Origin of the sequence: Vibrio sp. 10N.222.51.C5 (assembly GCF_041474575.1) — a bacterium.
In the GTDB taxonomy this organism is placed as follows: Bacteria; Pseudomonadota; Gammaproteobacteria; order Enterobacterales; family Vibrionaceae; genus Vibrio; species Vibrio crassostreae_C.
In genome coordinates, this window is record NZ_JBFRUJ010000061.1 from 1 (window position 1) to 57,671 (window position 57,671).

Consider the following 57,671-nt stretch of genomic DNA (forward strand, 5'->3'; position numbering starts at 1 on the left):
CTTAAGATCCTGTCTATGATCGGTACATAGAATGAGAGAGCATTGGGTTCGTGAACGCACCGCGCTTATGAATCGCATGCGCGCCCTACTTTCTGAGTTCGGGTTGATCATTCCCGTTGGTCGCTCTTCATTGATGAAACACGTTCCCTTAATGCTTGAAGATGCAGAAAATGAACTGCCACATCTCGCAAGAACGGGGATTGCCGATGCTTATCACCACCTTGGAGAGTTGAATCAACGTATCGCCGATACTGAACAAGTCTTCGACTCTTTTGCTAAGGTCAGCGCTAATGTTCAACGAGTGATGAAAGTTCGAGGTATTGGGCCGCAAACCGCTACTGCGATACTTGCTTCGATAGGCAATGGTTCTCAATTTGATAAAAGCCGTGATTTCTCTGCTTGGCTAGGACTAGTACCAAAGCAATATTCGACGGGAGGAAAGCCTCGCTTAGGTCGGATAACCAAACACGGTGATAAATACTTACGAACACTATTAGTTCATGGCGCAAGGACAGTCATTGCCAACCTTGGCGACAAGCAAGATAAGCTAAGTCAGTGGTGTCGAGGCGTTCTAGAACGAAGAGGAATGAACCGAGCGATAGTGGCACTTGCCGCAAAGAACGCACGAATTATATGGTCGCTTTTACACAATCAAACCGAATATGAAAACTATGCTGCTTAAGTAGAAACCTAAGCAGCATAGAGAGTTAAACCCACCGGGTCATTGCAGACGCTAATGATGGAGATAGGTTAAGACCACTTGCGGAGAGCCTGTTAATGCGGCGGACACACTAGATGTCATCTAACGAATAAGGCACCGCAGTCGCGCAAGTCATCAGGGCCACGACGGATGCGAATCGTCGATAAGTAGGCCGAATGTAGAGCGGCAGTCCAAAACCCATCAACATAAGTTTAGCGGATGTTTGACAACCGGGGGAATCCATGTAGCCGCATTAAGGTGTGAGCGGCGCTTGGCTATACTTGAGCGAAGCGAAACTGCCAAGCGTTGCGAATCACTCTTAAATGCTTTGTTGCATATATGTTTCTATTTACGATTAAATCTCGTTGTCTTGGGGATTGAGTGCAAAAAGGGTGACTTCGTTAGTCAGAAGTGATTCTTCTACTACCATCTCATATAACCCCCCAGACATTCTTGAATAATATATGGCGACCTTTTCATTGTTTTCCGCATTATATTTTTCGACCAAACCTCTAGCCGCCATGATATTCTCATAGCTCATCCGATAGCCGAGAATTATAGCCACCAAGGAATTAGGTTCATATTCATGAGCCTGATTTTTTGTTTCAGTATAATATCTAAGCTCCTTTTCATAAGACCATGCATCAGATTTAGAGCAAATTATGTCACCTAGATGACTTTTCAGTTGAGCAATAGTCGTACTACCCTCAAAGTAATATAACTTTGCTCGTTGGCTCGAGTATTGAATATCATTTTTTCTATACTCTCGGTTTTTGAATAGTTTTGTTTCATCAAAACAGTAGCAAACACCTGTATGATCTTCTGCATAATGAGCCCACATCAAAGGCTCATTTGGTGTCCTTGTGAAACATGTAACTACATAGTTTTTTAGTTGGTTATTAACAGATTTTTTTATAGACTTAACGAAATTAGCTTCATCACTATTGCAATTATTACCACCATAGTTTTGGCATCGCTCTTCAGAACTAAAATGATGCACATAGTTGTACGCAGCCTCGAAAGGGTCATTCAATACTTCCAATTTAGAAAAGCCTAAAGTCAGGTTTTTTAACGTCCTCTCTAGATCTTTAGTTTTACCGTACTTATAAATATTACTATCTAAAAATGAAACAGACATGCTATATCTCCCTCTATATGCATAACAGCTATATTAGACAGAATAATTCTATATTTTGTCCCTGAAACAATTCTGTCTAGTTTCCAAGACACACTACACTTAGTCTAATAACTCATTTAATAACATTATCTTACCTACTTATCTTTGTATCAAACATGACGAAAAGCAGAAATTTTTCATATAGTTTCTGAAAAATGCAGAAAACTCCCCAATGTGAGAGTAAACCGCAGTTCAGGCTATAAAGGTTGTATCTTGGAAGTTGTATTCTCAAACAAAAACGCCGACATGACTGTCGGCGTTTTTGCTATAGGTATGGATAAGTGAGAGGTAGTCACTACTTCGCCATAGTACTCAAAAACTCGGCTTCGAACTCTTCATCGGCTTCTCGGGTTAAGCATTCCACCAGCCAATCGATGCTTTGATGGTCGAGCTTACTGTTCACCACGAATGCTTGCTTTACACCAGATTGACCCAGCTTGGCAGAGCCGTAGTTCTTGAATGATTTATTGCCGTGGTAATGGAGTGATTTAATCGCTTCTGCGTCAGGTTCTGGCAAGGCATCGAGGGTATTAGCAAGCTGAATCACCAACTCCATTGGGTTCTTAGAGGAAGATATTCGATACAGAAAACCGCCCTCCACTCTTTGGCGAACCCAGTAATCAAAGCCGCTGCAATCCATCACCTTGTCACTGACCAGTGCGGCTTCGCTGCGATAGCCACACGGTTCAACCATCACTGGGGTATGTTTAAATTCTGGCTGACCTGATGCGGCATCGGTATGAGGCAAGATTAGGTCGCATGGTTTGCTGTCTTTGGCGGTGGGTGCGTTCCAGTGGATAGGCATGAAGACTTGTTCGCGGCGCATCTCTTTGGTCACTACTAAGCGGGCTTGGCACTCCCCTTGTGCGCTGCGTACTTTCACCACTGGATTAATAGTGGCGTGGTTGAAAGCATCTAGCCCAAATTCATCTAAGCCAAGCTCTGCAACCGTATCTGGATGCATGGCAACAAACGGTTCTGGGGTGTGTTCACCTAAGCCTGCCGCCAAACCTGTGCGGCTCATGGTGTGCCATTGGTCTCTGATTCGACCTGTGTTCATGATAAGCGGGAATTCAAGGCTGGTATCGGCAATCGGTTTGTCGTGCTCAACTGCAATAAACTGCGCTTTGCCTGATTCAGTAAAGAACTCGCCATTGGTGAACATGCGTTGCTCAATGATCTCTGGTTGATACTCTAACACTGGCCATTGCTGTGGAGTGAGTTCGCCATAGCCTTTTTCATCCAGTTTGGTTAATCCAATTAAGCACAAATCACGCGCTTTGCCCGTTTCATTGCCGAGCGCTGTCATCTCGCAATACTCTTTGAAGATCTCACCTTCGTGACGGAACTCAAACTGCTCTTTGAATCCCATTTTTTGCGCCACTTCTTTCAAGATCCACCAATCCGGTTTGGCTTCCCCTGGGCTTGGTAACACGCGGCGCTGGCGTGAAATTCGGCGTTCAGAGTTAGTCACGGTGCCCGACTTTTCGCTCCACCCTTGCGCGGGTAGCACTACATCAGCCAAGCGAGTGGTTTCCGTATCGGCAATGCAGTCAGATACCACCACAAATGGGCACTTCTCTAATGCCGCTTTGATTTTTTCGCTGTCAGGCAGGCTCACAACTGGGTTGGTTGCCATGATCCACACGGCTTTGATTTTGCCTTCATTCATGGCATCAAACAGGTCAATCGCTTTTAAACCCGCATGTGTGGCTAAGCTGTCGGTTTGCCAGAACTCGCTGACGGTCTGGTGTGATTGCGGGTCACCAAATTCAAAGTGCGCCGCTAAGGTATTGGCTAAACCGCCCACTTCTCGCCCACCCATCGCGTTCGGCTGGCCCGTTACAGAAAATGGCCCCATGCCCGGTTTACCGATTTTCCCGGTGGCTAAATGGCAGTTAATAATGGCGTTTACCTTGTCGCACCCTTGTGTCGATTGGTTCACGCCTTGGGAGTAAATGGTTAGCACCTTCTCGTTCGATGCAAACAAACTGTAGAACTGTTTCAGCTGCTGCTCTGTTAACCCTGTGAGCTCAGGAACGCTTTTGTCGCCCCAGCCTGATTCGGTATAACCTGACTCTGTATAACGGTAGTGAGTCGCAGATCGAATCGATTCAGTAAAGCCTTGAGTGTGGTTTTCTATGTAGTCTGTATCTAGCTTGTCGTTATCATCGAGGTAACCCAATAAACCATTGAACAACGCGACGTCTGAGCCTGATTCCAATGCCAAGTGTATATCAGCAATTTCACAGGTGTCGGTATAACGCGGGTCGATGACGATGACTTTCAATGCAGGGTTGGCTTGTTTTGCGGCTCTTAATCTTTGGAAAAGTACCGGATGACACCATGCTAGGTTGGAACCTGTAATCACGACTAGATCGGCTTGCTCGAGATCTTCGTAGCATACCGGTACTGTGTCTGCGCCAAATGCTCGCTTATGCCCGACCACGGTTGAAGCCATACACAACCTAGAGTTACTGTCGATGTTGCCACTGCCGATGAAGCCTTTCATCAGTTTATTGGCAACATAATAGTCTTCGGTAAGCAGCTGACCAGACACATAGAACGCAACCGAATCGGCCCCAAATTCTTCGATCGTTTGATTGAATTTGTCTGCGACCAACTGAGTGGCACTGTTCCAATCTAGCTCTTGTTTTTGCTCATTCTGAATATAAGCAGGCTGTGTAAGACGACCCAAAGGCGTGACGGTGTCGCCGAGCGCGATCCCTTTAGTACATAGCTTTCCATAGTTTGATGGATGATCTTTATCACCACGTACTTCTAGTTTTCCTAGCGATGTCGGTCTCGCTTCTATTCCACACCCTACACCACAATAAGCACAGGTCGATTTTATCCAGCCGTTGTTTGAATCGGTCATCCGTTTCTCGCTCAATTATCCATAATTGTAATAAGTGAAAACAAGCAAATAACACGCCACTTAATAGCAGTTGATGAATAGTAAGTAATTTAATTTAAAAACAACAACTTAATAAAAACACAAATATCAGCAATGAACCAATTAGAACTTAACCAAGATAGAAACTTAGTTTTTGCACCATCTTGCTGAAAGTTGCACCACAAACGCTCATTTATATAAATCTAACAAAAATTTTACATACCACTTTAGGGGTAATTGCGTGCTACCTCTATTTTTTAAACCACTGAAAATTATAAGTTAATTTTTATTTAAATGAACGAACCGTAATCTGGCATCCTCCTTGCTCCACTAAAAACCAAGACTTAGAAAAAACATTTTTGTTTTTCTTGATGATTATGAATTGAGTGGAATCTCAACCCGGTATTCATCTGCTAACGACTAGAAATTAGATGCTAGTGATGGTGACGCCGAGAATAAGGAATGGATTATGAGCAAGAAGAAAATCGTCGTTGTTGGTAACGGCATGGTTGGACACAAATTTATCGACAACATCCTGCAATCAGACAGTGATGAGTTTGATGTGATTACTTTTAGTGAAGAGCCAAGGCTGGCCTACGACCGTGTTCAGCTAACGGCTTACTTTAATGGTAAAAGCGCTGATGACCTGTCATTGACCAGTGAAGAATATTACCAAAGCAACGGCGTGAACTACTTGTTGAATCAGAAGGTTGCCAAGCTAGACACCGCCAATCAACAAGTCATCACTGAAAGTGGTCACGTTGAAAGTTACGACAAGCTAATCTTGGCGACGGGCTCTTTCCCTTTTGTTCCCCCTATTCCCGGTAACGACCAAGAACACTGTCACGTTTATCGCACCATCGAAGACTTAGACGCCATCGAGCTTTCAAGCAAAGGCAGCAAATCTGGCGTGGTGATTGGTGGTGGTCTGCTTGGCTTAGAGGCCGCAAACGCAGTCAAAAACCTTGGCTTAGAAACCCATGTGGTTGAATTTGCTCCACGCCTGATGGCCGTTCAGTTAGATGACGGTGGCGGCGCCCTACTGCGCAGAAAGATTGAAGACCTTGGTGTGCAAGTTCATACCGAGAAAGCGACCTCTGAAATAGTCGACGGAGAAAACGCTCGCTACCGCATGAACTTCGCAGACGGCACCCACTTAGAAACCGATATGATCGTATTCTCTGCCGGTATTCGCCCTCAAGATGAGCTAGCAAGAAGCTCTGATGTCGAGATTGGCGAGCGTGGCGGTATTGTGATCAACAATCACTGTCAAACCAATATCGACAACGTTTACGCCATTGGAGAATGTGCCCTTTGGGATAACAAGATCTTCGGCTTAGTGGCTCCCGGTTATTCGATGGCAAAAATCGCGGCTTCGCATATTGTCTCTGACGGTACTGACGACGCTGCATTTACGGGCGCAGACATGAGCACCAAACTCAAACTGCTTGGCGTCGATGTTGCCAGTATTGGTGAAGTGCACGGCAAGACAGAAGGTGCTCAATCGTATACCTACAACGATGAAATAGAACAAGTTTATAAGCGCCTGATCATTTCGGCTGACGGCACAAAGATTGTCGGCGCAGTATTGGTCGGTGATGCAGAAGCCTACGGTTCGCTACTGCAAATCAAGCAAAATGATATGCCCCTTCCTGAAAACCCATCAGTGCTAATTTTACCTAACGTGGCCGATGATTCAGGTTCGGCAATGGGTGTTGAAGCTCTGCCTGATAGCGCTGTGATCTGTTCATGTTTTGATGTGACCAAAGGCGATATTAAAGAGGCCGTTTCAGCTGGCTGCACCACGATGGCTGCATTGAAAGAAACCACGAATGCTTCAACAGGTTGTGGCGGTTGTTCTGCCCTTGCGAAACAGGTTCTCGATAGCGAGCTAAGTAACCTAGGTGTGGAAGTCTCTAACGATATCTGTGAGCACTTTGCTTATTCTCGCCAAGAGCTTACCGACATCATTCGCGTCAACAAAATCAAGACCTTCGACGAGCTGTTAGATTCTCACGGCAACGGATTGGGCTGTACTGTGTGTAAACCGGCTGTCGGTTCGATTCTGGCTTCGTACTGGAACGATTACATCCTGGAAGATCAACATATCGAGCTTCAAGACACCAATGACATCTACCTTGGCAACATGCAAAAAGACGGCACTTACTCGGTAGTTCCGCGTATTGCTGGCGGTGAAATCACTCCAGATAAATTGATTGTTTTAGGCGAAGTCGCTAAAGAGTTCGACCTGTACACCAAAATCACGGGCGGTCAGCGTGTCGACTTGTTTGGCGCACAGCTTAACGAACTGCCTATCATCTGGAAAAAGCTGATTGATGCAGGTTTTGAAACGGGCCACGCCTACGGTAAATCGGTTCGTACCGTGAAATCTTGTGTCGGTAGCACTTGGTGTCGATACGGTGTCGACGACAGTGTTGGCTTAGCGATTCGACTTGAGAACCGCTACAAAGGCCTGCGTTCACCACACAAGATCAAGTTTGCGGTTTCAGGCTGTACTCGTGAATGTGCAGAAGCCCAATCAAAAGATTTTGGCATTATCGCCACCGACAAAGGTTGGAACCTCTACATCTGTGGTAACGGCGGTATGCGCCCTCGCCATGGTGACCTTTTCGCTACCGACCTTGATGAAACCACACTCCTTAAATACATCGACCGCGTTTTGATGTTCTACACACGTACCGCAGACCGCTTACAGCGTACATCGGTATGGATGGAGAACCTTGAAGGCGGCATCGAATACCTCAAGCAAGTCGTGATTGAAGACAAGCTCAACGTTGCTGAAGAACTTGAGGCCGATATCGCCCTCAACATCGAAAAATACCAGTGTGAGTGGAAAACCACCATCGAAAACCCTGAAAAGATGAAACGCTTCCAGCACTACATCAACAGCGAAGAAATGGACACTAGCCTGTCATTCATCAAAGAACGAGAGCAGCGTTTTCCTAAGCCGAGCTTGAGCTCTTCTTCCGATTCAAAACGCGATGAAAAGCTCGCTAAAGCAGACCAAATCGAAGTGACTGAGGTTTCATAAATTTCATCAGGTTCATCAGGTTCATCAATAAAAAAATAAAAACTCAATTTTAGACTAGGAGAAAGTCATGGAAAATTGGACAACCGTATGCAGCACCAGCGATCTAACCCCAAACGGGGGAATTTGCGCCAAAGTAGACGATAACCAAGTGGCTATTTTTTACTGCAAGCGCAGCGACACGCTTTATGGGCTCTCTAATTACGACCCTATCGGCAAGGCGAATGTGATGTCACGTGGTATAATTGGTTCATTAAGCGGAGAACCTTACGTGGCCTCACCCTTATACAAGCAGCATTACCACTTAGAAACTGGCGAATGTCTTGAACAGCCTGAGCTCAAGCTCGTGAAATTTGAAGTTCGCAAGCAAGGAGAACAAGTTCAAGTTCTCGCACCACTTGCTATCGCCAGTTAACTAAACCGCCGACACCATCATGCAAACGCTTATTGGCGTGCGCAATTTCGGCACAGGGTTTATGCACATTAAAAGCGTTCTAAGTTCGGAAGTAACGCAGGTGCACAAACCGGGTAATTTTCCAGATTTAAAGGATTTAAACCATGGATAACACTAAATTTTCGCTGCTTTCATTTACGGGTAAGATGAAGGTATTACACCTAAGCTGGATGGCCTTTTTCATTACCTTTGTTGTGTGGTTCAACTTTGCCCCACTACTGCAAATGGTAAAAACTACGCTTGGTCTTTCTACTGAAGAGATCAAAACCCTCCTGATCCTCAACGTTGCATTGACCATTCCGGCACGTGTCGCAATAGGCATGCTAACCGATAGATACGGCCCAAGGTTGGTTTACTCTTCGCTACTCGCGGTCTGTTCTATCCCTTGTTTCATGTTTGCTCTGGCAGACTCTTTCATTCAAGCAGCAATCGCTCGTTTCCTACTGGGCTTCATTGGTGCAGGTTTCGTTGTCGGTATTCGTCTTGTGTCTGAATGGTTCCCACACAACGAACTGGGTACTGCAGAAGGTATTTACGGCGGCTGGGGTAACTTCGGTTCAGCAGCAGCGGCGTTCACACTTCCAACTCTCGCTCTAGCGTTTGGTGGTGAAGACGGCTGGCGTTATGCGGTCGGTATTACCGGCGTAATGAGCTTAGCGTTCTCGTTTATCTTCTACAAAAACGTGTCAGATACACCAAAAGGTTCGACTTACTTCAAGCCTGCTCAAGTAACAGCAATGGAAGTGACATCAAAGGGTGACTTTTTCTTCCTACTTATTATGAAGATCCCTATGTATGCCGCTTTAGCGCTACTGACTTGGAAGCTATCACCAAGCAACATCAACATGTTGTCTGACATGGCGGTTTACTCTGTGTATGCAGGTTTAGCAGCACTTTACGTGTACGAAGTGTCGCAAGTTTGGAAAGTAAACAAGAACGTATTTAAAGAAGAAGTGCCTGAGATTCACCAGTACAAGTTCAAGCAAGTAGCGGTACTTAACGTATTGTACTTCGCAACATTTGGTTCTGAACTGGCTGTGGTTTCTATGCTGCCACTGTTCTTCTCTGAAACCTTTGAATTAACACCGGTTCTTGCAGGTATGGTTGCATCGGCTTATGCCTTTATGAACCTAATGTCTCGCCCAGGTGGTGGTTGGATTTCAGATAAATTCGGTCGTAAACCAACACTGCTTATTCTAACGATTGGTCTTGCTGTGGGTTACTTCGCAATGGGTCAAGTCGACAGCACATGGCCTGTATGGCTAGCGGTTGTTGCGGCGATGGCGTGTTCTTTCTTCGTGCAAGCGGGTGAAGGTGCGGTATTCGCAACGGTTCCTCTAATCAAGCGTCGTATGACAGGTCAAATTGCAGGTATGACGGGCGCTTACGGTAACGTGGGTGCGGTAGTTTACCTAACTGTGTTGTCATTCGTGAGCTACCAAACATTCTTCTTAGTGATTGCTGCAACAGCGGTACTTGGCTTTGTAACTCTACTGTTCATGGAAGAGCCTAACGGTCAAATCGCCGAAGTAAACGACGATGGCAGTGTCACGCTGATTAATGTTTCAAGCTAGGAAGCATTGATATTATTGAATCGGGAGAAGCACCTTAGCGGATACATCAATGCTAGGTGCTTCGTTCAAAGGCTCTAAGTTCACTAGGGCTTTTGTTCTTCCTAGGATGTTCTGTCAAGGAAGCGGGAAGAAGAGCAGTTAAGAAGAAGACCAGTTATGACAATTTCATTCAGCCAAGGGCAAGTCATCACGCCAGAATCCAACAACCAGTTAACGCTTAAGTTTGGTGGTTATTCGAATCAAGGCGTACGTGATGAAAACCAAGACGCCATCATTGTAAAACACCCCAAAACTCGCGTAGAGCAAGAGTTGAAAGGTAGTGTTGCCTGCATAGCAGACGGCGCAAGTTGCAGTGAACATGGCCAGAAAGCCAGTCACACCAGCGTGATGCAGTTTATCGACGACTATTACGCAACTCCCCAAAGCTGGAGCATCCAACGTTCGGCGCAAACGGTCTTAACGTCCCTCAATTCTTGGCTCTTCAACACGTCTGTTTCTAATATTCATCCCGCACAACAAGTGAACCACAATGCCCTCGTTTCGACGTTCAGCAGCGTGATATTAAAATCGAACACCGCACATATCTTCCACGTGGGCGACAGTCGCATTTACTTACTAAGAGATGGAGAATTACGCCAGCTAACGCGCGATCACACCCGTAAAAATATGGGGCAAAAGCATTATCTAACACGCGCCTTGGGCATGGACAACCAACTCAACGTTGACTATCAAACCCTTCCTATCAAGAAAAACGACTGCTTTATCCTGACATCTGACGGCGTGCACGAGTTTGTCTCTCCCAACACTTTCAAGGAACACATCGACAAACCCGGAGCGGATTTCGAATACGCAGCACAAAGCATCTGTAACACCGCTTTAAGCCACAATAGCTCAGACAACGTGAGCTGCTTGATTGTGCAAGTCAGCCATCTGCCAAAACCTTCGCTGATTGAATTCCATGAAAAGTTGGCTAAACGTGCTATCCCACCCGCTTTAAAGCTCGGCCAAAGTATCGACAACTTCATGGTGCTTGAGGTGTTGTATGCAGGATCTAGAAGCCATGTGTATCGTGTGATGCAGAAAGAGACACAGACCGAGTTCGTGCTGAAAGTCCCTTCTGTTCAATATCACGATAGCCCTTCTCAACTCAGAGCTTTCTTTAATGAACAATGGGCGGGGATCTTGCTGAAAAATAAGAGAGTAATGAAGGTTTACCCGACGCCAGAGAACTCGCAATTCTTATATCAAATCTGCGAATGGGTAGAAGGTATCACCCTAAGACAATGGATGTACGACAATCCAAAGCCGTCACTCAATGAAGTGCGCGACATACTAGAAAAAATCACACAAGGCATTCGAGTATTACAACGTGCAGACATGGTGCACCGAGACTTAAAACCGGAAAACATCATGATTCAACGTGATGGTGAGGTAAAAATCATCGACCTTGGTGCGGTGTTAGTGAGAGGCCTTGAAGAGGGAGAGCTCACCGACAAAGACGACACACCATTAGGCGCGGTCAATTACATAGCGCCAGAGACCATCAAGCACAACACGGCCACCACCAGTTCGGATTTGTTCTCTATCGCTGTGATCGGCTATGAGATGCTAACCGGTGCATTGCCCTACTCTGAAATGACTGCCCAATCGCTTAAACAATCTCGCCACCATCAATGGGAATACCAACCCATAACTCAGAAACGAGCGGACTTACCAAGTTGGGTGGATTTAGTGTTACAAAAAGCCTGCGCGGAATCGCCAAGCGAACGTCATCAAGTGTTAGGGGATTTTGTGGCAGACCTTTACACACCAAACCAAAGCTTGGTGAAAAGCAAAGCCAAGCAACCTTTGATAAACCGAAACCCGATCCAGTTTTGGAAAGTGTTGGCCTTGTTGCTCGGCATTGTTGCCATTGTGGAAATGGGCTTATTGCTGAGTTCAAATTAATTACAGGTTCGAGTTAAACGCGAGGCTTCTAGCTAACTGTAAAATTCGAGCTAGCCTCGTTTTACTAAGCTTCTTGGCACTAGCTCAATGCCAGCTTGGTAACGTTTCGCTGACGCGTTCAAAGCCAAAGCAAAAGCACTATCGGCAATCACTTCGAATTGTTGTGGCAGTGAATGGACTTTAAAAGGTAAGAAATCCAATAAACGGTTATCACCAAAGGTTGCCAGCTTTACTTGGCTGATCAGTTCTGGCTTTTCGACCATCACATCCAACACACCTTCTAACAAGGTGTAAGACATAGTGACAATCGCATCGGGCACCGTGCCTTTGGCAATCCAACCCTCAAAAATCTCACGTCCTGATTCTCGGTCAAAGTGCTCGCCATAACCGACAACCATCGGCTTGTTGTCTGTTAGCCTTGTTTGTTGAGTATGTGCTTTATTCGCCGCTTCAAAACCCAACTGACGTTCACGTGAAATGTTCAGATCAGGCAGTGCACCAATCAAACCAACACTATGAATACTGTCATCAAGAATCGAGTGGGTCAGTTCAAACGCAGCCTCGAAATCTTCACTGATCACACAGGCAAAATGCTCATCATCTAAAGGACGGTCAATCGCAATAACGGGTGTGCCTGAGTTTTGCAACTTCAAGTAGAACTCATTGGCGTCTGGCATTGAGCTCGCCACCAGCAAGGCATCGATACGACGGCTAACAAGCGCTTCCGCAACTTTACGTTCGGTTTCAGCGTCATCATCTGAACAGCCAATCAAAATCTGATAGCCCACTTTACGTGAGTTCTGCTCTATCAGTTTTGCTAAACGCGCATAACTGCTGTTTTCCAGATCAGGAATAATCAAACCAAATGAACGGCTATTACCAGCACGCAGCGACGAAGCAGCATGGTCTGGTCGGTAGTTATACTCTTCCACAACCGCCATGACTTTCTGCTGAGTCTTTTCACTGATTCTGTATTTCTGCGCCTTGCCGTTGATGACATAACTGGCCGTGGTTTTCGATACTCCAGCCAATTTAGCAATTTCATCAAGTGTCATATGGGTGACCTGTATTTTGTGCGTAGGATCATATAACCAATGATCTGATCCTCGGATTAGTTGAATTATATGCTGAATCGATTCAGTATAAAAGCTGAAAGGATTCAGCAAAATCTGAAAAGTGACTTCAATCATCCTTTTGTATGGATTGAGCGTCATTTGTTGTGATTCAACTTCTCGTTATTAACGAAACTGAAATTACGACACGCAGCAAAACTATTTTGAAAACCAAAATCGGCTTTGCTGAATTTTTTTACACTGAATGCTGAACCGATTCAGCCAGGATAAAAAAGAGCAAGCAAAGAGTTAAGCTCCATAAACCTTGCTCTAGACTGAATCGTAGCGATACACAAATTCTCAAGCGATACGCTAAAGAGGCACCATGCTTAAATTATCAAAATCTGACATCACTCTAGGCCAAACTGCCGAAGACAAATTCAAAGCAATCCAAAACATTGCTGGCGACCTGACAGCTAAAGGTTTAGTTGACTCTGGTTACGTTGAAGGAATGCTGAACCGTGAAAACCAGAACTCTACGTTCCTAGGTAACGGCATCGCGATTCCTCACGGAACGACGGATACTCGTGGCCTAGTGAAAGAGACAGGCGTTGCGGTACACCACTTCCCTGAAGGTATTGATTGGGCAGACGGCAACCGTGTTTACGTAGCAATTGGTATTGCAGCTAAATCTGACGAGCACTTAGGCATCCTTAAGCAACTGACCAAAGTTCTGGCAGCTGACGGTGTTGAAGAGAAATTAAAGCAAGCGAAATCAGAAGACGAAATCATCGCTCTACTTAACGGCGAAGTTCAGCTTGAAGCCGACCTAGACGCTTCTTTAGTTCAGCTACTGTTCCCTGCAAGCGACATGATTCAAATGTCTGCAGTTGCGGGCGGTCTACTTAAGAACACAGGTTGCACAGACAACGCATTCGTTGCTGACCTAGTAACGAAAACACCAACTCACCTAGGCCAAGGCCTGTGGTTGTTGGGCAGCGACAAAGGTGTAACTCGCACTGGCGTATCTTTCGTTTCAACAGCGAACCATTGTGAATACGAAGGCACACCAGTTAAAGCATTGGTAGCATTCGCCGCTTGTAACAGCGCGCACCAATCTATTCTGGCAAACCTAAGCAAGATGGTTTTTGAAGGTAAACAGCAACAACTGTTAGCCGCTGACGCAGCGCAAGTGATTGGCCTTCTAAAAGGTGAAGCGGTTTCTACAGCGTCTCAAGACGACGACAACTGCGCAGTCTTCAAAATCAAAAACGCACACGGCCTACACGCTCGTCCAGGTGCAATGTTGGTTGCTGAAGCGAAGAAATTCGAATCAACAATCCGCGTTTCAAACCTAGATGGCGACGGAAAAGAAGTGAACGCGAAGAGCTTGATGAAAGTCATCGCACTTGGCGTTAAACACGGCCACCAGCTTCAGTTTGTTGCTGAAGGTGACGATGCAGCACAAGCACTTGAATCGATTGGCAAGGCTATCGCTTCAGGCCTTGGCGAAGGTTAAGGAGTCGATATGTCTGATAAACAAATCAAAGCCGTTACCGTAACGCTAAACCCTGCCCTAGACCTGACAGGTGCTATCGACGCACTAAATGTAGGTTCAGTTAGCCTAGTAAACAAAGGCTCTCTGCATGCAGCGGGCAAAGGCGTAAACGTCGCAAAAGTTCTTTCAGAGCTTGGCGCGAAAGTGACCGTAACAGGTTTCCTTGGTCGCAATAACGAAGAAGCGTTCTGCCAACTGTTTGAACAGATGGGCGCAACTGACCGCTTCATCCGTGTTGATGGCGCAACTCGCATCAACGTAAAACTGGTTGAAAACTCAGGCCAAGTAAGCGACATCAACTTCCCAGGTGTTCCTGTTGATGCTGACGCGATTAAAGCGTTCGAAGAAACCCTATTAGAACTTGCTGAAACGCACGATTACTTCGTGATTGCAGGCAGCTTGCCACAAGGTATCTCTCCTGAGCTTTGCGCTTCTTGGGTTCAACGCTTACACGATTTAGGTAAGAAGGTTCTATTTGATAGCAGCCGTGACGCACTTAAAGCCGGTATCAATGCACAACCATGGTTGATCAAACCAAACGATGAAGAGCTGTCTCAGCTGTTCAATGCAGAGCTGACAACTCGTGACCAATGCCAACACGCGGGCCAAGCCCTAAGTGAAAAAGGCATCGAGAACATCGTGGTATCACTTGGCGCTGAAGGCGTGATGTGGCTTAACCAAGGTGAATGGTTACATGCTCAACCACCGCGCATGCAAGTAGTAAGCACGGTAGGCGCAGGTGACACATTGGTTGCTGGTCTATGTTGGGGTCACATGCAACAGATGCCAAAACCAGAACTTATTAAATTCGCAACCGCCCTATCTGCTCTAGCAGTTTCACAGGTAGGCGTGGGCATCACCAGCCAACAAGAGCTGGATTCAGTACTACAAAATATCCAATTACAGTCGCTTAGTGCTCCAACTAGCCAGTTAGACACAAGCAAATAGGACAAAAGGTTTATTATGAATATTACCATTATCACAGCTTGCCCTAGTGGCGTAGCAAACAGCATCATCGCAGCAGGCTTGTTAGAGCAAGCGACAAAAGCACTGGGTTGGAACGCCGTTATTGAATGTCAATCAAGCGTGTTACCTGACTCAACTGTATCGCAAGACGCTATCGACAGCAGCGACGTTGTGGTTATCGCAGCCAACACCAACGTTGATAAAGCGCGCTTTGTCGGCAAGAAAGTGTACCAAGCAGCTATCTCGGAATGCACTGCGGATGCAAAAGCATTTCTAGAGAAAGCGGTAGTAGAAGCAACAGTACTAGACGCTTCTCAAGCTGAAAGCACTGTTGAAGTGACCGGTACCTCTCCAAACTCTTCTACAACAGCAAGCACAGGCAGCAAGAAGATCGTAGCGATTACCGCTTGCCCAACTGGTGTTGCACACACCTTTATGGCAGCTGAAGCGCTTGAAGCAGAAGGCAAACGCCTAGGTCACCAAATCAAAGTGGAAACTCGCGGCTCTGTAGGTGCGAAAAACCAACTGACAGACCAAGAAATCGCAGACGCTGATCTAGTTATCATCGCAGCAGACATCGACGTTCCTCTGGATCGTTTTAACGGCAAAGCGCTATACAAAACAACGACAAGCCCTGCTTTGAAGAAAACAAAGCAAGAGATGGAAAAAGCATTCGCAGAAGCTAAACCATACCAACACACAGCATCTTCAAATTCAGCGCCTGCTGACGAGAAGAAAGGCGTATACAAGCACCTAATGACAGGTGTATCGCACATGCTTCCAGTAGTGGTTGCGGGTGGTTTGATCATCGCACTCTCTTTCGTATTCGGTATCGAAGCGTTTAAAGAAGAAGGCACACTGGCTGCAGCACTGATGACTATCGGTGGTGGCTCCGCATTCGCACTGATGATTCCTGTTCTTGCTGGTTTCATTGCATTCTCAATTGCTGACCGTCCGGGTCTGGCTCCAGGTCTAATCGGCGGTATGCTGGCTAGCTCAACAGGCGCAGGCTTCCTAGGTGGTATCGCAGCGGGTTTCATTGCAGGTTACGCAGCGAAATTCATTGCCGACAAGGTTCAACTTCCACAATCCATGGAAGCCCTCAAGCCAATCTTGATCATTCCGTTTATCGCGAGTTTGTTCACTGGTCTTGTGATGGTTTACATCGTGGGTGGCCCTGTTTCTGGCGTGATGAGCGCGATGACAACTTTCCTAAACAACATGGGAACGTCTAATGCGATTCTTCTGGGTGTGATTCTAGGCGCAATGATGTGTTTCGACCTTGGTGGTCCGGTAAACAAAGCGGCTTACACATTCGGTGTTGGTCTACTGGCTTCGCAAACTTACGCACCAATGGCAGCTATCATGGCAGCAGGTATGGTTCCAGCTCTAGGTATGGGTCTTGCGACTTTCTTAGTGAAAGACAAGTTTGAAGCGGGCGAGCGTGAAGCGGGTAAAGCATCATTCGTTCTTGGCCTATGTTTCATCTCTGAAGGTGCGATTCCTTTCGCAGCGAAAGATCCAATGCGTGTTATCCCAGCTTGTATGGCAGGTGGCGCACTAACTGGTGCTCTATCAATGATGTTTGGTGCTCAGCTAATGGCTCCACACGGCGGTCTATTCGTACTACTGATTCCTGGCGCTATCTCTCCAGTTCTGATGTACCTAGTGGCGATTGCAGCGGGTACAGCAGTAACAGGTTTTGGTTACGCTGCTCTTAAAAAAATGAGCGACTCTAAAGTAACTGCAGAGGCTTAATCCCCCTACTCTGGTTAACGGTTCAGCCCGATAACCAGAGGCTCTTGATAACCGGTTTCTTGGTAAAACGGCTCCTTAAAACAAAGGCTCCTCATTTGAGGAGCCTTTTTATTGTTCATGTATTTTCCGGTCGGAATGAGTTAAGTGCAATATTGGTATATTTGATTAGCTAGTAAGCGTTTCTTCAAAGACACCCAATTCACGACCAAGCCAGATCGCTCGTACTGTGTGATCCAAAGTTTCTTCACCGCCAGTTACAGGGTGAATAAGCACCGACATATCACCGCGTTCTTGCTCAAGCCATTCAACAATGCCCGACTCTTTGTTCGCAAAGTGAATCTCAAACATTGGCATCTTATGTGGACCAACCAAACGCTGTATTAATGGGAAAACCTCTAATACATCTTTACGTTCCGCTAAAATTTTCTGACGCAGTGTTTCTGCTTGCTCTGCAAATCGCAGAGGGAAATAGATATGACCGTGGTACATGGCACCATCCTTTAGAATTATGATGCGAACATTTTAACCTGCTTTCTCTAGCAAGGACAGTCAACCAATGGCAGCCGAAGTATTAAACATCATGTAGAAGACTGATCTAGCTGAAATTTCTAGAGCATTCCAACAAAAACGCCACACGTAGTTTCAGTGTGGCGTTTGTTTTTAAGCTATAAAATGCTTTAGCAATAATTAGCGTTAGTAAATTGAATCAACATTCAAAGGACTGTTGTTTGGTTTCTCTAGTTTTAATTGTTCAACCGCACTAAGACCTTTAGAGCTAATTCCGCCACTATAAGACTTCGTGCCATCAGCATTAGTCATGGACGTTTCGCCCACGTTCCAAACTTCAAAGAAGTCACTTAAGTCATAGTTTGAAACATAAGAAGCGCACACCATCATTAGGTCTCCACCAGAAAGCCCAGTCTCGCTAGCACTACAATAGTTCGTATTCGAGTCGCCTTCTCTATCACCTCGAGCTTTACGGTGCATAAGTTTGAACATGTTCCAGCCTTCATCTTCACCATACACATCAGATTGGCTTGCGCCGCGTGTATACCAATCATCAATTGCAAAGTTCGATTTTGCCCAGATTTTTAGCTGACCAAACATAACTAATCGTAAACCTGCATCACCATGTGACCACGCATGTTCATTATTAAGCTCTAGCCATTTAGGTGCTTTCTTAATATCCGATTTAATACGATCCATTTCAGGGTTTGCATTGCGCCCCTCTAACTCCTGCATATACAACGCAAGAAGGTTATTGGTCACTTCTGTACTACCAGCCGCAAGGAAAGGAGCTGATGCTAAGTTGTGACCAACTTCATGCCACAACAACCAATCGTTCACAGGGTTGGTTGGAATGTATGTCCGATTTGCGTTAAAGCTTGAATTCATCACTGGGTAGCCAGAGTGAGCAGCGCCAATCGAAATCTGCACGTCATTCACAAAACGATGGCGGAACGCATTCAGTTCTGGATAAGTGAACCTACGGTGTAAACCAGTGCTTTGTTTCTCATCACGCCCGTAGAAGTCACTTGCCGCTTCAGCGAATCGATTCATATCTGTTGCGAATTGGTTCAAATCAGCGGATTCTAGATTCCTGATTGGTGTAGTGTAAATAAATGAACCCGTATCGATTTCTGCAATTGGTGCGTCTGCCGATTGAATAGTGTTAATCCACTGTCCCTCTTTCCACCAAGCCGCTTTTAACGCGCCATCAATGCTAAACGAGACTTCACCAAGCTCTTTTACTTTCGGTTGAATGTAAATAAGGCCACCATACGGAACCTTGAAAGTTAAGCTCGAACCATTGTAGTCAAAGCTGGTTTGCATACGTGGAGGGCGTTTCAAACTCGTTTCGTGATTCGGCTTACCTGTAAGATCATCCGCGATCATCACAGTAATCGTAGCTGCCACGCCATCTTGAATGGTTACTTCTTGTAATTGAGGTGCCCACAGACCTGTCGATTGATTGTTTCCTGCCGAATACGTCACCGCTTTACCGTTGGTCTGAACCATTACCGTACTTGACGAAGATGCCCCCGAAGTTCGACCCGGATACATTGTGGTATCAACAACGATTTCATGATCCCAGAATGAGCGCCCCAACATAATACGAGTCAGAGGTTTCTCCATGTAATTTAATGGATAGCTAGGATTCAACTGCCCAGATAACTCACCTTCGCCATGAATCATTCCATTAGCGACTAACGACGCTTTTAGGTCAACAGGACACTGTGCATCCATTGTGTCTGTTTGATGTAAGTCTTCGGTATAACAGTTAAGGAACTGAACAGCCTGCTTGAACCCCAACTCATCTTGTATTTCTGTTTCAAAATGGTATGCGTTGTCATTCCACATCCAAACAGACAGGTTATCAAACGCTTGATTCAATTCGCTGTTAGACAGACGCTTACCTTGAGTACCTTTTGTTCTATAGTAAATTTCATGCTCATAAAGCGCCGTAAAGTTAGTGCCCAAGTTCGCCGCTTTAACCATGCTACCAACAACAGCTTCACTTACTTCATAGCGATCAAAGTCTGCGCGATGATAAGCACCACGAACAGTAACACCGTCTCCAGAACGAGTCTCAATACAGTTAAATTCATATTCATAATCGTTTGTACAAAGATCAGTTCCAACAAATGCAGATTGCAGTTCTTTGATCGCCGCTTCACGCTCTTCTGCCGATTCAACAAAGATACGTGCGGATTTTTTCTCCATTACTGTTACACCAGACGCATCAAGCACTGGCTTCCCTTCAGCGTCTAACTTAGTAACCTCATAAGTCGGGATCTCAAACTTAATCTTGGACTCATCTTTGATCCACTCAACCGTACCATCTTGATTTACCGTGAATGGAGGCTCTCCTTGGTTATCTTGAAAACGCTCAAGAACCACCATTTCCTTTTGACTCTTCACGTGAAGATTAGGATAAGGTGCTTGGCAGTAATAAGAGCTACCGCAGAAAGCTTGGTTTGTCGGGGTAACGTTTTCACCACCAAGAGATACACCTACGGCATCTGCCAAGCGTCCAACAGGTTCAGGATTAGTCGTTTGAATCGCATCCATAAACAAGATATTGCCACCGTCATTAACATAGTTAATAAGAGCCGTAATATCGTCTTGGTTTAAGTTCGGGTTATCCAAGTCAGCAACAAACTGGTTAGTCATGCCATCTTGAACCAACTTAGGTGGGTATGCCTGAAGGATCAAAATCGGCGTATTACTCGCATCCAAATCATCAAAGTCACCTGAACCACGCTTTTCTACTGACGCAAAACCATACTGAGGACTAACAAAAAACGTGTACTGCTTACCCATTGTGGAGTGGTGATAAGCCGAATAGGCTTGGTCAATATTGGTCACTGCATTCATCCCAGCAATAGGCAAACCATTATTGAACCACTCAAACAAGTTCGAGAAAAACAACCTCATGCTGCCTTGGTCATCATGTAGTAGGTTTTCAAACGTCGAAACAGTGCACTGTTGTTTGTTGCTGTCGATATGTAATGTGCGATTAGCCCAATAATTCTCTGGGCATGACAGAATACTTGGATATAAGCCATTGCCCATGAACACGACCTTACCTTTGCCTATCTCGCCTGCAGTAACGAATGGGAAACCATAAGTCGCGTTGTCTTCAGAGACTAAAGGAATCGGAGGCATCGAGATGCTTGGGTGTTGTGCGATGTAAGGCTTACCTTCACGAGTCCAAGCCTGTTGCTCACCAAAGTAAAGCTCACGGTTTTTATCAGTTCTTGGCATCACCACAGGGAATGCTCTGTTCGATATGTTCAGAGCTCGCATACCACGGGTATACCCCGTCGCACCGTAAAAGCTACCATTGTCATTGAAGACATGGAATTTGGTGACGTTGTGGAAGATTTGCTGCAGAGACTCTGTTACATACTGACCAGAATTCATAGATAAAACGGCAGGTTGACGAACATAATCCATAAACTGAGGCGTTTGGCGCAGCTGCTCATCAATGACTGCCGTTAACCCTTGGCTAAACTGACCAACAAACTCATTAGGAAGTTCGAAGTCTGTACCCTCTATCAGCCCCCCATTTGGCAGAGTTAGGTTGATCAACTCATTTATAACGTTAGGGTAATTTGAAAAGGTATCTTGGACTTCTTCAGATATCTCATAATAACTTACATGATCAACCGCATAGCGCTCTAGTAATGACTGGATATTCGCTTTCTCAACCACATTATTGGTCACATCAGACAATTTATAAGCAACCTGATTACCCGTAATGGAGCCAAACTCAAACGTATCAATACCAAAAACGATTCTGTCGCCCCACAGGTACTCAAAGACTCCCTCTTCATCCGTCACGCCCGTCGCGTTAGCCGAAAAGAAACTGATCCCAGAAATCGGCGTACCATTAGCGTCTGTAAGCTTACTGCGAGTTAACACCTTACCTTCAACACTTGGCTTATAAGCATAGGTAGACTCTGCGTCTGCAGAAACAAAACCAGCGTTAAGGTTATTGTCCGCATTAGGGTCAACCGCAGGAACAACAGTTGTGTCTACGTGTGAACTAGGAGCCTTACCTACTTCATCTGTAGACTCCTCTTCTTTCGATGAAAAGTACGCATCGACAGCATCTTGATCATCAAGCTGCGAGAACACATCCTCAATATCAAAAGCATCCAGCTCTTTTAGACAGATAGCACTTTCAGTCTCACAAACATCAATTGATTCGAGTACCTTGGTAACGTTGTCTCCATGTAATTCTGTCAACTCAAATGCCGCATGAAGCGCATCATTTGAAATCGTGCTTTCTGTGACTTCGGGGAAAGGAGCCGTGAAATCACCTAAAGTAAGGTGACCCAAGGTACAACTAAAACTCACGCCTTGTTTTACACTGAACGTTCCGTTTTCAAGATGAATGCCGTCACAGTACACATCTCCAGAAACAAACGCCCCGCTCGACAACAGTGAACCGATGTAAGTTGTTGGGGGAATAATATCTGTTGGTGGAATAATGTCAGTCGGCGGAAGAATATCCGTTGGTGGAACAATATCTGTCGGAGGAAGAATGTCCGTTGGTGGTACAATATCTGTTGGAGGAGCCGTATCAGGGCCACCACTATAGCTTAGTGAATCGTGATTACACCCGGAAAGAGCCGTGGATATGATAGCCAACGCAATTAAGTTTTTTTTCATTGAGCGAAGTTAGTCGTAATTTAAAGTGGACCGTTATCTTATAGATTTACTCCACCTCGATGACTATTGTTTTTTGTCTTAACCACAAAGACCATTACTCATAAGCGATTGAATAAGAAAAACAAAATGATAATTGAGACTCTCATTCCAATTACAAAACCTCTCCCTACCTTAAAACGGAAAAACGCCATATCTCGATTGAGATATGGCGTTTCAATTAGCCATTAACATTAAGACCGATAGGGTATATCTGCCAAAAACACGTTCAAAAAAGAACTAAGGCTTAAGCTTTAAAACTCGGTCAATGTCTTCTGCAGAATGGCGCTCTGGTACTTGCTCCCACTCTTCGCCAAATGAACGATTAACCACTCGGCCGCGTTGGAAACCTTCACGCGCTTCTAGTTGCTTCGCCCAGCGCACAACGTTGGTGTATGACTCAACTTGTAGAAACTCGGCCGCATCGTAAATTTTGCCTAGCACAAGGTTGCCATACCAAGGCCAAATCGCGATATCAGCGATGCTTAACTCGTCACCCGCCACAAATGTGTTATTTGCGAGCTGTTTGTCTAACACATCTAGTTGACGCTTAGCTTCCATTGCGAAGCGGTTAATTGGGTACTCTTGCTTTTCATCCGCGTAAGCGTAGAAGTGGCCGAAACCACCGCCTAGGAATGGTGCCGAGCCTTGTGCCCAGAACAACCAGTTAATGGTTTGCGTTCTTGCTGCCCCTTCTTTTGGTAAGAAGTGACCAAATTTTTCTGCTAGATGCATCAAGATAGATGCCGATTCGAATACATTCACGTCTTCGTCACCAGACTTGTCGACAAGTGCTGGTATTTTGGAGTTTGGATTCACGCCAACAAAGCCAGAAGAGAACTGATCAGCCTGACCGATGTTGATCAAGTACGCATCATATTCAGCTTCTTTAACACCCGCCGCTAACAACTCTTCCAGCAAGATAGTGACTTTTTGACCGTTAGGTGTGCCAAGAGAATACAATTGAAAAGCATGGTCACCAACAGGAAGCTCTTTATCAAAGCGAGCTCCAGATTCAGGACTATTGATGTTTGCCCACTTGTTACCACCAGCAGTATCGTTAACCCAAACTTTTGGCGGAGTGTATTGTTCTGACATGATATTTCCTTATTAATATAGGGTCTCACAAACTGATATTAGGTCACATGCCTGCGGTTAAAACCCCTGAATACGATTTATTTTCAAACTGTTAAGCATGGCTTATTCCAGAAAGACATAACCCGCTTAAGCGTTAGTGTGTAGAAGGTAAGTCTGTATTCAAACTTCAATCTAATATCGATAAGTCCACTGCATCATTTAGCAATGATTTTACGAACGACATACCGACAGCTTCAAGAAAGCTGTGATAAAATCAGGATATTACAATTGATAAGGATTTGGCAATGTCTTCTGATTTCACAGGTTCGAGTGCAGCGTATGCTCGCCAAGAGAAAGGCTACCGCGAAAAAGCACTAAAACTGTACCCTTGGGTTTGTGGTAAATGTGCGCGCGAATTTGTTTACTCAAACCTCCGAGAGCTTACCGTTCACCACGTGGATCACGACCATACAAACAACCCTGAAGATGGCAGCAACTGGGAGCTACTGTGCCTGTACTGTCACGATCATGAGCATTCAAAATACACTGACCATGAGCGTTATGGTGTGGATGCAAAAGCGAGTTTAGATGATCATCAGTCAGCGACACACAACCCGTTCGCCGATCTCGCTAAGATGATGAAGAAATAACACACCTTCAGAGTAGTCTTTGGTAGATGGTAACTGCTAGATAATAGATACATAACAAGTAACCCCAGTATGTCACCATACTGGGTTTCTTTTATCTGCCGTCATAACCAAATAATAGAGTTCAGGTAGGCAGGATCAAAAAAGCCTTCCGAAGAAGGCTTTTTAAGAATCAAATCGAATTATGCTGCCGCTTGCTTGCGAGACTCTTCTACCTTCTTAGCGCGTTGTTTTAGCGTCAATTTATCGCGGTATGCAAACCAAACGTAAGACACAACCACTAAGAAGAACAGGTATGACAATGAGAAAATGAACGGCGATTGAATGATATCGTTCGAGATACCCCAAGAAACACCGATAACAGTCACTGCAATTTTCGCAAAAAAGCCACACATCAATAGCACTAATGCCAACTGTGGGAAACGCGTACTGCGGAATGCAAGCCAGTAGCAACTACCAACTGCTAGAGCCGCAACATAGAAGCCGAATAGGAAAGAGTGAATATGGTCAGCTGCCGCTACACCACCAGAAATTGACATCAATAAAATTAAAAACAGTTTCATAATACTCGCCTCACCATAAGTTGGAAACGCATCCTTTCAAATTTGGAATCTCAGTTTGCATACTATTTTCCCACTTTTTACGGACAACACAACCCCTCCAATCGAACAAAATGTAAGCAAAAGTACTAACAAAAATCACCCTTAACAATTGCTTAACATTCTGTTTTTAATAAAACTCCGTTACTCCTTGTCTCATATGAACAAAGCGCTGTTACGATTTATTTTGTTACACAAATTTAACCTTGGAAATTAATTAAAATTATTTGTAACTCTGTGATATCCGCACGCAATACGCGTCTATTCAAAAACCATCACCTCAAAATCCCTGAAATAATAAGAAGACAGAGCGAAAAAGAACAAAATAGAGAGGTGTTAAAAACATTTCAAAAACCAATGAAAAACAACTTATTAACAAATTGAATTTAATTTACCAAAAATGGAAAAAGAGATTCCAATCACATTTTAATTGGTTATAATCCGCGCTCTTTTGCGCTATCTGTTGATAAACGCAAACTAATTTTGAAGAAACAATCACAATAACCCGTCTTTAGTTAAGTGGCTCTCCACTAACCGATGACAAAACTGAGAATAAAAATGAGCAAGATTGATAAAGCAACACGTATCCTGCTAGCAGGCTTCTGTATCAACCTTTGTCTTGGCATCCTGTATGCTTGGAGTGTATTTAACAAAGCGCTAGTAACTGAAGCTGGTTGGAGTGCTGCTGAAGCATCTTCACCTTACGCTATTGCAACTATCACATTCTCTGTTTGTCTTCTTGTTGCGGGCATCCTACAAGACCGTATGGGTCCACGTAAGATCCTTATCCTAGGTACAGCGCTTACAGGCCTAGGTATGATTGCTTCTGGTTTCGCTACAACGCCTATGATGCTGAACATCACGTTCGGTATTATAACAGGTGCAGGTATCGGCTTCGGTTACGCATGTCTGTCTCCATCAGCAATGAAGTGGTTCCACTCTTCTAAGAAAGGTATGGTTAACGGTCTTATCGCAGCAGGCTTCGGTCTTGCGGCTATTTACCTAGCACCAGTAACTTCTGCGCTAATCGACAGCATGGGTATCCAAACTAGCTTTATGATTCTTGGTGTTGGTGTACTTGCAATCGCAGTACCTCTAGCAGCAACAATCAACAACCCACCAGCGGATTACACGCCAGCTGAGCCTAAAGTAAAAGCAGGCCAAGCTCCTAAAGCGGTTAAGAAGACTGAAGACCTAACTTGGAAAGTAATGCTGAAGACTCCTCAGTTCTACTCTCTATGGATCATGTACGCATTCGCTGCATCTGTTGGTCTAATGATCATCGGTAACATCACTACAATTGCTAGCGTTCAAGCTAACCTGCCAAACGCAGTTTACCTAGCGTCTATCCTTGCAGTATTCAACTCAGGCGGCCGTGTTGCTGCGGGTATGCTTGCAGATAAAATCGGTGGCGTACGTACTCTACTTCTAGCGTTCATCCTCCAAGGCGCGAACATGGCTCTATTCGCTACGTTCAACTCTGAATTCACGCTAATCATTGGTACGGCTATCGCAGCGGTTGGTTACGGTACGCTTCTAGCAGTATTCCCAACACTAACTGCTGAGTTCTACGGCCTGAAAAACTACGGTACTAACTACGGCGTGCTTTACACGGCATGGGGTATCGGCGGCGCTATCGGTGCAGCAGTTGTTGGCTTCTCAATGTCAAACGGCGAAGGTTACGGCCTAGCTTACACAATCTCTGCAGTTATGATGGCAGTGTGTATTGTTCTAGCAATCATCACTAAACCAATCTCTGAAGCTAAAGTTGCTGAACTAAAAGCATCACAAGCTTAATCAACAGAAAAGATTGAATTTGTTACTGAAGAGCTTAACCTTAGGGTTAGGCTCTTTTTGTATCAAGCGACTTCTCCATTGACGACCGAAACCACTCTTCAGCTCTCCCCCACTTATTATCTCGACAACTTCAATCGACTGGTTGAACACGCTCAAACGCTCTACCCCGATCTTCTGAGTGATGATGAATGTCGTTGGTTGTCCGCATACAAACGTCTTTCTGTTTCAAGCCAATGCCTAATGGTTCGTTTGCTTTCTCGTAAAGGCCGTTGGTTTCGCAGCGATAAACTCAACTATGTTGAGATCCCAGATCTAAAGACCGAACTGCAAGAGCTAAACAGCTCAGGCTTCATTGGGTTGAGTCATCCCGAAGAACAGCATGACCTCGCCATTAGTGAGGTCGAGCTCGGGTTGCACTTGCTCACCAAACCAGAGCTGTTGAGTGTATTCCCCGCCCTTAAGAGCCATAGAAATGCCAAGAAAGACGAGCTGTTGTTACGGCTTGATCAGCAACCTTTTGATCAATTTCAAAACCTCTCTTTCGACTGTATTTACGTCATCGAATCTCAAGTGATTGATGTATTACTGTTGCTGTTCTTTGCCAACACCTATCAAGACTTAAGTCAGTTCGTGTTAAGCGACCTTGGGCTAAACACCTTTGAGAACTACCCATTAAGCAAGCAACGCCGCTTCTTCACCTCTAGGGATCAGCTCAATCAATTAATCCAGATGCGCGATATTCAACGCTTGTATTCAGAAGGTGACCGCAAAGATGGCGAGTTTCTGGAACTGATTTTAAATGCGATTCCTGAAGAATCAGAACACAGAAGTATTGCCAGAAAACGATCGCGTTTGATCAATGATGTTGCTCGCGATCTTGAAAGGCTTAATCTAAACGACCAAGCAATCTTTTGGTTCAGACAATCTACACTTCCTCCGAGCAGAGAACGACTTGCACGCATCTATGATAAGCAAGGTACGCTAGACTTAATGTGTGACATTGTCACGCAAATGAAAGCTACTCCATCGGATGTGTCAGAGTTGGAAATCGCTATTAAGCTTGAAGACCGGCTGCTACGGAAACAGGGGCACAAAGTTTCACGAACCATAAAGCCGAGCTGCAAAGAGTTAAAACTGGAATTAGACCTCAGCCAAACTCGAGTCGAGCTTGCGGTAAAGCAGCATTTTGAGAACCAAGGTTGGGACGTCTACTTTTCAGAAAACAGTTTTCTGTGTGGCTTGTTTGGTTTGGCTTTCTGGGATGTCATTTTCGCAGACGTTGAAGGCGCCTTTATCAATCGTTACCAACATCGACCATTGGATCTGTACCATTCAGATTTCGTAGACAAGCGAGCCGAACAGATTGAAGCCGTGTTTCAGACGATATCCAAACATGGGCTGAACCATTTTCTTGATACTTACGATGAAAAGCAAGGTATCGCGAACCCCTTTGTTCATTGGAATTATTTTCCTAAAGCACTCATCGAACACGGCATGGCTTCAATTCCAAATGCCTTGGTTGTAGACCTCTTCAAAGTGATATTGAGTGACTTAAAGCTATTTAGAACTGGGATGCCAGATTTGATTGCGTTCAAGGGCGATGAGTTTCATTGGATTGAAGTCAAAGGCCCTGGCGATAAACTGCAAGACAACCAGTGGCGCTGGATCAAAGAGTTTGAGCGATTGTCTGTCCCCTTCTCTGTTTGTTACGTCAATCAATGAGTCTTAACTCTTAACTCTTAACTCTTAACTCTTAACTGCTAGCTTTTAGCTCTTGGGACTTAAATCTAGCTAAGTCTAAACACCAATTTCTGAGCACTAGCGAGTGACGCGCATCGACAAGTCACTCGTCCCATCAAGATCTTGTCTACAAAATTGTTAGAACATGAGCATTTTCAATCATTTTCGATATAATTATAGAAAATGCCTAATATTTAAATACGTATGAATTTGAAAAAACTCTTCATTTTAGCTTTTGTTAGCGTCTTCTCAGGTTGTGCCGTCTACGCGGGTTTAAACTTCGACGAACTGTTTGGTGAACAACAAGTACGCGATCGCCAAGCACCTATTCTTTCAGCTCAAACGCAGCACTTCATTGACGAAGTAAAGCCCATCATTGATAACCGATGCGTGGTTTGTCACGCTTGTTATGACGCCCCTTGCCAACTCAAAATGTCTTCAGTGGAAGGTATAGACCGAGGCGCGAGCAAGGCACTCGTTTATCAAGGCACCCGCTTAACGGCATCAACCCCTACTCGCTTGTTTGAAGATGCATTAACTACGCAAGAATGGCGTGAGGCGGATTTTCACCCTGTACTTAACGAACGTATGCAGAACCCAACCGCCAACCTCGATGCTGGGCTTGTTTCTCGTATGCTGAAGCAAAAAGAAAACCACCCTCTTCCTGATCAAACGCAGCTCGAAGGCTTTGATTTCTCAATAGACCGTGACCAACAGTGCCCAACCATTGAGGAGTATGCCAAATATGAAAAAGATTACCCAACTTGGGGAATGCCTTATGGGATGCCGAACTTAGATAAAACCGAATACGCGACTTTAATGAGTTGGTTAGAAAATGGCGCGTTAATGAACGACCACATTCCATTGACTGATGCAGAACAAGAGCTCGTTAATGTCTACGAAAGCTTTTTAAACAAGAGTGACAATAAGAGTCAACTTTCAGCACGTTACATCTACGAGCACCTGTTTTTATCTCATGTCTATTTTTCTGATTTAGCTCAGCCAACACGCTTCTTCACTGTTGTTCGCTCTGCAACACCACCAGGTGAAGCGGTACAGCGCATCACGACTCGTCGCCCTTATGACGATCCAAAAGTAGACCGTGTTTACTACCGTCTGATTCCAGAACAAGGCACTATCGTCGACAAAACGCACATGCCTTTCGCACTTAATAAAGAGCGTCTACAAAAGTGGAATACCTGGTTTGTCGACGTAAATTACGAAGTAAAACAACTACCTAGTTACGACATCGATGTTTCAGCTAACCCAATGACTTCGTTTGAAGCACTGCCAGTAAACTCGCGCTTCAACTTCATGTTAGATAACGCGCAAAACACCATCATGGCCTATATCAAAGGACCTGTGTGTCGTGGTCAACTTGCCTTGAACGTAATTAACGACCGTTTTTGGGTTTTCTTCATCGACCCAGAGAAAGCCGATGTTCCGGAAATCAACGCCTTCTACGCAAGTCAAAAGAAAAATTTAAAGCTACCTAGCGAACTAAAAAGTAACACCGTACCTGTGACCAACTGGGTAAGATACGCAAAGCAACAAGCGCAATACCTAAACGCGAAATCAGACTTCACTAACCAATGGTTCGAGAGTGGCGTCCACCTAGACACTGGCATCATTTGGGATGGCGATGGCATCAACCCGAATGCTGCTCTCACCGTCTTTAGGCACTTCGATAGCGCCTCTGTTGTACAAGGGTTAGTTGGCACGCAACCTAAGACTGCGTGGATTCTTGATTATGCTCTTCTAGAGCGTATTCATTATCTTCTCGTTGCAGGCTTCGATGTTTACGGCAACTTTGGCCACCAGCTGATTACACGCATGTTCATGGACTTCTTGCGTCTTGAAGGTGAGAGTAACTTCTTAAGCCTTCTTCCTAAAGACGTTCGTCACATTGAACACTCTAGTTGGTACCAGAACCAAAGCGCACAACTGAGTGACTATTTGCAGCGAAACATTGCACCTTTTGATCAGCCGACCAGCGTGGTTTACAAAACGGCGGATCCGAAACACGAACTGCTTGATATGATCAAAGATAAGCTCGCACCTGTTCTCGATAATCGCTTTGAGATTGTTGAAACAGGTTTTGGTAGGAAGAATGAAGCACTGCTTAACCAAGTGAATTTGATAAAGGGCGAAGGCCTGCGTCATGTGCCTCAATTAGTGATGATCATGATTGAAGGCGAAAACGGCGAAGAGCAACTGTTCACCATGATTCACAATAACGCGCACAGCAACATTTCTAGCTTGTTTAATGAAGAAGGTAACCGTGATTACGCCAATGATGACCTTACCCTCGTACGAGGCGTTGTCGGTAGCTACCCTGCGGCTTACCTATCATTAACCGAGAGCGAGATTCCTACTCTGGTTAAAACGCTGCAAAACTTAAGCACTGAAGAAGACTACGTGGCGCTGCTGGATAAGTTTGCGGTACGACGCAGTTCTAGCGAGTTCTGGCCATTCAGTGATCGCGTGCATCGTTGGTATCAACAAGACCAACCGATCGAGTTCGGATTGTTGGATTACAACCGCTTCGAGAACCGTTAGTTTTCACTCATAAAGCATAAAAGCAAAAATCCTCTGTCTTGGCCGAGGATTTTTTGTATATGGGGAAAAGTATCTTAGGTGCTATTGAGAAGCGAGAAGTGCTCTTGAGAAGCGAAAAGCTCTCTATATTGAATCCGATGCTTCCGGTTGGTGTAGCTCATCAAAAAACGCACGCGCGGCGGGGGAAAGGGAATCTACAGGTTGCTTCAACACCACATAAAACTGACTCTTAAGGCTCCACTTCTCGGGCTGAAGCGGAATCAAGGCTTGGTCATAATGGCCACGGTCGATTAAATGAGACGGTAAAAAACTCAGGTGTGTGCCCGCCAAGGTTAAAATTACACCCGACTCGACATGCCAGCCATCAAAAGGCTTTACGGAATCGTACTGCTCAATATTCAGTAATCGGAACATCTCATCTTTGGCATAGCCGCCCATGTTGATACGACAGCCATCCAATGAGAAATCCTTGTCCATGATCTTCTCAGCCAGATCCTTACGCGCATACAGATAACTGTGCTCTTCAAACAGTGGGTATTTATGTTGAAACGCTGATTTTTGATGTGACCCTAGAACCACTATCATCATATCAATCTGGTTCTTTGCTAACTTCTCATTCAACTGGGTGAAATCCCCGACATCAACACTCACCTCAACACTGTTACTGCGTTGGTAAAACGTCTCGATCGCTTTGGGAAGTGGGTTATAAGGCAAAGTGACGGTGTTATCCAAACATCCAATTCGCACATGCCCAGAGAGTTCCGTCTGTACACCTCGTAACTTATAAGCGAAGTCGGTTAAGGTCGATTTTAGTTGGTTCGCATATTTATACACTTGCTCACCTTCATGAGTCAGCTTAAAACCACGTCGACCACGTTGGCATAATGTTAATTCTAAGCTTTTTTCCAAGGCAATAAGCTGATTACTCAGCACTGGTTGACTAATCCCAGTGCTTGCGACCGCCTGATTGATGCCTCCTTGTTCAACAATTTCACAAAAAAGCTCTAATCTACGTAGGTCTCTTTTATCTAACTTATTGTTTGGATTCACTTTGCCACTCACATTTGTTTTTTGTTATGTTTACATCTGATTATATTCATTTATTAACAATAAATACATCAGTATGCTTTATTCACACTTATGGAATAACAATGCATGGATGGCACTATGGCGGCAGAAGCTTACGTGAATAAACCCGAAGCAACACACAGCCACAAAAAGATAGATGACTTCGAGTTGGAACCCGTTCCCGAGAAGGCCAAACGATCTTGGTGGGTCATCAGCCTTATTTGGTTGGCAATCGGCATCGACATTTCGGGACTGTTTCTCGGCTCGATTCTAAGCAGCGGTATTGGTTTTGAAGACGCACTGCTTGCCACGTTTATTGGTTCAGGCTTATTGGCGATCATCGCGATGCTGTGTGCCAACATTGGCTTTCAAGCTGGCGTGTCTACCCCGCTGGTGAGCAGCGCGGTATTTGGCCGTAACGGCGGTAAAATTCTTGGCTTCATCAACGGCATCTCATTAGTCGGCTGGTTCGCATTCCAGGCTGATTTCTTCGCTTTCATCATGGTCGATGCACTGGCGAAATACGACATCATAATTTCACACCTCACCGCTCTTATTGGCGGCAGTGTGTTAATGATGATGACGGCTATCTATGGCGTTCGTGCTTTAGGCAAACTCAGTACCTATTCTGTTCCATTGATGGTGACGTTGATTACCATCGGTTTGTTTATGGCTGCTGATTATCAAGGTGGCGCAGCGCCATCGATTGAAGATCCTTTGACGCTTGGCCAAGCCATCTCTTTTGTTATGTCTATCTGGATTCTAGCTGCGGTTGCTGCACCTGATATTGCTCGCTACGCCAAAACACGCCGTGATGCGATTTTAGGAGCGGGTATCGGTTTCCTCGTCGGCAACAGTGCCATCATTCTTATCGCATTGATCTTGACCAAAATGACCGGCACCGACGACCTAGTTGAGGTCTTCTTCACCTTAGGTTTAGGCATGGCAGCTATCATCGTGCTGGTGTTCGCACAATGGACCACCAACAGTAGCAACCTGACCTCTGGCGGCTTATGCATGTCGATGGTTCTACCTAAGATTCCGCGCCCTGTTCTGGTTGTGATCATGACCATCGTCGGCATTGGCATTGCTCAACTCGGCATGGTGAACAAGTTTACCGACTTCTTAATGCTACTCAGCGTAACCATTGCGCCTGCTGCGGGTGTCTACATCGTTCAATATTATGTTTTAGATTCGACAAAAATGAGCTTTGAGAACATCCAACAAGTTCCAGCTTGGATGTTTAAAGGCTTGGCTTCTTGGGCATTTGGTACTGCATTCAGCGCTTGTACTGCACCAGAGTTTTTCAACCTGTTTTCGTTCACCAGCATCTCGGCGTTAGACGGCATTCTTGCCGCTGGTGTGATTTACCTCGCCCTAATGAAGCTTTCTCCTTCAAGTGATAAGGAATATTAGTTGTGATTATTACTGAACAAATGATTGATGATATCGCGCTGGGTGCGACGGTATTAGGTACTGGCGGCGGCGGTGACCCATACAGCGGTGCCTTGATGGCGAAAGTAGCCATTGCAACGGCAAAGCACCCTGTACGCATGATTCCTTTAGAAGACGTGCAAGACGATTGGATGACAGTGCCCTCTTCAATGATTGGCGCACCAACAGTCGCAGTAGAGAAACTCAATTCGAAAGATCAAATGTTGATTGCTTTCGAAGCGATGGAAAAAGCGCTCGGCACTGAAGTAGCGGCAACGTTTCCTATCGAAGTAGGCGGCTTCAATTCATTGATTCCAATTCTTGTTGCAGCACAAAAGAACATTCCTGTGATCGATTGTGATGCGATGGGACGTGCGTTCCCAGAAGCTCAGATGGTGACCTTCTTTCTTGATGGTCTCCCTTCGGCACCGAACACATTGGCCGATGAGCGTGGCAATGTCGTCACGCTTTATCCGATTGACGGTATTTGGTCTGAAAAGTTTGCGAGGCCGATTACCGAACAGATGGGTGGCTCTGCAGCAATGTGCGATTACCCAATGAACGGTAAGAACCTAAAACGCAGTGCACTGCCTGCGACACTGACCCAAGCAATGAAGATTGGTGAAGCGATTAGACTGGCGAACGACAACAATAAAAGTGGCACACAGGCCGTATTAGACATTGTCGGCGGCCATACCATCATCAGTGGCAAGATTGTTGATATTCAACGTGAAACCGATGGTGGTTTTGCAACAGGTGGTGTCGTGATTGAAAAGCTGGCTCAGTTTGAAGATACCGGCGTCGATAACGTGTTTGTGCAGTTCCAAAACGAATTACTTCTCGCGCACAAAGGTACAAGCCGCGCAGACATGAGCCAAGATAACCTGCTGGCATCAACACCGGATCTTATTTCGATCTTGGATCATGAAACGGGTAAGCCAATCACAACCGAACAACTTCGTTACGGGCAGCGCATCGACCTTATCGCTTACCCTTGCGACCCCAAATGGCGCACTGACAAAGGTATTGAAGTCGCGGGCCCGGGTTACTTTGGCTACACCGTCGAGTATCAAACCATTGAACAACTAAAGTCTGCATTGAAGAGGTAGTCGCATGACAAACATTACGCTTGATTACTGCCGTTTGGGCATTGACGTAGGTGGCACCAATACCGACGGTGTGCTGCTCGACGCAGACTTGAATGTGATTGCCAAAGTAAAAACCGCAACCACACATGACATTTCAACAGGTATTGATAACGCGATTGCTGCGCTATTAAGCCAAGCAAACATTGATGGTCAGCAAGTGAAACATGCGATGCTTGGCACGACTCAATGCACCAACGCAATCGTTGAACGAAAAGGCTTAGATAGAGTCGGGATGATTCGTTTAGCGCTTCCAAGTGGTGATAGCGTCCCGCCCCTTTGTGGTTGGAGCAAAGCGTGGCAAAACTTGCTTGGTGAACACTTCTACCAAGCTCACGGCGGCTATGAATACGACGGCCAGTTGATCGCCGACATTCAAGAGTCTGAGATCCGCGAGCTTTGCCAGAAAATGAAAGGCCAAGTGGATTCCATTGCTATCTGCGGAGTGTTCTCTCCCGTCAACGGCGACCAGGAGCTTCAAGCAGCAGAATGGATTCAACAAGAACTTCCGGGCGTGAACCTATCGTTATCCCATAAAGTGGGCAGTTTAGGGCTTTTAGAGCGTGAGAACGCCACTATCCTCAATGCGGCTCTGCAAGGGACAGCAAAACGATTCGTTGACGGCTTTTGCAGTGCACTCATCAATCATGAAATCCACACCACGCCTTATTTCGGTCAGAACGACGGAACACTGATGTCACAGCAGTTCGCATTGATGTACCCGATTCTTACCGTGGCTTGTGGGCCAACAAACTCGATTCGTGGAGCGAGTCACTTAACTAAGTTAAAAGACGCGATTGTGGTCGATGTGGGCGGTACTACGTCTGATATCGGCGTACTGACTCACGGCTACCCAAGAGAATCGAGCTTAGCAGTAGAAATCGGTGAAGTGAGAACCAACTTCCGTATGCCTGATATTTTGGCGTTAGCCATTGGTGGTGGTACCAAGGTTCGCTTTGAACAGCAGCGTATAGAGCTAGGCCCAGAAAGTGTTGGCCATACCTTGACGCAAACGGCGCGTAGCTTTGGTGGTGATGAACTTACGCTCACCGATATTGCACTCAAAACAGGACAAATGCAGTGGCAGGCAGAACATCAACTGAGTGATGAGATTGGTGTTTCAGCCGAACAAGCAAGCAAGATTTATCAACAAATGGTCACGGATGTTGAAGAAGGCATCGATAAGATGAAGACCTCTGCGGCGAGTGTACCCGTAATCATGGTTGGTGGTGGTAGTGCCCTATTCCCAGATCATTTTGAAGGTGTGAGCCAAGTGGTTCGTCCTGAGCACTTTGAAGTGGCTAATGCGATTGGTGTTGCGTTGGGTGAAATATCAGGTCAATTCGATAAGATCGTACCGATTGACCCAGCATCACGTGAAGAGACCTTAAAGGGCTTGGAAGCGCAATCAAAGCAACTGGCGATTGAAGCTGGCGCATGCAGCGATAATGTCGCGATCATTGAACGCAGCGAGATTCCATTAAGCTACCTACAAGGCAATATGGTTCACGTTAAGATCAAAGCTGCTGGACATATCAAGATGGCTTAGAGCCGTTCCTTGAAAGCCTTACTTAGATTCTTATTCGACAATAAAAAAGCAGGTCACTTCTTCATATTAAAACGGAGAAATAGCCTGCTTTTTGTTTTCTGTTCTTATTTTGGGGCTTTCCGCCCAATAGCCACTCTATAGTTGCTCTCGGAGCGCTGCTAACGAGTCTTTCACCAATTCAGGTAATGAGTCTGCATTATCGCGATATTGAAGTAATGGATCCTCGCTCGCTTCAATGCTCTGGCATAAAGCAAACAGTGCAGATAATCCTAGGCTGCCGGCAGACCCTTTCAGTTTATGAGCTAAAGACTTAATTTCACGAGCGTTGTCAGCGGCACTTGCCACAATCAGTTCATCGAGAGTGACTTGGCTGCTTTGGTCAAACAACCCAACAATCTGCACTATTTTTTCTCGACCGAGAATGGCCAAGTCGTCTTTGATAATCTTAGGGTTAATCATCTGCACAATCGGTTCTCCTTGATTATGTTCCGCGTCTTGGTTTGCTCGTTGTGTCGAGCTTGCAAATGCCAATGCTGATAAGTCTAGCTCGGTTTCCTGAGGTTTAGAGTTTAGCTGACAGCAAACAGCATCTGACGGATCCGGCTGAGGCAGCAACAGCGTGTGACCGTCCAACTGCTCAACAATCAATTCCGATAATGCTTCCTTCTCTAACGGCTTAGGTAAGAATCCATCAAAGCCAGACGACAAATAGCTTTCCACTTCTTCGTTAAACACATGAGCCGATACTGCGATCATTGGGGGTACTTTTCGAATTACGTCTTCTTCACTTTTATGCTGAAGCGCATCGTCTTTGAGTTGTTGAATTAACTCGACGCCATCGCAGTCGGGTAAGTTAATGTCCACCAGCGCAATATCGAACTCTTGCTCACTGAATATGGCTCTCGCTTCTTGTCCGGTTGTCGCAATCACAACCTCGTGCCCCAAGTTATGCAAGAAGCCTTCAGCAACGATGCAGTTTACGGGGTTATCTTCAATCAGAAGTACTTTAGCTCGAATACACGCTTCAATGACCGGTACTTTCGTTTCTATCTTCTCACCGGCTTCAAGTGGCAGTGAGAACCAAAACTGGCTACCCTCGCCTTCTTCAGAATGAACGCCAATATCCCCGTTCATTGCCAACATGATGCTTTTACTGATCGCTAATCCAAGCCCTGTGCCGCCGGTTTTGTTGCGACCGCTATCGGTTTGGGTAAAGGCATCAAACAGACAAGCTTGTTCGCTAGCATCAATACCGACACCTGTATCTGACACTTCAAACATCACTCGATTTTCATCTTCGATATCTAAGCTGATAAAGATATCGACCGAGCCACTTTCCGTAAACTTAATCGCGTTACCGACCAAATTATTCAAGATTTGGCTGATTCGCGTTACGTCACCACGCCAATAGCGTTGCACATCACTTTCAATATGGAAATCAAAGTTCAGCTTCTTCTCAGCGGCACGCCCTTCCATCAATTGGTAGGTATCTTGAACCATCTGATGAAGATCAAACGAAGCAGTGCGGATTTCTAAATGCCCTGCTTCAATCTTTGAGTAATCCAACACGTCATTCAAAATCGCGAGTAGGTTCTTACCGCTGCGGTTAATGATGTCTGCATAGCCGGATTGCAGCGGGTCTAACCCAGTATCTTTGAGCAATCTTGCAGTACCTAATACACCGTTCATCGGCGTTCGTATTTCATGACTCATCGTCGCAAGGAAAGCGGATTTTGCGCGGCTTGCTTGTTCTGCGGCGTTACGAGCCTTAGCGTGGTTCCCTACCTCGATGTTCAGCTTCTCATTGGTCTTTTGCAGCTGGTAGGTTCGGTCTGCGACCAACTCTTCTAAGTGTTCTTTGTGCTCTTCAAGTTCGCGTTTCGCCTTTGCTTCACCCACCGCAACCACTTGTAGCGCCTGCGCGGTGTTTCTGGCAGTGATGATCGCCTCGCCCATATGAGCCAGCTCATCATTACCCTTTACCGAGATATCAATATTCAGGCGACCTTGTGCGATAGACATCAAGGCCGATGAGTATTCAGTAAGACGTTTAACAACCGAGATATACACCACTCGCCACACGATAAATGCAACGATAACCAAACCAATAACCGAAATCACAGACAGTGACCATTGAGCCAAATTCAACGTGCTGGTCAGCTCATCAACCGCTTTTTTGGTACTGCGGTTTGAATCATCAACCAGTTGGTTAACCGTTGTATTCAGCTGAGAGAACAGCTCCAACGTATTTTGCATCAGAAACTCTGACTTTTTGGTGTTCTCATATTGTTCTAATGAAATATCGAACACGACTTGGCGTTTTCTGAGCTCTTCTAGAAGCTGAGACATCTGCGCTGAACGAGTAGGATCTTCGACCGCTTTAACGCGGCGCGCCATGATTCTTAGGTTGGATTCAAATTCTGATTGGATTTGATGAATACGCTCTACGTTGGTAACGGTTTGCGTTTCTTCAATTTGGTTAAGCATTTTGAACGCCAGCAAATGCAATTCGTGTAGGCGCTCAGACAAATCAAGGTCAACCTCTACAAGCGCATCTAAGGCTTGGTAGGCTTTATCCGTTTCTTTGGTTTCTAGCAGGTCATAGATATGCGTGACGTTAGCAACCGCAATGGTAGCCGTGTTCAAAACTTGGGTTCGCGTCAACTGCTCTAGCTCTTCGGCCAATAGGCGCATCTCTTCGACACGAGACGACAACTCTTTGCTTAACCAAAGCTTACGCTCAACCGACACACCCAACTCAGCCAGTGTGTTAATAACGCTTTGAACATTGTTTTCGAGTTTATTGAGGAGCTGAGAATCGAAACTGTCGACACCAAGCTCTTTGATATGTTGAAGAAGCGACTCAAGTTGGTCAAACAGTACGGTGCCAGCCTCTTTTCTTTCAGCTTCGTTTCTCGCATTAGAAAGTGTTTGTACTGACGAAATAATACGGTTACTCAACTCAGAAACCTGACGAGCTTCGATCATGGCAGGAAGCGCCGAATCAACGACGTTTCTTTCCGTTTTGGCTACAAAGCTAAAACCAGAAACACCGATCAATGCAGACAATAGAACCAACAGTGCCATCACTAAGAATGAGGCCAGCAGCTTGCGTCCAATACTCGCTGAAGCTAACAACATAAACTCTAAACCTTAAAACGTTCTTCTTTACCCATGCAGAATACGCTATATTTTGCAGTGTTTCTTATCTAAAACCAACAAAACGGCAATTCATGCTATCTAGACCTTTCGCTTCAATAATTCTTCTCTCACTACTGGCCTCAGTGACTACTGTCGCAGGTGCTAGTGAGCCTTTGAGCCCAATAAAACCCGCCAATGCCACATCACAAAAAGAGAAAATCTGTGCCATTTATCCGCACCTCAAAGACTCTTATTGGTTGTCGGTAAACTATGGAATGATCTCTGAAGCAGAAAAGCAGCAAGTTGAGCTAAGAGTATTGGAAGCTGGCGGTTACCCCAACGTGGCCAAACAAGCCTCGCAACTGGTGCTTTGCACGCAATGGGGAGCCGATGCCATTATTTTAGGTACGGTTTCACCCGATGCGTATCATGACAATCTCAGCGATTGGGTTGGCTCGACGCCTGTGTTTGCTACGGTAAATGAGTTAACCGTCAATGAAGAACAACAGAAGGTATTAAAAGGTACGGTCGGTGTCGATTGGTACCAAATGGGATACCAAGTCGGAGATTTTTTGTCGAAACGACACCCGAAAGGATCAGGCGAAACACCTATCGCCCTGTTACTTGGTCCACAAGCAAGTGGCGGCACTAAGCCTGTGGCACTGGGGTTTTATGATGCGATCAAGTCGAGTGATATCAAAATCGCGATCAGCTATTGGGCAGATAACGATAAAGAACTGCAAAGAAACCTGGTACAACAGGTGATCGAGGAGCCGGATATCCAATATATAGTCGGAAGTGCCGTCGCGATTGAAGCAGCGATCAGTGAGCTACGAGCGGCCGATAAAACCGAAGAGATTGGGTTAATTTCGAGTTACTTAAGTCACGGAACCTACCGTGGTTTACTTCGTAACAAGGTACTTTTTGCGCCAACCGATAAAATGGTTGAGCAAGGTCGCTTGTCGGTAAAACAAGCCACGAGTTACTTACGCGGTCAACCTTACGAGCAACACAGCGCACCGATTATCGAAGCGCTGACACCTGCAACTCTCAAAGATCAAATTATCGCCGACTCATTGTCACCTTCTGAGTTTCGTCCGGTATTCAGTGTGAATCCTTAGTGCTATATTGGCTGAAGAACTCAAAACAATAAAAACGAAACAACAATTTAGGGAACATTCATGCAAAAAACGACGCGCACTATGCCAACACATAAGCATATCGCTTTGGTCGCTCATGACCACTTCAAACCTGAGCTACTAAGATGGGTCAAAGAGAACAAAGAAAAACTACAAAAGCACTTCCTTTACGCAACGGGCACGACTGGTTCTTTACTAAGTAAAGAGACAGACTTAGCAATCAAGAGCATGATCAGCGGCCCTATGGGCGGTGACCAACAACTTGGCGCGCTTATCTCTGAAGGCAAGATCGATATGCTGATTTTCTTCTGGGATCCACTTAATGCTGTACCACATGACCCAGACGTAAAAGCACTGCTTCGTATCGCAAGTGTTTGGAACATTCCTGTGGCCACTAACCGCGCTACCGCTAATTTCTTGTTTAACTCTTCACTGCTTGAAGAAGAAGTAATCATCGAGATCCCAGACTACGAAGCGTACCTAGCTGAGCGCACGTAATCGCACGTTAAATGTGCTCTCTACTGAACAGACTAAAAAGCCTGCATTTTATCGCAGGCTTTTTTATGTCTCGTTTTCAGACATTAAACAGTTCAATCATAAAACAGTGCGAGAGTCTCTCTATTTATCGCTCCACACTGCCATCTCGTTGCCACTTGGCTCTCTGAAATGGAAACGTCTGCCGCCGGGAAAGCTAAAGATCTCACGGTTTATCTGACCACCAGCATCAATTACATCGCGCTCGGTTTGCTCAAGATCTTGGCTATAAAAAACCATCAGCGCCGCGCCATTATCCGTATTCGACGCCAGATCCGCCAAATAGAAGCCACCCATTAAGCCTTTGCCTTCAAACGCAGAATACTCAGGGCCATAGTCTTCAAAGCTCCAACCAAACACTTGACTGAAAAATGCCTTAGTTGCGGCGATGTCTTTCGCAGCAAATTCAATGTAGTTAATAGAGCCGTGTTCCATAGCAAATTCCTTATGCTTTATGCGTCTGCCTTGTGATATTAGGGCAGGGATTGAAGATCTAATCTTAGACAATCAAGTCAAGTAACATCACTTTTTACGAACAACTGGGTAATCAGAACCATGCAGCTCCTGCACAAAGCCAGAGCCGTCGCCACTGTGCGTGATCCATACTTTCTCTTTTGCCCGCGTCATTGCTACATAGAATAAACGACGCTCTTCAGCATAAGGGAACGCGTCTGATGATTCAGTCAATGCGCCATCAATATGCAGCTGTTTCTTCTTGGTCGGGAACTGTCCTTCGTCAACACAAAGAATAATGACAAAGTCCGCCTCTTTACCTTTACTGCCGTGGCAAGTCATGAACTTGATATCAATGGAAGTGAAGATCTTCTTCCAGTCTTCCAACAACTCTGGCTTGTGGTAATGATTACGTCCAAGTAGCAGCACCGATTTATTGGTTTTGCCTTTGGATTGACGGTTCAGTTGATCAAGAATCTTCTCAACTTCTTTACTTGGCGCACTGTACACCGCCTTCTGCTTCTGTTGCTTGAAGCTGTTCAGTTCTTTCGGAATCTGAATTGGGTTTTCTTGTACAAAGCGATTAGCCACTGCACCTAGCTGATTGTTAAAGCGATAAGTGGTATCTAGGTGATGAATGGTCGAGCTTTCAAAGCGATCCTTAAAGCCCGTGGTCAAATCCACATCCGCACCTGCAAACTGGTAAATCGACTGCCAGTCATCGCCTACTGCAAAAATAGAGGCTTGATGCTCGGCTTTAGACTGATTACACAGTGCTTCAACCAAGGCAAGACGATCAGGTGAGATATCTTGGTATTCATCGATCATGATGAACTTCCAAGGTGAGATAAACTTGCCCTTCTCGACATACTGAGTCGCTCGGCTGATCATGATTGAGAAGTCGATATGATTCTGTTCTTTCAGCTCCTTTTGCCACGCGGTTACACATGGCCAACACAGTGAAAGCTCGCTGTTGAGGCGCGCATAGTCTCGGTGATCAATCAGCTGTTGCTGTACTTCTTTTTTGGTTAAACCCGACGCATTCAACTGTTCTAGCTGCTTTTCAAGCCAACCGATCAATTTGAGGTTTGAAACGTGGCTACCAAGCTCATCGTCACCGGTTAAATAAGCGATTGGCCATTTAGACAAATGCTTTTGCCAACGTTTAAAGTTGGTCGGTGTCATCCAGTGCTTCTTCAACCAATCAATGCACCATGCTTGGCGTTGGTTGTCATCGAGCGCTAAAGGAGAAATAACCACACGTTCGGGTTCAACTTGATTCAGTATCTTTAAACCCAACTGGTGGAAAGTGCTGACTTGCACCTTCTCTGCTGATAAACCAATTTTGCTGTCGAGACGTTGCTTCATCTCTTCTGCCGCTTCACGACCAAAAGCGAGCAATAGCAACTCTTCAGCTTGAGCTTGATGGCTTTGCAGTAAATACGCGACGCGAGCCGTTAGAACACTGGTTTTACCCGAGCCTGCACCCGCTAAAATAAGGTTGTGATCATCATTCATCAACACCGCATATTGCTGCGATAAGTTCAGTGGTGACGACTCACATTGCGCAAACAACACTTCCCAGTTTTTTCGCTCGGTCTCTAGCCATTGCTGGTTTCTTTCAGCTTGCTTGATTTCCGTTTCAGATAACCATGGCTGCATTCTTGCGATGCGGTTTGGCATGCGTTGTGCGGCCTCTTCTAGCGTCATTGTCATACTCTCTAAGCCTGAGTTGACCATATCAACCCAAGTGTTGACCTTAGAATGCGGTAGAAAGGCTGGTAATTGCTCAAGACGTGTTAATTCAGCTTCCCACTGAGGTACGTGTTCAGCCAATTGTTCACATTGAGTGTCGTGCCACTTCTGATAAGCACTAACTGACGCGCGTGCAAATTGACGGCATTGATCCCAAGGTAAGCCTTGTACTAACCAACTGCACTGTGTTCCATCTTGTTGATTAGCAAAAAATTGTAGCGATCCCCAGAACAATCCGCGCTTTATCGCGATCTTGCCACTCCAAATAGTAAATGGGATACGCTCTTCACTGCCTACTGAAGATAACAGCAAGCGTGGACCATCAAGTTCAACCTGATGATATTCATTTTGAATAAAAAACTGTGCAGTCTTGTTAGCGCTTAGCTGCATTGGAGTGTGCTCTTAATTGGGAATATTGAATTTATATCATGATGCAATGAGAATTAATAATATCTCATATCTTATCGACGCTTTCATGACCACCTACGGGCAATTATGGATAAGTATCAAATTCTTGTGCTTGATTTCTGTTAGGATTATGGTTTTTAGTGTGTCAAGTGAGCGACTGTGGACTTTTCAGCCAAATTACGCCTCTATTGGGCGAATAAAACCATAAATTACAGCGTATTAATTCTCATCACTCTGCTCGGCGTGGTGGTGCCTGCTTGGTATTATGGACAAAACACACTGATCACGCCTTTGATCTTAGGCGTTATTGCTGCGGCTCTTGCGGAAAGTGATGACAGCTTTACCGGGCGCTTGAAAGCACTCACGCTGACCTTTATCTGTTTCGCCGTTGCGGCTTTCTCTATTGAGCTTCTCTTCGATACGCCTTGGCTGTTCGCGATCGGGCTTTTTGTTTCAACCTTCTCTTTTATCATTCTCGGGGCAATTGGCCCTAAATACGCGAGTATCGCGTTTGGTTCTCTCTTGGTTGCCATCTATACCATGCTTGGTGCACACGAGAGCACCAACCTTTGGTTTCAACCGCTTCTACTGTTAACTGGCGCCGCTTGGTACTACTTCATGTCGATGATTTGGCAGATAGTGTGGCCAATGCAACCCGTGCAGCAAAACTTAGCCACGGTATTCGATCAAATCGGTAACTACATCGATTCAAAAGCGGAACTCTTCTACCCCGTTTCTGACTTGATTCCCCAGCCACACCGAATCATTGAAGCCAAACTCAACGCGAGTACCGTTAACGCACTCAACATGTGTAAAGCGACGCTGCTTAATCGCTCTAAGCGCGGACACATTGACGGCCCTAGTGACCGATTTCTTAACACCTACTTCATCGCACAAGATATTCATGAACGCGTAAGCTCTAGCCACTATCGTTATCAAGAGCTAGCAAAACACTTTGAACGCTCTGACGTGTTGTTTCGATTTAAGTATCTACTGGAAGCGCAGGCAACAGCGTGTAAAGAAGTGGCGAGCTCGTTGAAAGTTGGCGCTGAATACCAGCATGGTGACAAGTCTGTATTAGCACTCGATGAGTTGATGTCTTCGCTTAATCATCTGCACCAACAGAACAACCCAGAGTGGAAATCACTGCTGAACCAGTTGGATTACTTATTCAATAACCTAGCAACCGTTGAAAAACAGCTCTCAAATATCAGCAACCCAGATGCAGAGAAGATTGAAGAAGGTGTATTGAACGATACCAACCCTCATACTTTGACGGCAATGTGGCACAAGATCAAAGCTAACTTGCACACCGATTCTATGCTATTCCGCCACGCGATTCGCATGGCGATCACTTTGACGCTGGGCTACGGGATTATCCAGGGTTTTGATATCGAACGAGGTTATTGGATTCTACTGACGACACTGTTTGTGTGTCAGCCAAACTACAGTGCAACCCGTCAAAAACTGACGGCGCGTGTCATTGGCACGGTCGCAGGCTTATTGATCGGAGTACCGTTACTGACTTTCTTCCCGTCGCAAGAGAGCCAATTAGTGTTCATTGTGATCAGTGGCGTGATGTTCTTTGCGTTTCGAATCAATAACTACGGGTTTGCGACCGGCTTTATCACACTGCTTGTGCTCTTCTGCTTTAACCAATTAGGTGAAGGCTACGCGGTAGTATTGCCAAGGTTAGCGGATACCTTTATTGGTTGTGCTCTCGCCGTGCTTGCTGTCATTTATGTGTTACCTGATTGGCAGTCGAAGCGACTGCACAAAGTGATGGCGAATGCGCTCGATTCCAATAAGAACTATCTCGCTCAGATCATCGGCCAATACCGTGTCGGTAAGAAAGATAGCCTAAACTATCGTATCGCTCGACGTAGTGCGCATAATAATGATGCAAACCTGACTGCCGCGATCAGTAGCATGTTGGTTGAACCGGGTAAGTACCGCACCTCTGAAGATGAGAGCTTCCGATTCTTAACACTCAATCATGCTCTACTTAGCTATATCTCGGCTCTGGGTGCTCACAGAACGCGTATTGATGATGAAGCGACACACAAACTGGTGCTAGATGCGCACAGAGTAATCCACCAGCATCTCGACGCTCTAAATGATCAACTCTATTCTCATAAAGAGCATTGTGAAGTGAAAAACGCTTATGACCCGGAGCTGGATAAACGTTTGAGTGAATGGCGAGAAGAAGATGAGAATTCTGTCAAAATGGTTCTACAACAGCTCCATTTGATCTATCGAATGCTTCCAGAACTGCATACCTTAGCGACCAAGTTTGCAGTTAAGGTTAAGATCGACAAGTCGTTTGAAACAGAAGCTTCTTGAGCAACAAACAAAATACCGTAAAAACAAAAAGATAACGCCAATTGCTTATCTTTTGATCATCACAAATATTTATACATTGCTTTACCCATACCCCTAATTGGGTAGAGAAATTACTTACCTACCCTTGTGCCACAAGGGTTGAAGGCGTTTTTACATTGTAGGAATTTTCTGACTTTGATTGACCAAGCCTTAACTTTTCCTAACATTTCTCGGACAAAAAACGACCACAGGAATTTATAGTTGTCTTAGTTTCAAGAAACTTCAAACATCATTTAAAATTCACTTAATCTTGTTTGATTTCCTGAATCAGTAGACTATGCTCTAAAGAGCATATTGATTTGAACAAAGGTCACACTATGAATACACAGCAATTTGAAGCATTTAAGCAGCAAATACAGCTTCTTAGCCCACAACAATTAAAAGCACTTCAGGGTGAGATCGACGGCAACCTTGAAACAGAGAAGCCTTCTTTGCTTACTGATGAAGAATTAAACGCGCTAAATGACCTGTTCAGTTAATAGACAGACATCACTATTTTAGCTTAAGTTCACATTTTCACCGTAAATTTCATCTGTTCACCATTGCGCTCAAAATATCGTCCGCCTAGACTCATTCCATACGTCAATAAAAGGTTCTGATATGTCGATATCTGGTATTCAATCTGGTTACGCCATTATTCAGCAATCCACCAACATGGCTGAAGAAGCCGCAATCGAGCTCAACCAAGCCTCCAAACACGCTCTAGAATCCGACGACACTTTCGAAGCTAGCGATCTCAGCTTTAATCAAATAGAGCCTGAACAAGCCATTTCCTTTAAAGACAAAGAACCTGAACCTGCTTCATCTTCAACCGATTCCTTGATTAAACTGACACAAAGCGCAAGTTATAACCGCGTTGGTGCAAGTGTGGTTGATCGTCAAAACGAAGCCATCGGTAGCCTTCTCGACATTCATATCTAAATTTCGCTCAAATACAGCCTATATTTCGCGAAACTTCGCTGCTTTTTGCTTCAACAACCACACAAACTGTAACTCATTATATCAGGCGCTTGTTTCTGGTTTATTACTCGGTAGAATCAGCGCAAACCAATTTGCTGCACAAACTTTACTTCATACTATTTATGCCAAAACTAAATCTGCATCGCCGTGACTATGTTTCTATTTTAGGAGGCGACATCTCCGCAGACGAATTAGAAAAAAAGCTTCAGCCTCATTTTGAAAAGCCAGTAAATAAGCTGACACCTAGCCCCTACCTGACAGAAAAGAATCTCACACGTCGCTGGACAGCGCTCGATAATGCAGATTCACAGCAAGAACTGCTCGACCCTCATACACAAAGTCAGTTCCAAGCTTATGAGAAAAACATTGAGCACTTTATTGGCACCGTTAAAGTCCCTGTGGGAATATCTGGCCCTTTAAGAGTCAATGGCCTATTTGCTACGGGCGATTACCTCGTACCACTCGCGACCACAGAAGCTGCGCTTGTCGCGTCTTATAACCGTGGTTCTAAGCTGATTACGGCTTGTGGTGGCGCAAGTGCTATGTTGCTCAATGAAGGCGTAACACGTACTCCTGGCTTTGCCTTTCAAGGATTAGTTGAAGCCGGACAGTTTGTGGCTTGGGCTGTGACACAGTATGACCAGTTCAAGATCTTGGCAGAATCAACAACATCACACGGCAAGCTGACCGACATTAATATCAACATCGAAGGTAACCATGTTTACTTGGTGTTCGAATTTCTAACCGGAGACGCTTCTGGTCAGAATATGGTGACCATCGCAACCAATGCCGTGTTTGAGTACATCATCGAAAATACGCCAGTTAAGCCTGACCACGCTTTCCTTGATGGCAACTTGTCAGGCGATAAGAAAGCCAATACCCAAACCTTGCGCAGCGTTCGTGGCAAAAAGGTAACTGCTGAGGTTAATATCCCTGCAGAGCTTGTCGCGAAGTACCTACACACGACACCAGAGAAGATGGTCCAGTTTGGCCAAATGACCACAGTCGGTGGCGCTTTGAGCGGCACTATCGGTATCAACGCCCATTATGCGAATGCACTGGCGGCACTTTACATCGCTTGTGGCCAAGACGCGGCCTGTGTCGCCGAGTCAGCGATTGGTATGACGCGTATGGAACTCAACAAAGAAGGCGGTTTATACGCTAGCGTGACACTGCCTAACCTAATGGTGGGGACTGTCGGCGGTGGTACTGGCTTGCCAAGTCAAAAAGCCTGTTTAGATTTACTTGGGCTGCATGGTAACGGTAAATCACAAGCCCTAGCTGAAGTTTGTGCTGCACTGTGTTTAGCGGGTGAACTATCGATTGTGGGCGCATTTTGCGCAGGCCACTTTTCACGAGCGCACCATAAGCTAGCTCGTAAATAACCTTTATCCAATTTGGCTTGTTCGATTTTGTCGTTCATGCAAAATCACAAGCCAATCTGAATGCGTGAGTCATAAATGGATTACTTACACTTATCTAGGGTGAGCCTTAAGCACCTCACTGCGCTTCATATTATGCTGAACACCCACAGCGTCACTCAGACCTCAGAGCAACTCTGTGTCAGCCCTTCGAGTGTAAGCAAAACCCTGTCTCAGTTGCGTGACATCCTGAATGATGAGCTTTTCTATCGAGATGGTACCAAGCTTATCCCGACTCCCTTTGCTCTGAAGATAGCGCCCACTGTTCACGCAATTCTTTCAAGCATGAATGGACTGCTTCATCAAAAGAGTTTTACCCCTCAAGAGTACCAAGGCAGTTTTTCACTTTCGATGCGTGAAAGTACCTTCGAAGTATTTGCCTCTAAGATAAGTAAAATCACTACTGAACTGGCGCCAAACGCGAAGCTCAACATCTATTCGAAACAACAGCTCGGCTTCGATGCTTTACTCAGTGGCAAGGTCAATTTGATCTTGTTGCCTCATGATATATCTCAGCCGCCGACCGATAACAAAGAGCTGGTTTGGGAAACAATTCTTCCAGATGAAATGGTTTGTTTGATGGGCGCACACCACCCTCTCGCTCAGCAAGAACTGGCGGTAGAAGGCTACTTAGATTACAAGCACATTGGGATTTTAGATAACGAACTGTCTCAGCCTTACTTTGAACAAAACTTGGTTCAATGCCACCAACCAAGAGAGATGGCAATATCGGTCGCGGACTTCGGCGCTGCGGCTGTGTTGTGTCACCACACACCTTTCCTGTTCACTTGCTCTAAACAGTGGGCTGAGCATGCTAAACAAGCTCAGGGCTTAGTGAGCAAGCCCTTGCCTTTTGATTACGGTAAGGTGGCGTACAGCTTGGTGTGGAATAAACCCAACATGAATGATCAAGCGATCAAATGGTTGTGTGACCTGTTTTTAGAAGCCTAACTCTTCGGTCATGGATGACAGAGAATATTAAGTGTACACCTCTGGCGTTTGCATCGGCCTTTGAACAATCGTGTAGAGCTGGTCGTGGAAGCTTTGCATCTGTTGTTTTGTACACTTAGGCCACTCCAACGCTTCGCCAGTCACGCCGTGATGTTGAAAAGCATTGAGTCGAATCCGAACATCAGTTGGCAATCCTTTCAAGTAATACCCAACTTGCTCTATCTCATCCTCAAGGTCACTCTTACCCGGAATATGCAAAAGCCTAACTTCGTGTAACTTACCTTGTTCCGCTAGATAATTGATGGTTTCAAACACACGATGATTCCCTCTTCCCACTAGCCAGTTATGGGTTTCTGATTGCCAAGATTTAAGATCAATCATCGCTCCATCAAGAAAAGGCAACACCTTGTCCCAGCCTTGTTTTGACAGCGAGCCATTGCTATCAATAAAACATGTGAGATGCGCTAGCTGTGGATCACGTTTAATCGCTTGAAACAGCTCTATGATAAACGGCAACTGCATGGTCGCTTCACCGCCAGAAACGGTAATGCCACTCAAGAAAAACTGATTATGCCTGACAAGCTCCAGAACCTCTGAGACCGTCATTGTGGTAATTTTCGGGCTCGACTTATGGTCGCAGATATCAATGCACTTATCGCAGTTGGTGCAAGCTGCTGGGTCCCACTTCACTTTGCCATCAACCATGCTTAAAGCACGGCTTGGACAGCCACTCACACAATCTCCGCAATGGTTACAGTGATTAATAGTGTGTGGGTTATGGCAGGTTATACAATCGAAATTGCACCCTTGTAGAAACAGCACTAGGCGATTTCCCGGTCCATCAACACAAGAAAAGGTCAGCACACGGCTGACCTTCGCTTGTTTTTCTGTCTTATTATTTTTAACCCTAGCCATTTGAGTTGTTAGATCAGAAATTTTCATAATTCACATTGTTCGTATTCGAAACGCACCATACACATAACGCACGCACGTTAAAGCTATTCGTATGTCGGCGACATCTCTAAACTCGCCACGCGTGGTTTACGCTCTAATATGCCCGTGTTCTTCGCAGCTTCGGCACCTAAAAAGGTGGTATTGGTGCGTGAGCCTTGCTCGTCATATTTGGCAATGTCAGACAGCTTAATCATGTAACCCGTCACGCGAACCAAATCGTTTGATGCCACGTTAGCCGTAAACTCACGGTAACCCGCTTGAATCGCACCTTTACACAAATTGAACATCGCTTCAGGGTTAGATTTCACTGTTTCGTCGATGGTCAGAATGTCACTGATGCCCGACGTGTAGAACTTATGGTGACCCGCAGTTGCACGAACATAAGAGACTGGATCCGGTTCGGTTCCATAAGGAATACGGACACCCGGGGTCACATCTTCATCTAGGCTAATACCGCCTTGAGCATGCAGCAGAGCTTTACCTTCTAACCCATACTTCACTTCAGAGCGTTCAACGATCTCAGCCAGCTTTTCAGAGATACGATGACCAAGCTGATTCGCCAGTTCATCGTGACCATAACGCCCTGCTTGACCTTCTTTCTCCAACAAGATGTTGACTGCTTCCGCCATGCCGTAAATACCAAACATTGGCGCAAAGCGATCCTCTTCGATCAAACCTTCTTTGGTTAAGAAGCCTTCGAAGAAGTTAGACTCTTCATGCAAGAAGCGGCTTCGAGCGTTCATCAACTCAACCATGATGCCACTGTAGTTCGGCAATACTTGTTGTAAGAAATCAGCACTGTCCTCAGACTTCAACGCCACTTGCTTAAGGTTCATACGCACCAAGGTGTTTGAACCACCCGCTAACGGCAGAGAGTTGTAGCAGCTCACAATACCAAAACGCTTATCGCCGTAAGCCTCGGCATGCGCTGGATAGTTTGCAATATGTGGTTTACTGCATTCACAGATGTTGCTCGCCGCATGACGAAGTAGATCATCAGGTGTCACGGCTGGGTCGTACATAAAGGTTAAGTTTGGCGCGATCTGCTTCAATTCAGCGTCTACACGTAAAATCGTACGGCAGATAATGTTGTCTGTTGGGCCGATATTCACATGCATAAAGGCGTCTGGCAGTGTGCGATCCAACATGATCCAGAACAGCTTAATCTTTTGGTATACCTGCTCTTCTGTTAAGTCGCCCACGAAAGGCATCAACACATCATCCAACTGACCTAGGTAAACCGGAATTGAAGTCACAGAAGGAACATGGTGGTAAAGGATGGTAAGCATGTTCAATGCTTCATCGAAGTTGGTTGCCGCGCTAAGCTCTAAATACTCTGAGCCTTGATGTAAGTATTTAGAATAATCTGGAAGTACATAGCGCGGCTTAAATGGGGCGTGTCCTTCAAACATGTCACACAGCACACCTTGTTGTAAGGCTTGCTCTACTTCTTTGCTTACCGGCATATACGGCAGGCTGGCTTCAGCTTCTAAGGCAAGATAGCTCGACTTCTGTTTTGCTGACAGGTTGGCATCTGAAATGATATTGCTAAAGCGTTGTTGTTGCTCTGAAAGTGGTGAAGAAGTAGATGACGCAGATTGGTGGCTCATGATTAAACCCTTAATGTTATTATGGGCTTATTTTATATCTCACCGTTATATTTCCACTAATGAAATGTATGCAAGACTACATTTCCAAAATGGAAATAAATAATTTGTAAATTAGCGGTGTTGAGTTTTCTATGAGCGAGATGAGAAACAGAGAAACAGAGAAATAGAGAAACCAGAGTTAGTAGTGAAGAAATGAGAAAGCGCTAATTCGTTCTGTTTAAAACGATAGCGCCAAAAAGAGAAAACCCACATAACTGACGTTAGAGTCGTTAATGTGGGTTTAGTAGTTTAAATGAGCATTCTGAATGCTAGCTCAAGGCATACACACGATTACAGATCTGGAAGCGCTTGTTTACGTCCAACACCCATTAATACCTTTAACTCTCCTTGTGGAGTGTCAATCGAGAACGGTGTAGAGACTTCAACGACTGCAAAGCCCGCTGCACTCAATACATTTTCTGAGCGCTGTTGGCTTACACCGTAGTCTTCACTGTCGCTTTCCAAGTACCAATCCCAGTGTACAAACGTACCGTCGTTTTCAAGCAGCGTGTAAATCAGACTGACTGTGTCTTGTAGGTTCGGGATAAAACCACACACCGAAGAGGCTACCACTAGGTCAAACTGGTTTCTGAATGCTGGATGCTGCGCTGCAAGTCCGCGCGATAAAATATCAACTACCGGTTCAACGTTAGGTAACTCTTTCTTATCTAACTCTTCAATCATCCCTTCAGAGATATCAAGTGCGATGATCTCTTTTGCTAAAGGAGATATTTTCTGGCTGAGTAGTCCTGTACCACAACCAAAATCAAGGACACGGGTTCCGTTTAAATCAACGAGCTGTGTTAACTGGTCAAATACGGATTGTGCGAATACTGCAGTTGCGGGATCTTTATCCCAATCAACGGCGTATTCGTCCCATTGTTTCGCCATCATGGCCTCCATCTTTACTTCTTGTAGGTTCGGAACTTCCCCAGAGTAAACCAAATTAGTCAATTCGTCATAGAGTTATCATGCAAAGATGGACTATTTCTAAGATAGTCAGCACAATATTCAGATAATATGCACCGACCCCCGCTCAATATGGAAATGAAATGAACCTTTCTCAAGTCCAAGCCTTTTGTTCCGTTGCTGATTTAGGATCAGTTTCTGAAGCTGCACGCCAGTTAGAATGCAACCGAACCAAACTCAGCATGTCGATTAAAGCCTTGGAAAAAGAGTTAGATGTCGAGCTGTTCGTCCGCAGCGGAAACCACGTTGAGCTTTCAGAAGCGGGTAAAGCGATTTACAAAGATTGCGAAGGCATGTTGGTGACAGCCGCGCGTATTAAACAAACCTGCTTGCATGTTTCGGGCGAATTCAACGCAGAAATTTGGATAGCACGAGATGACTCCCTACCCGATGAAATGTGGCAGGACTTATCTCACGCCTTAAATAACAAGTACCCTTCTACCTCATTCAACTTCGTTCTCGCATCGAGCGGTGACTTAGCTAACCTAGTTGAAACTCAGCAAGTCGACTTCGCATTTGGTGTCGATTACGAACGCGTCGATGACCCAAGAATTATCTACAACCCGCTTGGTAAGATTCGAATGATGTCTGTATGTAAGAAAGGACATGATTTGAGTGCGATGCGACGAGTGTCTGATGAAGTACTGAGAAATTCGATGCAAGCAACCATGGTTTATCTTAATGAAAAGGATAATCCTGAGCTTGAGCCCTTCTCGCGTCGTTACATTGGCTTCTCTAGCTTCGACTTTATGTTGGATACGATTCTACGTGAAGAAGCATGGGGCGTAATGCCTGAGCCATTGATTCGCCATTTACTGCGTGAACAAGAGCTTGCCGTGATCAAACACACCTACGGTTTAACACAAGAAGACTACTGTATGTTTACCGCGGCTGGCATGGCAGAGCACCCAGGAATGAATTGGTTGGCCGACCAGCTTAGTGATTATTTGTTTGATTTCTAGACGGACGACTTTTACTCCATACTTAAGTCTTGCTCTAGAAAACCATCACGTGATCCACTAAGTAGCGTCCGTCTTCTTCAACCAATACCATTTCGGCGACAAACTCGCCTTTGGCGATGGTGTAAGCTTGTTTCCACACAAAAGCGATGGAGTCTGAACGTCTAAACAGCGCGACTTGCTCTCGCTCAGCAAAAAAGCCATTACTGTGCTGATAATGGTGACACACCTTTTCTAAATATTCCGGCGTAACAATGTCTTTCATCCTTTGAGTAAAGTCTCGACAGTGCTGTTCATGATCGACCTTGGTTGAACCGTCCATCAGATTATCCATAATCGGGTTAGCAATCACCCACAACTCGTTATCACTGATATCGTCAAACTTCATATTGATTCACTCCTTGTCCATCGCAGTCGCAGTCAAATCTAGAAGACCAATAAGACCTTAGCGACTAATGTGTTTTATTAATCATAAACGATCCTATTTCAGTTGCACACCATCACCAAAAAACACTCAACGTCAACTTTATTGACACCACACCCTGATCTTAAGTCACTGAATTTTATTGATTTATATGTTCGAATTAAATAAGACATATAAACATCATCAGATAAAGTTTGTAAAGTTAGCTCATTATTAGAACAATGAAGTTATCAAAAACATCTGGAAAATATTATGTGTGACAGGAAAAGCCAAAACGAAAATCGAGTACTATTGTTCTCAGCCCTTTTAGCATCAGGCTTCGCAATTGGCGGATTGGTGTTGGGTCTTCTCGTTGGCTCTCTGGTCATAGTATTTGACGGTGTCTATTCTCTTATCAGCTTACTGTTAACTTTATTGTCACTAGCTGCTTCAAAATACATTAACCGCCCTTCAGATAGAGAGTTCCCGTTCGGTCGAGCTATCATCGAGCCGATTGTGATTGCGATTAAAGCCGTTGTGATTCTGCTTGTGGTTGGTTATTCACTTTACTCTGCGATTGGTGCCCTAATGACGGGTGGTCGTGAAGTTGATGCTTCTATTGCAACTCTGTTTGGTATTTTCAACGTGTTGGGTTGTGGTTACGCTTGGTGGTACATCGCGAATAAGAGCAAACGTATTTCTTCAGGTCTGATTCAGGCTGAATCTAAGCAGTGGCAGATGGATACGCTACTGAGTGTAGCGGTAACAGCGGGTTTCGTAGCGGCTTGGTTAATTACTTTTTCTCCGCTTGCAGAATACGCAGTGTATGCCGACCCAATGATGATGTTGCTAATGTCTTTCTACTTCATCAAAGTTCCTTTCGACATGTTACGTGAAGCCATGCGCGAACTGCTTATGATGTCGGCAAACAAAGATATTTGTGATGCGGTAGATAAGAACGTTGTCGCGGTAGACAAAGAAGCGGAGCAAGATTTGGAGCTGATGGGTGTGACTAAGGTTGGTCCAGAATTACGAATCAATGTTGATATTCATACCAACGACCAACAAGCGATTGCGGTCGATGATATTGAACGTACGCGCCGCCAACTTAAGCGACGCTTATCGAAGATGCCTTATGAGCTTCAATTGAATCTCAATATCGCGAGTTAAGAGTCGAGAGTTAAGAACCAAGAGCTAACCAATCAATCTCTCGCTGACTAAGACTCTGATTGAACCTTTTTAGAAGCCGACGCCGTAACCGTCGGCTTTTTGTCTCTGGTTACCCACCAGCAAGCTAAAGAGCCAATCGTTACCATACAAACGCCCTGCCAAAACGTCATGCTCAATGACAAACCCAAAATAATAGAAGACAGTAAGGTCGCAAAAATAGGCGTGAAATACGACATGGTCGCCAAGAAGACCATATTGCCGCCAAGTATCGCTGTATTCCAAAGCGCGTAACCTGCGCCCATACACACGCCTGCCAACACTAAGTCAATCGCAGCACTGGTTGTCATCACCATGCCGGTTTCGTTACTCAATGCGTATTTGATCCACAAGGTGATTGCCGTTGCGATAAAGAACAACACAATCGCATTCTGCCCTTTCGCCACTTTCTGAGTGTAATTACAGTAAACCGCCCAAATAATCGCGCCGAAAAACGCCATTGAATAAGTTTTTGGGTTAGTAGCAACATTGGCAGCGATTTGTTCAACAGAAAGCCCCTGATCGCCGCTGATGCTCCAAGCGACGCCAAAGAAGGCCAAGAAGATGCTTGGGTAAACCAACCAGTTAATTTTCTTGTCGCTCAGCAGCACCGCAAATAACACCGTCAGTGCTGGCCATAAGTAGTTGATGACAGCCATTTCCAAGGCTTGATGTCTATTGTTTGCCATTCCCAACGCCAAAGCCAAGAAGATCTCATAACAAACGAACAAGGCGCCGCCAATCAGCAAGTAAGACTTAGAAAAGCGTGAAAACTTAGGTAGCCCCATAACACAGACCAACAACAGCGAACTCACCGTATAAAGACTGGCCGCACCACCAATTGGACCTAGCTGTTCTGAGACGCTACGAGACAGAGCAATCAAGCAGCTCCATAGTAAAATGGCGATAATACCGTAGCAGCTATAACGATGAGATTTCAGCACACTTTTTCCTTTATCTGTTTTGATGGTCACTCTATGGTAAAACCAAGTTCAAAATAATTGGCCGAGTACATTTTCGTACTCGGCCATCAACACTTTGTTTACAAAGCATTGGTCGATTAAAGAAATCAACCGATTATGATTGTGTATTCGCTAGTGGCGGTCAGTTGTTAACTATTCACTAAGCCAGCAGTAGAGCTTGCAAGTCAGCCAAAGACTTCACTTGGTAGTGAGGATTGATACCCGCTGGCGCTGCCTTTTCTTGGCTGTTTAACCAACACGTTTCGATGCCAAAATCGAGTCCACCTAGAATATCGGAATGTGGGTTATCCCCGACCATCAATATTCTTTGTTTCGATGGCAATCCAACCAGCTTATGCGCATATTCAAAAATCTCGGCATCCGGTTTGGCTACCCCAACCTCTTCAGAAATAATCACGTGCTCAAAGTAATCCGTCATTCCGGTACGCTCTAAACGGATAGACTGAAGCTCTGTAAAACCGTTAGTAATGATGCCCATGTTCACTTTGCCTTTTAAAGACTCCATCAACTCTTGTGCACCCGGTAACAAAGAACAGATATCTGCCATCGCCGTTAAAAATGCACTATTTAAAGCAGCGGTTGTTGTTTCAAGCTTTTCAGCCCAACTTTCGAAGCGCGTATGTTTCAGTTGGTCTGCGGTAATGCGACCATCTTGGTAATCGACCCAAAGTGGTAAGTTAACCTTTTGATAAGCAGAATAATCTTGCTCGCTAAAATCCACACCAAAGCGAGAAAACATCAGCTTCATTCCTTGATAAGCATCAAAATGGAACAAGGTTTCATCTGCATCAAAGAATATCCAATCGTACTTCATTTTATTTCCTATTATTCGCGCTGTTGAGCAGTGCATGCACTGTTTTTGTCGTTGTTTTTATCGTTGCCTCAAAGGGCGGAGCATCACTTTACCCTCAATTTTGTGAGCCTGTATATAAATCTAATAATTTATAGAAAACAAGCCACAAGTCATGATGTATCGCAAATTTTGCCACATATTAAACCAATACCATACAAGAAATACACTTAGGTACCGGGAGGTACTATGAAGCACTTTTTACCGTCATCTGTCATGCTCACCCCTTTTCTTGTCAAATACTATGACGAGGAGCCAGAAGACACGCTTGATTCTGAAGAGTCACAAGAACCTCAAATTGAATGCAGTGATGACTCAGATAAAAAGTCGACACAAGCCTAACTAGATCAGCTTTCAATGAAAAAGCTTACTTTTCATTGTTATAGAGCACCATTTTGCCCTTAGTTGAATCAATTTATCACTATCCATTACTGACAAAGAACACAGCCAAAATCCATGAAAACGATTGCTATATGAGCCCTATCACAACGACTAGCCACAAAGTGGTAGTTCGGAATCAAAGTTGTTCCAGATCAATGGTCAACCACTTGAATGCCGACAACATGTAGGAAATTAAAAATCATAATTAAC

At 45.1% G+C, this 57,671-nt stretch carries 41 protein-coding genes and 1 pseudogene; 25 read left to right on the top strand and 17 right to left on the bottom strand.

The features are described from left to right. Positions 1–19: 19 nt before the first annotated feature. Positions 20–682, top strand: a pseudogene (locus tag AB4558_RS18895) (IS110 family transposase); the annotation flags it as partial. A gap of 373 nt (positions 683–1,055) precedes the next feature. Here AB4558_RS18895 and AB4558_RS18900 read toward each other — a convergent pair. Continuing rightward, positions 1,056–1,838, bottom strand: coding sequence for a DUF2971 domain-containing protein (locus tag AB4558_RS18900; protein WP_372158994.1), 783 nt, complete (start codon positions 1,836–1,838; stop codon positions 1,056–1,058). Positions 1,839–2,172: 334 nt separating this feature from the next. Then, positions 2,173–4,770: a molybdopterin oxidoreductase family protein gene (locus tag AB4558_RS18905; RefSeq protein WP_372158995.1), complete on the bottom strand. Its 2,598-nt coding sequence runs from the start codon at positions 4,768–4,770 to the stop codon at positions 2,173–2,175. A gap of 472 nt (positions 4,771–5,242) precedes the next feature. Here AB4558_RS18905 and nirB point away from each other — a divergent pair, with 472 nt between their 5' ends. The 4 genes from nirB (at position 5,243) to AB4558_RS18925 (ending at position 11,797) form a co-directional block, all read left to right on the top strand. Further along, positions 5,243–7,825, top strand: a complete 2,583-nt coding sequence (nirB, locus tag AB4558_RS18910; RefSeq protein WP_372158996.1) for a nitrite reductase large subunit NirB — start codon at positions 5,243–5,245, stop codon at positions 7,823–7,825. Positions 7,826–7,892: 67 nt separating this feature from the next. Continuing rightward, a complete protein-coding gene (gene nirD, locus AB4558_RS18915; protein ID WP_012600889.1) occupies positions 7,893–8,237 on the top strand; it encodes a nitrite reductase small subunit NirD in 345 nt (114 codons plus the stop codon). 143 nt (positions 8,238–8,380) lie between these two features. Then, on the top strand, positions 8,381–9,850 hold the full coding sequence (locus AB4558_RS18920; RefSeq protein WP_017060867.1) for a NarK family nitrate/nitrite MFS transporter: 1,470 nt from the start codon (positions 8,381–8,383) through the stop codon (positions 9,848–9,850). A gap of 156 nt (positions 9,851–10,006) precedes the next feature. Continuing rightward, a complete protein-coding gene (locus AB4558_RS18925; protein WP_372158997.1) occupies positions 10,007–11,797 on the top strand; it encodes a protein kinase domain-containing protein in 1,791 nt (596 codons plus the stop codon). Positions 11,798–11,847: 50 nt separating this feature from the next. Here the strand turns inward: AB4558_RS18925 and cra are convergent, their stop codons facing one another. Beyond that, complete coding sequence (gene cra, locus AB4558_RS18930; protein WP_102428344.1) at positions 11,848–12,852, bottom strand: catabolite repressor/activator; 1,005 nt, start codon at positions 12,850–12,852, stop codon at positions 11,848–11,850. A gap of 382 nt (positions 12,853–13,234) precedes the next feature. On the opposite strand from cra, the gene fruB reads away from it, so the two are divergent. The 3 genes from fruB to fruA are packed head-to-tail and all read left to right on the top strand — an operon-like array spanning position 13,235 to position 17,131. Continuing rightward, a complete protein-coding gene (fruB, locus tag AB4558_RS18935; protein ID WP_050712439.1) occupies positions 13,235–14,368 on the top strand; it encodes a fused PTS fructose transporter subunit IIA/HPr protein in 1,134 nt (377 codons plus the stop codon). 9 nt (positions 14,369–14,377) lie between these two features. Continuing rightward, the gene (pfkB, locus tag AB4558_RS18940) at positions 14,378–15,355 is read left to right on the top strand and encodes a 1-phosphofructokinase (RefSeq protein WP_017090852.1); all 978 of its coding nucleotides are present in this window, start codon (positions 14,378–14,380) and stop codon (positions 15,353–15,355) included. A gap of 15 nt (positions 15,356–15,370) precedes the next feature. Continuing rightward, positions 15,371–17,131, top strand: a complete 1,761-nt coding sequence (gene fruA / locus AB4558_RS18945; RefSeq protein WP_136982144.1) for a PTS fructose transporter subunit IIBC — start codon at positions 15,371–15,373, stop codon at positions 17,129–17,131. 165 nt (positions 17,132–17,296) lie between these two features. Here fruA and AB4558_RS18950 read toward each other — a convergent pair whose 3' ends face one another. The 3 genes from AB4558_RS18950 to yghU all read right to left on the bottom strand — a co-directional run bounded on the left by AB4558_RS18950 (position 17,297) and on the right by yghU (position 23,446). Continuing rightward, the gene (locus tag AB4558_RS18950; protein ID WP_017060873.1) at positions 17,297–17,620 is read right to left on the bottom strand and encodes a DOPA 4,5-dioxygenase family protein; all 324 of its coding nucleotides are present in this window, start codon (positions 17,618–17,620) and stop codon (positions 17,297–17,299) included. 204 nt (positions 17,621–17,824) lie between these two features. After that, complete coding sequence (locus AB4558_RS18955) at positions 17,825–22,312, bottom strand: SslE/AcfD family lipoprotein zinc metalloprotease (RefSeq protein ID WP_372158998.1); 4,488 nt, start codon at positions 22,310–22,312, stop codon at positions 17,825–17,827. Between the two features lie 276 nt (positions 22,313–22,588). Continuing rightward, a complete protein-coding gene (gene yghU / locus AB4558_RS18960; RefSeq protein ID WP_372158999.1) occupies positions 22,589–23,446 on the bottom strand; it encodes a glutathione-dependent disulfide-bond oxidoreductase in 858 nt (285 codons plus the stop codon). A gap of 284 nt (positions 23,447–23,730) precedes the next feature. On the opposite strand from yghU, the gene AB4558_RS18965 reads away from it, so the two are divergent. After that, positions 23,731–24,075, top strand: coding sequence for a YajD family HNH nuclease (locus AB4558_RS18965; protein WP_017060876.1), 345 nt, complete (start codon positions 23,731–23,733; stop codon positions 24,073–24,075). Between the two features lie 179 nt (positions 24,076–24,254). Here the strand turns inward: AB4558_RS18965 and AB4558_RS18970 are convergent, their stop codons facing one another. Continuing rightward, positions 24,255–24,635, bottom strand: coding sequence for a hypothetical protein (locus tag AB4558_RS18970; protein ID WP_017064770.1), 381 nt, complete (start codon positions 24,633–24,635; stop codon positions 24,255–24,257). A gap of 594 nt (positions 24,636–25,229) precedes the next feature. On the opposite strand from AB4558_RS18970, the gene AB4558_RS18975 reads away from it, so the two are divergent. The 3 genes from AB4558_RS18975 (at position 25,230) to AB4558_RS18985 (ending at position 30,767) form a co-directional block, all read left to right on the top strand. Then, positions 25,230–26,468, top strand: a complete 1,239-nt coding sequence (locus tag AB4558_RS18975) for an OFA family MFS transporter (protein ID WP_017067032.1) — start codon at positions 25,230–25,232, stop codon at positions 26,466–26,468. A 57-nt stretch (positions 26,469–26,525) separates the two neighbouring features. Then, on the top strand, positions 26,526–28,190 hold the full coding sequence (locus tag AB4558_RS18980; protein WP_136977918.1) for a VRR-NUC domain-containing protein: 1,665 nt from the start codon (positions 26,526–26,528) through the stop codon (positions 28,188–28,190). A 222-nt stretch (positions 28,191–28,412) separates the two neighbouring features. Then, positions 28,413–30,767: a fatty acid cis/trans isomerase gene (locus AB4558_RS18985; RefSeq protein WP_372159000.1), complete on the top strand. Its 2,355-nt coding sequence runs from the start codon at positions 28,413–28,415 to the stop codon at positions 30,765–30,767. A 123-nt stretch (positions 30,768–30,890) separates the two neighbouring features. On the opposite strand, the gene AB4558_RS18990 is transcribed toward AB4558_RS18985, so the two are convergent. Beyond that, positions 30,891–31,829: a LysR family transcriptional regulator gene (locus AB4558_RS18990; protein WP_017071124.1), complete on the bottom strand. Its 939-nt coding sequence runs from the start codon at positions 31,827–31,829 to the stop codon at positions 30,891–30,893. Positions 31,830–31,922: 93 nt separating this feature from the next. On the opposite strand from AB4558_RS18990, the gene AB4558_RS18995 reads away from it, so the two are divergent. From AB4558_RS18995 to AB4558_RS19005, 3 genes are read left to right on the top strand one after another with little or no spacing between them, the layout of a single operon-like run. Beyond that, a complete protein-coding gene (locus AB4558_RS18995) occupies positions 31,923–33,251 on the top strand; it encodes a cytosine permease (protein WP_372159001.1) in 1,329 nt (442 codons plus the stop codon). Between the two features lie 2 nt (positions 33,252–33,253). Further along, on the top strand, positions 33,254–34,378 hold the full coding sequence (locus tag AB4558_RS19000) for a DUF917 domain-containing protein (protein ID WP_017064776.1): 1,125 nt from the start codon (positions 33,254–33,256) through the stop codon (positions 34,376–34,378). A 4-nt stretch (positions 34,379–34,382) separates the two neighbouring features. Next, positions 34,383–35,963, top strand: coding sequence for a hydantoinase/oxoprolinase N-terminal domain-containing protein (locus AB4558_RS19005; RefSeq protein WP_065584595.1), 1,581 nt, complete (start codon positions 34,383–34,385; stop codon positions 35,961–35,963). 135 nt (positions 35,964–36,098) lie between these two features. On the opposite strand, the gene torS is transcribed toward AB4558_RS19005, so the two are convergent. After that, entirely contained in the window at positions 36,099–39,104 is a 3,006-nt protein-coding gene (gene torS, locus AB4558_RS19010) for a TMAO reductase system sensor histidine kinase/response regulator TorS (protein WP_372159002.1), read from the bottom strand. Between the two features lie 92 nt (positions 39,105–39,196). Here torS and torT point away from each other — a divergent pair, with 92 nt between their 5' ends. Together torT and AB4558_RS19020 are read left to right on the top strand one after the other, a co-directional pair. Further along, positions 39,197–40,225: a TMAO reductase system periplasmic protein TorT gene (gene torT / locus AB4558_RS19015; RefSeq protein ID WP_029235253.1), complete on the top strand. Its 1,029-nt coding sequence runs from the start codon at positions 39,197–39,199 to the stop codon at positions 40,223–40,225. A gap of 60 nt (positions 40,226–40,285) precedes the next feature. Next, positions 40,286–40,741, top strand: coding sequence for a methylglyoxal synthase (locus AB4558_RS19020; protein WP_017060888.1), 456 nt, complete (start codon positions 40,286–40,288; stop codon positions 40,739–40,741). Positions 40,742–40,861: 120 nt separating this feature from the next. Here AB4558_RS19020 and AB4558_RS19025 read toward each other — a convergent pair whose 3' ends face one another. Together AB4558_RS19025 and helD are read right to left on the bottom strand one after the other, a co-directional pair. Continuing rightward, entirely contained in the window at positions 40,862–41,212 is a 351-nt protein-coding gene (locus AB4558_RS19025; RefSeq protein ID WP_017071128.1) for a VOC family protein, read from the bottom strand. Between the two features lie 87 nt (positions 41,213–41,299). Next, complete coding sequence (gene helD, locus AB4558_RS19030; protein ID WP_017069441.1) at positions 41,300–43,375, bottom strand: DNA helicase IV; 2,076 nt, start codon at positions 43,373–43,375, stop codon at positions 41,300–41,302. Between the two features lie 177 nt (positions 43,376–43,552). Between helD and yccS the strand changes: the two genes are divergently transcribed. The 5 genes from yccS to AB4558_RS19055 all read left to right on the top strand — a co-directional run bounded on the left by yccS (position 43,553) and on the right by AB4558_RS19055 (position 49,107). Beyond that, a complete protein-coding gene (gene yccS / locus AB4558_RS19035) occupies positions 43,553–45,736 on the top strand; it encodes a YccS family putative transporter (RefSeq protein ID WP_372103237.1) in 2,184 nt (727 codons plus the stop codon). 332 nt (positions 45,737–46,068) lie between these two features. Further along, positions 46,069–46,254, top strand: coding sequence for a hypothetical protein (locus AB4558_RS19040; protein ID WP_029235859.1), 186 nt, complete (start codon positions 46,069–46,071; stop codon positions 46,252–46,254). Between the two features lie 121 nt (positions 46,255–46,375). Next, on the top strand, positions 46,376–46,696 hold the full coding sequence (locus tag AB4558_RS19045; protein ID WP_017060893.1) for a hypothetical protein: 321 nt from the start codon (positions 46,376–46,378) through the stop codon (positions 46,694–46,696). 161 nt (positions 46,697–46,857) lie between these two features. Next, positions 46,858–48,120 (top strand): hydroxymethylglutaryl-CoA reductase, encoded by a 1,263-nt coding sequence (locus AB4558_RS19050; protein ID WP_029235254.1) that lies wholly within the window; start codon positions 46,858–46,860, stop codon positions 48,118–48,120. 75 nt (positions 48,121–48,195) lie between these two features. Further along, on the top strand, positions 48,196–49,107 hold the full coding sequence (locus tag AB4558_RS19055; protein ID WP_372159004.1) for a LysR family transcriptional regulator: 912 nt from the start codon (positions 48,196–48,198) through the stop codon (positions 49,105–49,107). A gap of 27 nt (positions 49,108–49,134) precedes the next feature. Here the strand turns inward: AB4558_RS19055 and AB4558_RS19060 are convergent, their stop codons facing one another. The 3 genes from AB4558_RS19060 to AB4558_RS19070 form a co-directional block, all read right to left on the bottom strand. Next, a complete protein-coding gene (locus AB4558_RS19060; protein ID WP_372159005.1) occupies positions 49,135–50,049 on the bottom strand; it encodes a YjjW family glycine radical enzyme activase in 915 nt (304 codons plus the stop codon). A 56-nt stretch (positions 50,050–50,105) separates the two neighbouring features. Then, positions 50,106–51,671 carry a YjjI family glycine radical enzyme gene (locus AB4558_RS19065; RefSeq protein ID WP_372159006.1) on the bottom strand — a complete coding sequence of 522 codons (1,566 nt, stop codon included), beginning with the start codon at positions 51,669–51,671 and terminating at the stop codon, positions 50,106–50,108. A gap of 330 nt (positions 51,672–52,001) precedes the next feature. Beyond that, positions 52,002–52,601, bottom strand: a complete 600-nt coding sequence (locus AB4558_RS19070) for a class I SAM-dependent methyltransferase (RefSeq protein WP_017064785.1) — start codon at positions 52,599–52,601, stop codon at positions 52,002–52,004. 161 nt (positions 52,602–52,762) lie between these two features. On the opposite strand from AB4558_RS19070, the gene AB4558_RS19075 reads away from it, so the two are divergent. Then, positions 52,763–53,641, top strand: a complete 879-nt coding sequence (locus tag AB4558_RS19075) for a LysR family transcriptional regulator (RefSeq protein ID WP_016797108.1) — start codon at positions 52,763–52,765, stop codon at positions 53,639–53,641. 34 nt (positions 53,642–53,675) lie between these two features. Here the strand turns inward: AB4558_RS19075 and AB4558_RS19080 are convergent, their stop codons facing one another. Next, positions 53,676–54,026 (bottom strand): hypothetical protein, encoded by a 351-nt coding sequence (locus AB4558_RS19080; RefSeq protein ID WP_052880051.1) that lies wholly within the window; start codon positions 54,024–54,026, stop codon positions 53,676–53,678. 288 nt (positions 54,027–54,314) lie between these two features. Between AB4558_RS19080 and AB4558_RS19085 the strand changes: the two genes are divergently transcribed. Further along, positions 54,315–55,211, top strand: a complete 897-nt coding sequence (locus AB4558_RS19085) for a cation diffusion facilitator family transporter (protein ID WP_017060900.1) — start codon at positions 54,315–54,317, stop codon at positions 55,209–55,211. A gap of 47 nt (positions 55,212–55,258) precedes the next feature. Here the strand turns inward: AB4558_RS19085 and yddG are convergent, their stop codons facing one another. Both yddG and yjjG read right to left on the bottom strand, forming a co-directional pair. Further along, positions 55,259–56,191, bottom strand: coding sequence for an aromatic amino acid DMT transporter YddG (gene yddG / locus AB4558_RS19090; protein WP_102420150.1), 933 nt, complete (start codon positions 56,189–56,191; stop codon positions 55,259–55,261). A 178-nt stretch (positions 56,192–56,369) separates the two neighbouring features. After that, complete coding sequence (yjjG, locus tag AB4558_RS19095; RefSeq protein WP_372159007.1) at positions 56,370–57,044, bottom strand: pyrimidine 5'-nucleotidase; 675 nt, start codon at positions 57,042–57,044, stop codon at positions 56,370–56,372. Positions 57,045–57,269: 225 nt separating this feature from the next. Between yjjG and AB4558_RS19100 the strand changes: the two genes are divergently transcribed. Beyond that, the gene (locus AB4558_RS19100; RefSeq protein ID WP_004730229.1) at positions 57,270–57,422 is read left to right on the top strand and encodes a hypothetical protein; all 153 of its coding nucleotides are present in this window, start codon (positions 57,270–57,272) and stop codon (positions 57,420–57,422) included. Positions 57,423–57,671 lie beyond the last annotated feature (249 nt).

Coding starts and splice junctions, on each gene's coding strand:
- AB4558_RS19045 (WP_017060893.1), top strand. CDS start 46,376: ATGTCGATATCTGGTATTCAATCTGGTTACGCCATTATTCAGCAATCC.
- AB4558_RS18985 (WP_372159000.1), top strand. CDS start 28,413: ATGAATTTGAAAAAACTCTTCATTTTAGCTTTTGTTAGCGTCTTCTCA.
- AB4558_RS19020 (WP_017060888.1), top strand. CDS start 40,286: ATGCAAAAAACGACGCGCACTATGCCAACACATAAGCATATCGCTTTG.
- fruA (WP_136982144.1), top strand. CDS start 15,371: ATGAATATTACCATTATCACAGCTTGCCCTAGTGGCGTAGCAAACAGC.
- yjjG (WP_372159007.1), bottom strand. CDS start 57,044: ATGAAGTACGATTGGATATTCTTTGATGCAGATGAAACCTTGTTCCAT.
- AB4558_RS18970 (WP_017064770.1), bottom strand. CDS start 24,635: ATGAAACTGTTTTTAATTTTATTGATGTCAATTTCTGGTGGTGTAGCG.
- yghU (WP_372158999.1), bottom strand. CDS start 23,446: ATGTCAGAACAATACACTCCGCCAAAAGTTTGGGTTAACGATACTGCT.
- pfkB (WP_017090852.1), top strand. CDS start 14,378: ATGTCTGATAAACAAATCAAAGCCGTTACCGTAACGCTAAACCCTGCC.
- AB4558_RS19005 (WP_065584595.1), top strand. CDS start 34,383: ATGACAAACATTACGCTTGATTACTGCCGTTTGGGCATTGACGTAGGT.
- AB4558_RS18925 (WP_372158997.1), top strand. CDS start 10,007: ATGACAATTTCATTCAGCCAAGGGCAAGTCATCACGCCAGAATCCAAC.
- torT (WP_029235253.1), top strand. CDS start 39,197: ATGCTATCTAGACCTTTCGCTTCAATAATTCTTCTCTCACTACTGGCC.
- AB4558_RS19080 (WP_052880051.1), bottom strand. CDS start 54,026: ATGAAGTTTGACGATATCAGTGATAACGAGTTGTGGGTGATTGCTAAC.
- nirD (WP_012600889.1), top strand. CDS start 7,893: ATGGAAAATTGGACAACCGTATGCAGCACCAGCGATCTAACCCCAAAC.
- AB4558_RS18975 (WP_017067032.1), top strand. CDS start 25,230: ATGAGCAAGATTGATAAAGCAACACGTATCCTGCTAGCAGGCTTCTGT.
- AB4558_RS18965 (WP_017060876.1), top strand. CDS start 23,731: ATGTCTTCTGATTTCACAGGTTCGAGTGCAGCGTATGCTCGCCAAGAG.
- AB4558_RS19100 (WP_004730229.1), top strand. CDS start 57,270: ATGAAGCACTTTTTACCGTCATCTGTCATGCTCACCCCTTTTCTTGTC.
- AB4558_RS19050 (WP_029235254.1), top strand. CDS start 46,858: ATGCCAAAACTAAATCTGCATCGCCGTGACTATGTTTCTATTTTAGGA.
- cra (WP_102428344.1), bottom strand. CDS start 12,852: ATGACACTTGATGAAATTGCTAAATTGGCTGGAGTATCGAAAACCACG.
- AB4558_RS18995 (WP_372159001.1), top strand. CDS start 31,923: ATGGATGGCACTATGGCGGCAGAAGCTTACGTGAATAAACCCGAAGCA.
- AB4558_RS18950 (WP_017060873.1), bottom strand. CDS start 17,620: ATGTACCACGGTCATATCTATTTCCCTCTGCGATTTGCAGAGCAAGCA.
- nirB (WP_372158996.1), top strand. CDS start 5,243: ATGAGCAAGAAGAAAATCGTCGTTGTTGGTAACGGCATGGTTGGACAC.
- AB4558_RS18955 (WP_372158998.1), bottom strand. CDS start 22,312: ATGAAAAAAAACTTAATTGCGTTGGCTATCATATCCACGGCTCTTTCC.
- AB4558_RS19065 (WP_372159006.1), bottom strand. CDS start 51,671: ATGAGCCACCAATCTGCGTCATCTACTTCTTCACCACTTTCAGAGCAA.
- AB4558_RS19085 (WP_017060900.1), top strand. CDS start 54,315: ATGTGTGACAGGAAAAGCCAAAACGAAAATCGAGTACTATTGTTCTCA.
- helD (WP_017069441.1), bottom strand. CDS start 43,375: ATGCAGCTAAGCGCTAACAAGACTGCACAGTTTTTTATTCAAAATGAA.
- AB4558_RS19025 (WP_017071128.1), bottom strand. CDS start 41,212: ATGGAACACGGCTCTATTAACTACATTGAATTTGCTGCGAAAGACATC.
- torS (WP_372159002.1), bottom strand. CDS start 39,104: ATGTTGTTAGCTTCAGCGAGTATTGGACGCAAGCTGCTGGCCTCATTC.
- AB4558_RS18900 (WP_372158994.1), bottom strand. CDS start 1,838: ATGTCTGTTTCATTTTTAGATAGTAATATTTATAAGTACGGTAAAACT.
- AB4558_RS19070 (WP_017064785.1), bottom strand. CDS start 52,601: ATGGCGAAACAATGGGACGAATACGCCGTTGATTGGGATAAAGATCCC.
- AB4558_RS19060 (WP_372159005.1), bottom strand. CDS start 50,049: ATGAAAATTTCTGATCTAACAACTCAAATGGCTAGGGTTAAAAATAAT.
- AB4558_RS19055 (WP_372159004.1), top strand. CDS start 48,196: ATGGATTACTTACACTTATCTAGGGTGAGCCTTAAGCACCTCACTGCG.
- fruB (WP_050712439.1), top strand. CDS start 13,235: ATGCTTAAATTATCAAAATCTGACATCACTCTAGGCCAAACTGCCGAA.
- AB4558_RS19075 (WP_016797108.1), top strand. CDS start 52,763: ATGAACCTTTCTCAAGTCCAAGCCTTTTGTTCCGTTGCTGATTTAGGA.
- AB4558_RS18920 (WP_017060867.1), top strand. CDS start 8,381: ATGGATAACACTAAATTTTCGCTGCTTTCATTTACGGGTAAGATGAAG.